The organism is Gilliamella sp. X-57, from assembly GCF_057063565.1.
On the sequence record NZ_JBXSQI010000014.1, the window covers coordinates 1 to 55,362 of the forward strand.

Sequence of the window (55,362 nt, forward strand, 5' to 3'; positions counted from 1 at the left end):
TTACGTGCCTTTGTGGGCACTAAAGCTTTTTTATAATTTCTTCCTGAAGCTGGGATTTTAAGCTCAGTTCGGCAAACATCTGCTTAAGCTTGCGGTTTTCGGCCTCCAGCTCCTTTAAGCGTTTGATATCCGAAGTTTCCATACCACCGTATTTTTCCCGCCATTTATAGAAAGTTGAATTACCCATGCCATATTTACGACAGAGCTCCTTGACAGGAATACCCGCTTCAGCTTCTTTTAAAATAGATACAATCTGATGTTCAGTCATTTTTTTCATAATTAAATCCCCTTTACTTTTATCATAGAGAATTTTCTACTTTTTTGCTGTACTATTTTAGGGGATAGTTACATTTAGGCTTTGGATAGGTGATATTTTCTCTATCAAATAATGGGAGCATAATTTCTAAATCTTTATCTGGATGGTACACAGTAATAGACACATAATCCTTACCAGTAGGGCTGACAAAAAAATGGGGTAGAATTCCATCAGACTCGTAATAATAATGAGTATTTTTCTTATCGAGTTCAATAACAACATATATAACCTTATAATCATCCCCATTTTGTGGATAAAAATTAGCAGCAATAACAAGCTTTTCTTGATAACAAGTTGCCCTTGTAGTAGAAAACCCATCAAGCGATGTCAGAACAATCAGTTGCCCTAACGTTGGGTAGTCGAGATACTGTTCATTTAAGGCTATATTGGCTTTTTTTAGTGTTATCATTTTGGATCCTTAATGTATTTTATTCGTTATTTTTTACTAAATGGTGATAGTTATATTGCTATTTTTTCAAAATCATACTGTAAAAGTTGTTATGACATACAATGTGCCTGTACTGGTGTTTCGTATCTTTCACAATAAGCTGCTCCCTTGGCATCAAGAACAATGTAATGATTGGTGCCAGCATATTCGCAGACTAAATACGGCTTTATTTGTGGGGTAAGTTCCCATATTACTTTTTCTTTTTTAAATTCGGGCACTAAATCTACTTTATTACAGATTGGACCATCAAATAGTTTGGCATTATCAAGCTGGTAAACGTGGTGTCCATCAGAAAAAGTTGCAGGGCAACTCACAACAGGGGATTGAGCATGGCAATTGATTGATACTATGCTAAGTAATAGGCTAGTTAATAATATTGTTTTTTGGAATGTTATCACTTTGAATCCCTTATGTATTTCATTGATTGTTTTTATTAAATGACGGCATTATGTCGTTATTTTTTTAAATAGTATAGTAAAAATGGTAAAGTTTTTTGAGCCATCAGTTGATAACGGAAATAATATATTTAGCAGTACAACAAGCATCAAAAATATGAGCGATGCTTATTTTAAAATTGAAGGGTGTGGTGAGTTGATTATCGCATTTAGACTAAAATTAATGGTTATCTGTAAAAGTAAAATGCAAAATTTAGGATATGGCAATTATTTTCGATGTCATTAATTAGACATTCATATTCATAATTTCTTGATAAGCAGCAACCAGTTTATTGCGCACTTGAATACCAAACTGCAATGAAACCGATGATTTTTGCATATTAACCATGACCTCGTTCAATGAAATATTCGCCTCTCCCATTTCAAAAGCTTTGGCTTCATTATTTGCCTGTATTTGTAGTTGACTGATGTTATCTAAAGCGGTTTTTAATTCTGTAACAAAGTTTTTATCTGCAAAATGCGTTTTTGGAGATATTGACGTTGATTCATTTAAATTAGTGAGTTCAATTGGATTGAATGTGTTGATTGTATTCATTTTGATAACTGCTTTTTAGCTCTTTTGTTACTGTATGGCTAAAGTTAACACATAAATAAAAAAACAAAGGGTTTAAGTAAGGGAAAAACTGCACGCTTTTCTCGCCATTGAATTTTTCAAATATATGGATAATAAACTACAGAGTTAATCTAAATAGTTTAGAGTCAGGATGCTATGGCTAGCGAAGCAGTCAATAATAAAGGTGAATCAATCTTAAATAAGTTGCCTTTTGTCAATCAACTAAAACAAAACACCAAAATGGCATTGTTAATTGCCGGTGTCATTACGATAGCGATGATTAGTTTCATCTATTTATGGGCTAAAGATGAGTCCTATAGTGTTTTGTTTAGTAATTTAAATGATAAAGATGGTGGCGAAATTATTAGCCAACTTGATAAGATGAATATTCCTTATCAATTTTCATCTTCTGGCTCGACTATTTTAATTCCACAAGAAAAAGTTTACGATACCCGATTACGTATTGCACAACAAGGTTTACCTAAAGGTGGCTCGGTGGGTTTTGAATTGCTCGATAAAGAAAGTTTCGGTATGAGCCAATTCAATGAACAAATCAATTATCAACGGGCTTTAGAAGGGGAATTATCTCGGACCATATCCATTATCAGTAGTATTAATGATGCCAGAGTGCACTTGGCAATGCCTAAGCCATCTTTATTTGTCAGAGAAAGAAAATCCCCTTCAGCATCGGTGGCATTAACGTTATTACCTGGTCGCTCATTATCACAAGGTCAAATCGATGCCATTATCCATTTAATTTCAAGTAGTGTGCCAGAATTACATGCAGATAAAGTGACCATTATTGATCAGCATGGTCACCTATTAACTGGAGATGGCTACCGTGATAGAAATACCAATGTGGCTCAACTTGAATTTAGTGAGCGAATTGAAAATAGTGTTCGTGAGCGAGTAGAAAAAATCATCATCCCAATTTTGGGTAAACAGAATGTTAAGGTACAAGTCAATGCTGATGTTGATTTTAGCCGACAAGAATCGACTTCTGAAACTTATGATCCAAATAGCGATATAGCCAATCAAACGATTCGCAGTAAGCAACAAGTCGAAAATCGCCAATCCGCCAATAGCTATGGTATAGGTGGAGTACCTGGGGCACTATCAAATCAACCTGCACCAACATCTAGCGCACCAATTGATGAACAAGATGAATCGGCTGGAAAAAATGATAAACAGGCATCTTACAACTTACAATCAAATAATACCGTTAATTTTGAAGTCAATAGGCAAGTGATACGCAGTCAAATACCTGAAGGCCGGATCAAACGTTTATCGGTTGCTGTTTTAGTTAATTATAAATTTGTCGCAACCGAGTCAGACAATACTAAGTCTGAAGATGATGACAATCAGTCACCAGCCATAACCGAACAATGGGTCAAGCTAGATAATGATGAACTTCAAAATATTGAAGCGCTCGCACGTCAAGCAATGGGCTTTTCTGATTTACGTGGCGATACATTAACTGTTGCGAATTTGAAATTTACCGATCAAGTACTTGATGATAATGACAATATCGCATTTTGGCAAACCAATGAATTTTATGATTCTGTCAAAACAGGATTTAAATATCTTATTTATATTCTTATTTTCTGGATTATGTGGCGCAAGGTATTACGTTCATTATGGTTGAAATTACAACGTCAATTCTTGACCGGAAAAGAGGAATCATTGAATCCTAAATCAACGGTAGAAGAAAAGTTAGATTATAAAGCACACAGTAAACAACAGCACAAAATATTTGAAGATAATATGCAACAACAACAGCACATACGCAAAATAGTTGAGAAAGAACCTCGTGTCATGGCATTAATTATTCGTAGTTGGATCAATAAAGAGGACGCTAAACAATGATTTTAAGTGAATCTCAAAAAGTGGCTGCGATTTTAATGGTGTTAGGTGAAGGGCTTGCCGCACAAGTCATGCAGCATCTTAGTCAAAAAGAGGTGCAACAAATTAGTAGCGCTATGATGTCGTTACCTCAGTTGTCTCAGGAACAATTGAAAGGCATACTTAACGAATGCCAAGTGGCTCTTGAAGAGTGTGCAGTTTTAAATACCGATCCAAATGGCTATTTACGTTCAATATTAGGGCGATCATTGGGTGCTGAAAAAGCTGAACGTTTACTTGATGAACTATTATCTACTGATCAAGAAGAAGCAACCGATGGTCTTGAAATGCTTAACTATGTTGATGCGACAAGAGCAGTTGATCTGGTCAAAAAAGAGCATCCACAAATCATCGCAACTATTTTAGTTCATCTAAACCGTGATTTAGCAGCAGAAATTTTAAATCTGTTTGATGATGAATTGCGTAACGATGTCATGCTACGTATTGCGACTTTTGGTGGGGTTGAGCCTTCCGCTCTGCAATTACTCTCATCCTCATTATCGACATTATTACATGGTCAAAATATTAAACTGAATAATCTTGGTGGAGTACGTACTGCGGCAGAAATTATTAACTTAATGAAAACACAGCAAGAAGAGCAGGTTATTAATGCATTGCGTGATTACGATGGAGAGTTAACGCAAAAAATTATTGATGAAATGTTCTTGTTTGAAAATCTGGTTGAAGTGGATGATAGAAGTATCCAACGCTTACTTAAAGAAGTTGATAATGAAGTATTGATCATTGCATTGAAAGGGGCATCAGTTGAATTACGTGACAAACTATTGAGTAATATGTCACAGCGTGCAGCCTCTATTTTACGTGAAGATTTAGAAAATAGACCACCTGTACGTTTATCTCAAGTAGAAACAGAACAGAAGAAAATTCTGGCTATTGCTCGTCGATTAGCTGAAAGCGGTGAAATGATTCTAACTAGCGGTGATGATGAATATGTATAATCAGCCCGATAGATTAAATTGGGAACCACTAAGCTTTCGCGATTTAGCATCATCTAAGCTAGCAGAATTAAGCAAAAGCAATGAGATTGAGCAACTAGAGACTAGTGAACCAACGCCTGATTCTGAGCATGAACCCATTAAGCCTAACGAGATCGAACAAACGCTAGAGCAGTTAAAACAGCAGGTTGAAGCACAAGCCTACCAAGAAGGATTTAATTTAGGTCGATCTGAAGGTTTTGAGGAAGGTAAACAAGCGGGCTATGAACAAGGATATCGCCTTGGGCAACAAGAAGGACGTGAACAAATTGAGCAGGAGCTTAATGAAGAAAAGCGCAAAACAGCTCATGCTATAACCGAGTTAGTCAGTAATTTTCAACAATCAATTAATGATATTGATGAGTTAATTGTGCCTAAATTGCTTGATTTGGCGTTAATTGCTGCACAAAAAACAGTAGGCAGCATGGCTAAAGTAAAACAAAAGCAGTTAAGCCATAGCATACAAACATTAGTTGAGCAGTGTCCAATTTTATCAGAACCGATATCGTTACATCTTAATCCTACTGATTTGCAATGGTTAGAACCCCTGTTTCATGACGAAAATCAGCAATATCAATGGCAATTAATTGCTGATGCTAATATTGAAATCGGTGGCTGCAAAATTATAACCGATACTAATGAAATTGATGCCAATATCAATGACCACTGGCAAATAATATCTGATAGCCTAAAAGAGGATGATTATTAACGTGAAATATTCTTCACAATGGCTAAGTAAAATTGACCAAGCTACACAACAACTTGAATCGCTATCGTTAATTCGCCAATACGGACGCTTAGTTAAAGCATCAGGATTGGTGCTTGAAGCTGTTGGATTAAAATTACCTTTGGGATCTAATTGCTTGGTTGAACGACAAACCAATGGTCAAACGGAGCCAGTTGAATGCGAAGTAGTTGGCTTTAATGATAAAACACTTTACTTAATGCCGTTTGAATCAACGGACGGTATTTTATTAGGCGCACGCGTCTATACTAAGCAATATAATCTAACACACTTTAGTCATAAAGTCTTACCAATGGGAATGGCTTTATTAGGTCGAGTACTTGATGCTATGGGGAAACCTTTAGATGGTAAACCGTTACCTGAGCAGGTTGAGTTTGAAGGATTATCTCATAAAGCGATTAACCCATTACAACGCACCCCTGTTCATCAGGTACTTGATGTTGGCGTCAGAGCCATAAATGCCTTATTAACCGTTGGTAAAGGGCAACGAATGGGCTTATTTGCAGGATCGGGGGTTGGCAAAAGTGTCTTACTTGGCATGATGGCACGCTACACGCAAGCGGATATTATTGTTGTTGGTCTGATTGGTGAACGTGGGCGAGAAGTTAAAGATTTTATCGAAAATATTTTAAGCGAAGAAGGATTAGCTCGAGCAGTTGTTATAGCGGCTCCCGCCGATGTGTCACCATTATTGCGCTTACAAGGTGCCGCGTATGCAACAAAAATTGCCGAAAACTTTCGCGATAAAGGTTTTAACGTTTTACTTATTATGGACTCTTTAACGCGTTATGCAATGGCACAACGAGAAATTGCTTTAGCTATAGGGGAACCCCCAGCAACGAAAGGCTACCCTCCTTCGGTCTTTGCCAAATTACCGGCATTAGTTGAAAGAGCGGGTAATGATGAAAACGGAAAAGGTTCCATTACGGCATTTTATACGGTATTGACAGAAGGTGATGATCAACAAGATCCAATTGCCGATTCGGCCAGAGCGATTTTAGATGGGCATATTGTTTTATCTCGCTCGCTTGCTGAGTCTGGGCATTACCCTGCCATTGATATTGAAGCTTCAATTAGTCGGGTGATGACCGATCTTACTGCGCCTGAAGACGAAAAAAAATCCCGATTATTTAAACAATTGTTTTCAAGCTTCCAACGAAACCGCGATTTGATCAATGTGGGAGCTTATGTAACGGGTACTGATCCTTTATTGGATAGGGCGATAGTATTGTTTCCTGCCATGCAAAAATTTTTACAGCAAAGTATTAATGAACATTGTAGCTATCAAGATGCTTATCAACAATTAGTGAGCATTGTCGAACCAACAGTAACGAGTTAGGAAAGCGTAATGGCAAATAAAAATTCTGGGCAATTTGCGTTTTTAACATTAAAAAAACTAGCAAAAAAATCGGTCGATGAGACTTTAATTAAGTTAAAAAAAGCGCATGAAAATCATCGTCATGCGCAATCGCAACTGCATGTATTAAATGATTATTATGCTGAATATCAACAAAAATTGAATAACGCTTTATCTCGTGGTATTAAAGGCGGTGAATTGAATAATTTTAATGCCTTTATTTCAACTATTGAGCAAGGCATTGCGCAACAGCAAAAAGTATTGTTAACGTTGGATATTAAGCAAAAGCAAATCACCAATCAACTTAATCAATCGCAAAAAAGCTTAAATACCTATACAACACTATTAGACAAGCAATATAAAAAACAGCAACAACAACAAAATCGTTTACAACAAAAACTGACAGATGAATTTGCACAGTTACAACTAGCAAGGAGAGCATTAAATGAATATTAATCTTATTAATGATTTGAACATGACCACTTCTCATCAATCAAAGAGTGTTGAAACGGACGTAATGGCTGATGATAATGATTGCTTTCAACAACAACTATTGCGGCTAAGCGAAAATCAAGCAGAGCAGGGGGAAAAATCAGTTAATGCCAAGTCAAATGTGACCGAAGATGAGCACGAAGATAATGACCTTAAAGACGAGGTATTAATGATGTCTATTTATCCCATTAATATACAGGATTTTGAGCAAGAAAAACATGCCCTTGTAAGTACAGCACAAAATGGTGATATAACAACTCATTTCAATGCATTGAGAACAAATAATCTAAATACTAATTTATTTGATCATTCATCGTCAGAAACATGGGAAAATGAGCAGGCAACGCAGTTACTTACCTCTATCTATGACAGTGAAGATTTAATTAATAAAGTAACACCGCAAACAGATGTAGCGTCGTTAACGAACGATAACAAGGGGATAAAGCTTGACGTTGCTCATAAAAAAGCGACCAGCATTAAAGGCGGTCTTAATAATTTGTATGTTAACCAAACAAATAATACGCAAAATGCTAATGATATTATGCAAAAATTAGCGACAGCTCAAACTCAATTTATAGCAAATCAATATGATAAAGATGCGGCAGTGCATACTAATCAAGAATTCTCGTTGACGACTAATGCAAATGGATTAAGTTCCTTATTATCGCCATCTAATGCCACCGCCACATCAGCTACAATCAATTTATCAACGCCAGTGAATATAGCGCAATGGCAAACTTCATTAACTGAACAAATTATTATGTTTAATCGTCAAGGTATTCAAACTGCCGACATCAAATTACATCCACAAGAGTTAGGATCATTGCATATTAAACTTGCCATGAATGACGATAAGATGAATCTTCATATGATGGCTGCGCATAGTGTTGTTAAAGGTATGTTAGAATCAGCATTACCTTTTTTAAGAACATCATTGGAAGATCAAGGCATTATGCTAGAGCAAGCCAATATTGGTGACTTTTCGATGATGAACGATTCACAGCAATCCGATATGCATCAACAAACAAAAAATAACCCGTTACCGACCGTGCAAACGCTTGATGCGACCGATGCTGGTGTTGAGCAAATCATCGTTGAAAATCGTTCGCACAACTCTGGTCTTAGCATATTTGCTTAACGATTGACATTATTTTTTAATTTTAGATGTAAATAATTTGAAGCGCATAAATAGGTAATGTTTTATTGCCTATTCTTCAAATCGATTTTAAAAATATGCTTTATTATTCTTGTAACCATGTCCAGCTAATGGATTAGAGATCTTTTTAAATTTTATAGAGACAAGAATAAATATGCCTACAGCCTCAAAAAAAGTCAGTGTTTTAAATTTAATCCTTACTCTGATTACGCTATCAGCGATAAGCTTTGCGGCTTATTTATGGTTTCAAAACCATTCACCAAACACCCATACAGAGCCAGAAGAACCCGAAATCTTGTCGCCTGTATTTTTAACATTAAAACCATTTACGATTTCATTACCTGTTTCAGAAGAAAATATCGATATCAACAAAATTCTTTATATTGGTATCGTTTTACGTGTGGCGAATGAAGATCAAAAAACGGTGCTATTAGATTATTTGCCAGAAGTGAGAAGTGATGTGCTGCTTTTAACGTCAAAACAGTATATTAATCAACTAAAGCAAGAATCAGGGAAAATCAATTTACAAGAACAAATTAAAAATACGTTATCGCGAAAATATGATGCAAAACATTCGGTAAAGATTGATGAAGTTCTATTTACTGATTTTATTATACGGTGATTATTATGCCCGATAATATCGAAGCCACAACAGATATAAATGAAAAGGATGACGTAGCACAACAATCTGAAAGTTTTGTGATAGCTGAAGATGATGACAATACTGGTGCTTCCGTTGTCTCGTTACCTTCTGGGAAAAAAGCCGACGTTAAACCCTATGATCTATCGGTCAAACATCGCTTTATTCCTGAGCGTTTAACTGCGTTAGAAATTATAAATGAACGTTTTGCCCGTCAATTTCGAATTGGTTTATTCAACCGATTACGTCGCAATACTGATGTGGTGGCTTCACCCGTTGAGCCTCATACGTTCAAAGAGTTTTCTGATATTTCATCGGCAAACCATTTAAATTTAGTGCATCTTAACCCACTAAGAGGTTCAAGTTTATTTTCATTTTCACCTGAATTAGTTTTTATTATTGTCGATTCGTTATTTGGTGGTGATGGACATACAACTCAAATAGAAACAGAAGGGCGTGAATTTACCCATACCGAACAACAGATCATTAAACGAGTACTAGAGTTAGCATTAGTTATTTATCAAAATTCATGGGCTGATGTCTACCCGATTGAAGCCGAATATATTCGATCTGAAATGCAAAGTAAATTTACCAATATTACCAGTTCACCTGATGATATTGTGTTAACAACAAACTTTAAAGTTGAAGTGGGGCATAGTAAAGCAACCTTTTGTGTTTGTATTCCTTATTCTATGGTCGAGCCAATCAAAGAGTTGCTAATAAAACCGCCTGTTGAGCCACAGACTTATCAAGATGATAATGTTTGGATGAGTTCATTAACGACTGGAATCAAACAATCAACCGTCGAATTAGTCGCTAACTTTACCCATATTCACACAACCGTTAACAAACTGTTAGCCTTAAAAGTGGATGATATTTTAGTGATCGATAAACCAACAAGTTTAGATGTAACAGTCGGTGGCGTACCAGTATTAAAAGGCCATTACGGTAAAGTAAATAAACAATATGCAATTCAAGTAGAACAGGTGATTAATCCTGTGATAGAACAATTGAATGAGGGAGTGTTCAATGACTGACACCAAACCAAATCACGACGAAAACCAAAAAACAACAGTAGCAAGTGACGAGCTCATCACGAAAGAAGCGATTTTTGAAACACTATCTCCGCAACACACGGAAGACAAAAAGCAAGATATTAATCTTATATTAGATATTCCTGTAGAACTAAGTGTCGAGCTTGGCCGAACCAAAATCGCCATTAAAGATCTGTTAAACCTAACTCAAGGATCGGTAATTGCATTAGATGGACTTGCCGGAGAACCATTGGATATATTAATTAATGGTTATTTAATTGCCCAAGGTGAAATTGTGGTGGTTGGCGATAACTATGGTGTGCGCATCACCGATATTATTACCCCATCAGAGCGTGTACGAAGATTGAGTCGTTAATGGCAATAAAGCAGACAAATTTGGCACAACCAGTGGTTCCAACTGCCAACACCAATACCTTATTGGTGCCATCTTCTCAGGCCAATATTTACACCGAAGTTGGATCGTCAATGGGATTAATGCTGATTGTGGTCATTGGTTGTATTTTATTGTTAGCATGGCTTGCTAAACGAATGGGTTGGAAAAAAAAAGCCGACCAATGGATTGATGTCAAAGCCACATACAGTATTACGCCTAAAGAACGTATTATGGTGGTTCATGTTGATAACCAACTATTAGTGGTAGGTGTAACTTCTCAACAAATGACATTATTACATACCATCGATGAACAACGCAGCAAAATGTTACTTGCGCAAAATGTGGCAGAGAAAAATCTGACGAAAAATCACACCTTTCAGCAGATATTACAATCCGCTTTAAAACCGAAAAAGGAGTAACAACAAGTGCGGTTAAATTTAACTATTTTGCTAAGCTTATTGTTGTTTAGCCTATCGAGCCATGCTGAAATTCCTGCATTATCCGTCATGAACCAGCCCTTGAGCGGTGGTCAAAATTGGTCATTACCAGTTGAGACATTAGTCTTTTTGACCTTACTCACTTTTATACCAGCAATATTACTTTTGATGACCAGCTTTACACGCATCATCATTGTGTTAGGTCTGTTACGTAACGCCCTTGGTACGCAATCCGCGCCCCCTAATCAAGTTATTTTAGGGATTGCACTGTTTATGACCTTTTTTATTATGTCGCCGGTGATTGATAACATTTATCAAGACGCTTATGTGCCCTATTCGCAACATCAAATCACCATGCAAGAAGGTTTAACCAAAGCAACAAAACCGTTAAAAGAATTTATGCTTACCCAAACGCGAGAAAACGACCTAGCGTTATTTGTTAACATGTCTCATCAAAACGATATTCAAACACGCGAAGATATCCCTCTAAAAGTGTTGGTTCCCGCTTTTGTGGTGAGTGAATTAAAAACAGCATTTCAAATCGGTTTTACCATTTTTATTCCTTTTTTAGTCATTGACCTAGTGGTCGCCAGCACACTTATGGCATTAGGGATGATGATGGTGCCACCAGCAACGGTATCACTGCCATTTAAATTAATGTTATTTGTATTGGCCGATGGTTGGCACTTATTACTCGGTTCGCTGGCACAAAGCTTTTTTAGTTGAGTTGCACCATGTCACCTGAATATATTAGCACCTTAGCAACGCAAGCCATAAAAGTTGCTGGATCACTGGCAGGGCCATTACTGTTAGTGGCATTAGTAACAGGGTTAATCATTAGCTTATTACAAGCGGCAACGCAAATTAACGAAATGACATTATCATTTATTCCCAAAATTTTGGCGGTGATTGCTGTATTAATTATTTTAGGACCTTCAATGTTATCATTGATGATTGATTATATTCAAACCGTTATCACCGATATTCCTAACTTAACTCGTTAAATTAGATGGATTTTAACAGTAATACTATATTTAATATTGATCTCTTTTCTTGGGCTAAGGACTGCTTTTTTCCCTTTGTTCGTATTTTAGCGATGATTAGGGTGGCGCCGATTTTTGGCGAAAAAGAAATCCCCAATCGCGTTAAAATTAGCTTGGCGCTACTGATTGCGATTGTACTGCCACTTCCTCATCTTGATGACAATATCAAAATATACTCTTTGATAGGAATATGGATTATCGCGCAGCAAATAATGATTGGTGCGCTAATTGGTTTTACCATGCAGTTGGCATTTATGACGGTACGATTTTCAGGCGAATTAATTGGTATGCAAATGGGGCTGGGCATGGCAACTTTCTTTGACCCTATTGGTGGCCCATCCACATCAGTATTATCACGCTTAATTAACATTATTGCGCTATTAATATTTTTGAGTTTGGACGGCCATTTATGGCTTTTATATGGCATCGCAAATAGTTTTGAAATCATTCCAATTGCTGTGATGCCATTACAAGCAAACGGATACTTAGCACTCATTGATGCTAGTAAACTATTATTTATTAATGGTATTATGCTAGCACTCCCCTTAATGACTTTACTGTTAATCATCAACATATCATTGGGATTACTTAATAGAATGACACCACAATTATCGATATTTGTGGTTGGCTATCCAGCAACACTATTATTAGGGCTAGTCATGCTAACTTACCTAATTACGACGCTGCCCACGTTTGCAGAATTTATTTTTGAACAAGTATTTGAACGCATTGCTAACATATTGTGGTATTTAACTCAGTGATACTTGCCAGCAAAAAACATGATTAAATTATTATTAGATGTTTAATACTCACTATTCCATCGTTGAACGAGAATTTATTCGGAAAATAAACAATGATAAACTAAGCAACCGAAAGCAAGTCTTGTTTATTATTCTAATTATTTACTTGCTCAATGATGATGGATTAACAATTGACTATGAGCAAAGAACAAGAATTAATAAAGCAGGCAGAAAAACTCGCTTCACTTCCTGATTGCGCAGAACCTTTTGAGCAACTTAAGGCTTTACTCAAAGATGAAACCGATCTTGAAATGAGGTCTCGAGTTATTGCATTTTTCTATATAGCATTTGAAGAAGCATTATGTTCAAGGGAGCATTTTAATATGCTTAATAATAAAGTCCGAAAGCTTATTAACACTTATCCACTGCCTGATGATGCCGAGGAGCAATTAGACCATATAATAGAACAAACTGATAACGCATATGAACGATTGCTATTAGGTCGAGTTCACGAAGCACTCTTTATTCAACGCCATCAATAATCAAATCAAACAATACTGTTATTTCAGCTCACTAATTGCAGAAAACGGTTGCAAAGTACGATGTAATTTGTACTTGTTTTTTGTGGCTATTTATCGAAGTTTATATTTTAACGTATTGATTTTTTGATAAATAAAAAACAGTTAAATGAAAAAACAATGTTCTATGTGAATGTTTTTATTGTGTGATAAAGCATATTAAGCAATATCTAAAACTAAACATCTTAATGCTGATAAAATCAGCATTAATCGTGTCTTTTAATTAGGCTCTTTAATGAAAATTTTTGATTAAGCCTTTTTAACAAAGCAAGCTTTAAGCATAATTTTCATGCCGTCAATTTTGCAATCGATTTCGTGATCACCTTCGACTAAACGAATACCTTTGGCTTTAGCACCTTTTTTAAGTACTGTTGAAGAGCCTTTTAATTTCAAATCTTTAATCAAAATAATATCATCGCCGTCGGCAAGCAAATTCCCATTACTATCTTTTACTTGTAATCCAGCATCAGAAGATACCGCTTCGTTGGGATCCCATTCGTGGGCACATTCAGGGCAAACATAAAACGAACCATCATGATACGTATGTTCAGATTGGCAAACAGGGCAATTAGGGATAGATTCCATAGTTTACAATTCTTCCAGATTAAATAAAAATGGCGTTTACTATAGCAAAAAAATGCTATTAAGTCATGGATGTTGTCTATTTGATTACTGTCAGATTCTCAAAAATAGTGGTGATGAAAATATAGCAGGTATTAATGATGTTGTTTGTAAAAGTTAATAATTAATTCACCGCTGAATATGAATAAATTATAAGAAAATATCGGGTTATTTATATTTCATGATTAAATTAACCCGCTAAAAATGCCTAGGCGTTTTGTTAGGAATCGCTTTATTCAGTTTAACTATATGATAAAATTTAATAAAAATTTTAAGTTTTTGTTTTCTTTCTTTTGCATCGCTGACTATTTACTGATTATGCTGCATCTTCATTAAATCGCCTATCGCTTTCGGCTTTCTCAGTTGTTTGAGCTAGGCGGTTTTGTGAATTTTTGATTGATACGATGCTGATCACATGCTTTAACAATTAGATACTGCGAAGCTTCGTCTAATCACGAAACGGTATAGAATCCTGAATATTTTTTACAAAAATACAGTCTAAAATTCATGAAAGTCCCTATCGTTTTCGACTTTCTCAGTTGTTTGAGCTAGGCGGTTTTGTGAATTTCTGATTGATGCGATGCTGATCACATGCTTTAACAATTAGATACTGCGAAGCTTCGACTAATTATGAAACGGTATAGAATCCTGAATATTTTTTACAAAAAATACAGTTTAAAAGTAAACAACCCGTCTTTATTTAAGTCCCTATCGTTTTCGGCTTTCCCCGTTGTTTGAGTTAGGCGGTTTTGTACATTTTTGATTGATACGATGCTGATCGCATGTTTTAACGAATAGTGACTGCGAAGCTTCGACTAATTATGAAACGGTATAGAATCCTGAATATTTTTTACAAAAAATACAGTCTAAAAGTAAACAACCCGTCTTTATTTAAATCCCTATCGTTTTCGGCTTTCTCAGTTGTTTGAGCTAGGCGGTTTTGTGAATTTCTGATTGATGCGATGCTGATCGCATGTTTTAACGAATAGTGACTGCGAAGCTTCGACTAATTATGAAACGGTATAGAATCCTGAATATTTTTTACAAAAAATACAGTTTAAAATCCATGAAAGTCCCTATCGTTTTCGGCTTTCCCCGTTGTTTGAGCTAGGCGGTTTTGTGAATTTCTGATTGATACGATACTGATCGCAGGTTTTAACGAATAGTGGCTGCGAAGCTTCGACTAATTGTGAAACGGTATAGAATCCTGAATATTTTTTACAAAAAATATAACCTAACAATTGAATAGTTGTGTAAATACACTCATAGTGTGCATGCAACTGACGTAGAAAATTACGCTGCTTGTTTTAGTGTTTTATATTCAATGGATGTCATATTATTTAATGCTTTATGCGCTTTCGGTGCTGTAAATGGAATGTTCTATTTTGTGCTGTTTTTTGGCCACAAACACCCCCAAGTTTCCATGGCTTTTACTAACAGCCCAGCCAAAACTATTTTACCTATCAATTCCCTTATACTCTGGCAATAAAGTAGCAAAACCTTTATACTATGTGGTAATTTTTAGTATCTCTAAATCAGTCTTACTAAATCAATCCGTTCTTTAACATCATCAATTGGAAGAAAATTATGCATCCGATGCTGAATATTGCTATTCGCGCTGCTCGTAAAGCAGGCAATGTGGCCATTAAGGCTTATGAAAACCCTAGTTCAATCGAGATCGAAGCCAAAGGCGCTAATGATTTTGCCACTAATGTGGACCGTGCTGCCGAGGCTTTAATTGTTGAAACAATCAAAAAAGCTCATCCCGACCACACTATTATTGCCGAAGAAAGTGGCCTTGTTAAAGGTAATGATGCAGATACACAATGGATAATCGATCCAATTGATGGTACGACCAATTTTATCAAAAATATCCCTCATTTTGCTGTGTCTATCGCAGCGCGAGTTAAAGGTAAAACCGAGATTGCCGTGGTTTATAACCCAATGAGTAATGAGCTGTTTACGGCTGCTCGTGGTAAAGGTGCTCAACTTAATGGTTACCGTATTCGAGTCAGTAATGCCAAAGATTTAGACGGCAGCGTACTTGCAACAGCTTTCCCGTTTAAAGCTAAACAGTACAGCGACAGCTATTTTGCCGTTTTGCAAAAGTTGTTTGTTAAGTGTGGCGATTTTCGTCGCGCAGGCTCGGCCGCTTTAGATTTGGCTTATGTTGCCGCAGGTCGTTTAGATGGCTTTTTTGAAATTGGCTTAAAACCATGGGATATCGCTGCTGGTGAGCTGATTTTGCGCGAGGCTGGCGGCGTTATTACCGATTTTGCGGGTGGTAATAATTATCTGGTTTCGGGCAATGTTGTGGCTGGTAATCCTAGAATTGTAAAAGATTTATTGGTTTCTACCCAAAACGATTGGCCAGAAAAATTACGTAACTAATTTCCTTTCTTTTTTCACAGGGTTATTTAAGCCCTGTGATCACCGCTTTATTTTTGTGCATAACCTCTAATATTCAGTATATACTAACTTTAAACTCGATAAACCATATAGGGTATATATCATGAAAACGGTTCAGTATCATTTTATTGTTGAAGATATGAGCTGCGCATCTTGTGTTGGGCGCGTTGAAAAAGCACTTAAAAAAGTCGACGGTGTGATTGATGTTAGCGTTAATCTCGCAACCGAAAAAGCAACGGTTGATGCTGATGCACATGTAAAGCTCGAAACATTGATGTCTGCTGTTGATAAAGCGGGTTATCATGCGGTTAAAATTACTGAGTCAGCAGGTTATCCAAAAAAATCGAAAAAACAATTAGCTAACTGGACTATTGTTACTGCTGTAATACTGGCTATGCCTTTTGTGTTGCCTATGTTATTAGCGCCGTTTGGGATAAATTGGATGATGCCTGCTTGGTTGCAATGGGGGATTGCATCGGTTGTACAATTTGGCTTGGGGGCTAAATTTTATCGAAGTGGCTTTAGTGCGGTGAAAGCAGGGGCTGGCAATATGGATTTATTGGTTGCTATCGGCACAAGTGCTGCGTATGGATTATCGGTTTATCAGGTGATGGCTGGCAATGGTGAACATCTTTATTTTGAATCGTCAGTTATTATTATTACCTTAATCTTGATCGGTAAATGGCTAGAATCAAGAGCTAAACATCAAACTACCCAAGCAATTGCAGCGCTTGGGGCGCTACGGCCTGATGTTGCGTTAGTCAAGCAAGGTGATCAAGAAGTGAGTTTACCCATTAGCCAAGTTAATATGGGGGATATTGTTATTGTTAAGCCCGGTGAGCGTATTGCTGTTGATGGTATTGTGATTGAAGGCGCATCAAGTAGCGATGAGTCAATGTTAACCGGTGAGAGCTTGCCTGTAAATAAATCGGTTAACGATGTGGTGACTGGTGGTACGATTAATGGTGAAGGCTTACTGCTTGTTAAAACCACAGCTATTCAGGCCGATTCTACTTTATCCAAAATCATTGCAATGGTTGAATCGGCTCAGGCCAAGAAAGCACCGATTCAACGAATTGTTGATCGCATTAGTGCGATTTTTGTGCCGGTGATTTTATTGATTGCACTAGTTACGTTATTGGCTTGGGGAATGATATTGCATAATTGGCAGCAAGCATTACTTTATGCGGTTGCGGTGTTAGTGATTGCTTGCCCATGTGCGTTAGGTTTGGCAACACCAACCGCGATTATGGTGGGGACTGGGGTGGCTGCTCGCCATGGTATTTTAATTAAAGATGCCGAAGCGTTAGAAACGCTACACAATGTTAATACGGTCGCATTTGATAAAACCGGTACACTCACCATCGGTAAGCCTGAATTGGTTGAAATGGATATTATAGGCAGTGAGACGCCCGATCAAATTTTATCGCTCGCCGCATCATTACAAGCTGGTAGTGAGCATCCACTTGCCAAAGCCATTTTAAGTAAGGCTAAAGAGTATGATTATGCTCAAAATATTACCTCGGTAGCAGGATCGGGGGTGATGGCAGCTGTTGATAATACGCAGTATTATTTAGGTAGCTTGCGATGGATGAAATCATTAAATGCCTATTTTGTTGGCATGGACGATAAGATTAATGAGTTAGCCAGTAAAGGTTACACCATTTCATTTTTAGCTAAGCAGCAATTAGAAGGTAATGTGGTGATATTAGCGCTATTTGGTTTTGCTGATGTAATCAAGCAAGAAGCAAAAAATGCCATTGAAGCATTGCATCAGTTAAATGTAAAAAACGTTATGTTAACCGGAGATAACCAGAAAGCGGCGAATTACGTTGGGCAGCAGTTAGGCTTGGATAAAGTCATTGCTGAAGTATTACCGCAAGATAAAGCCAATTATATTTATCAATTACAAAAAGAAAGTCATGTTGATAGCCATAATCGAGTGGCAATGGTGGGGGATGGGATTAATGATGCGCCAGCATTGGCTGCTGCGGATATTGGTATAGCCATGGGCACGGGCACTGATGTGGCTATGCATGCAGCAAGTATTACTCTCATGCGTGGTAATCTGTTTTTAATTGCTGATGCAATTGATATTTCGCGCCGAACTTATCATAAAATTAAACAAAATCTATTTTGGGCATTTTTCTATAATTTGATTGGTATTCCGCTAGCGGCATTCGGTTTTTTAAATCCAATGATAGCTGGTGCTGCCATGGCGTTAAGTAGCGTGAGTGTGGTTACTAATGCGTTGTTACTTAAACGTTGGAAAGCAAGATCGGAAAATAGATAGTGTAGTTTGGTTTGGCAAGGAGGCTTATAGCCTCCTTAATTTTTGGTTAGAATTAAAAGTCATTGAATAGAATAATAACCAAGATAACTATATTTTTGTTTTGGTTACTGAATCGTTTTAGGACGGTATCGATCCAACAGCATATTACTAAATTTATTTTCTGGATCTAACCGTGCTTTAAGTTTAAAAAAACGCTCTGCTTGTGGATATGCGCGCTGAAACTGTTCAGCGGTTGCATGTAATTGATAGGGTAAATAATAACTGCCAGCATTGGCTAGTACCGCATCGATTAGCTCTCGAGTCCAGATCCCTACCTGCTCTTTACTGTGTTCATCGGTCGTTTGCTGATAATAAATAACAAAAGCAAACACTTCCGTTTTGGCCCATGCCAGCAACGAACCGCTATCTGGATTTGCATGTCGAATAGAAATATTGATGATATTCGCCTGATGTTTTTTCACAATGGCAATTAATTGGGGATAAAAATCATCAAACCGTTCTACCGGTATAAAATATTCTTGTAGCGCATAACTTTTATTTTTTTCAGCAATAGGCTGTAAACTGGCTACATCATAACTGGCTTCATAATTACGCCACATCACGGGTTGTTTTACATAATCGACATCATCATGAACTTTTCGTAATTCTTTGCCTAAAGTGGATGAAGAGACGATTTTTAGTTTTACCTGTTGATTATTTGAAGATTTATCGTTAGGTCTTAATCTATCCAAAATAGTCAGTGGTTCTTGTGTTTGTTTAAATGTGACTGCACGGACTTTTTTAAAATCAGGCGGATAGATTATGGCATTGTGAAATATTGCGGTTTTATCAGGACGGATATGCTGAGTGAAATACGAGTGATACTTTGTCATTGGCATAACTTCATTAATACGTTTTACCTTAACATTATCAGTAAGTTGCAATGTGACTTCTGTGATAACGCCTAAGCCACCATAACCACCAATAGCACCATAAAATATATCCTGATTTTCTTCTGGGCTGGCTATTACTACTGAACCATCGGCAAGTACGATTTTGAACTGTTCGACAGATAGGATAATGGGCCCTTCTCCAATATAGCGACCATGCACATTCACACTCAGTGAACCGCCAATACTGAAATTGGCATAGCTTTGCATGATTTTTACCGATAAGTTATAGGGATCAATAAGTTCTTGTACTTGACGCCAACTTGCGCCGGTCTCAATGGTTAAACGTTTTTGCTCAGGATTAAAATCAATCACATGGTTCAGCTTTTGCGTATCTATTTGGATTGCGCCTGTTATTGCTGTTTGTCCACCCATGCTATATTTTCCTCCAGCGATACTAATTGGACCAGTGGTATTTTTGACCAGTTCGACCACCTGCTGGGTCGATTCTGGTTGCACAATCGCAGCGACTTGTACTGGTGTCATACCTGTAACATCATTGACAACAACTGCTTGCGTATTTAATGGTAGTAACAGGCAAAGACAGCAGCTTAATAAATGTAATTTTTTCATCATAAATTAATATCTACTTGATCTATAATAAAATAACTGATTCTATCTGATTACAAAGAATTCATCAACAAAGGTAAGGTCTAATGTTGTCAAATAGTGATAATAACCAAGATACATTTCATCTTTATAAATTTTTAAGCACATTTGAAAAACGGGTTCAGTATAACCTCCCGTTAAAATCAAACTTAGACTTTCACGAAAAGTCAGTGTCTTGATATCTTGCTTAGTATTAAGCTCTAATTCGGTGTAGTTATTATTAAGAATGTGCTTTAAGCTTGTCATGGCTAGTTTTTTTAACCTATTATGGATTAATTCAATATCTGTAGATTTTAGATAATCAGATAGAAGCATAATGGTGATAAATCCTGATATTTGCTGATAATCATATTAACCTTAATAGCTTTTGTTTATTTAACTAAGCTATATTGCCTTTAACAAATATGATTATTTTAGCTAATCTTTTAAGTGTATTATTGTTTTGCATATTAAACATCATCGATAAAACCTATAAGCCATTATTCACGAGATTAAAACCGATTTGTGTGCCTTTTCCTTGTTCGGTAACAAACTTGCCAACAGCGCAGATCAGTTGTTCATTATAGTAAATCAACGGGATTCGTGTACGCATCCACGGTGGAATGTTATGTTCTTGCCATAGCTTTTTTATTGATCGCGAGCCATTGCGATTGATAATTTGAAATTGTCCTTGAGCATGAAATCGTATGGTGACTTGTTCATCTGCATGGGGTAAACGGCAAGATAAATCAGTGTGATAATTAATCTGCAATTCACCAACATTATCTGGCAGAATTAAAGGTAAAGCCAAATCCCAGTTGAGGATTTGTTGTTCAATATTTTGGTATAACGGTAATAAATAGAGTTGATTTTGATAGCGACGAATTTGCCTGCAATGTAGTATGAATTTAGGGTTGGCATCTTCTTTTGCTAGCACAACCGTTTGCCAAATGAGTGCTAATTGCTTTTGGCTTGGCATCGTCATTTGTTGGGAACGCAGCCACATGCGCAACACAGCATTGCGTTTATATTCTGAACACGTCATTAAAGGCGCTAGATTTAGCTGTCCTTGTTGGCTAACCATTTGTTGAAAATCAGCTAATAATAATTCATTAATTAACGCTTCTTGTTGCTGACATAATTCAGCACTGCGTGCCACCATTTGCGAAAAATGTGGCCAGCGTTGATTCAGTATTGGTAAGACTTTTAAGCGTAAAAAATTGCGGTCATAACGATCATCTTGGTTGCTTTCATCTTCTATCCAGTTGAGTTGATGCTGATTAGCATAAGCTTCAATTTGTGCGCGTGAAATTGTTAATAAAGGGCGAAGATGTTGCTGATTTTCCTGTGGCATGGCGGCCAATCCCGCAGGACCACTACCACGTTTTAATGCTAAAAGGAATGTTTCGCATTGATCATCAAGATGTTGCGCAGTGCATAAGGTTTCGTCATTTTTTAAATGACGATAGATAGCTTGGTAACGCGCATTTCTGGCTTGTTCTTCGATATTTCCTGCATTAGGGTCGAGTTTGACTTTTTCAATAATCAGTGGAACTTGCCATGTTTGGCATTGTTTTTGGCAATGCATTGCCCAGTTGTCAGCATTGCTGCTCAAACCATGATGAATATAGATTGCCCTTAGCTTTAAATCAGGTAATAATTGCTGTTTAAGTGCAACTAGTGCATGCATTAATACGGTTGAATCCACACCACCACTATAAGCAACCAGTAGTGCTTTGTGGTGTGTGATTTTATGCATAATTGTTTGTTTGATGCTTTCATCAAACATTGTTTGGTGTGGGTTATTCATCTTCTATTTAATTACACCAAGCTTTGTAATGCATTGGCTTTATTTTTGTGTTGTTTGATTCTGTCTAAACCAGCCGCAAGATCGGCAATTAAATCATCAGGATCTTCAAGACCTATATGTAGCCGAATTAGTGTTCCCGCAAAGTCTATGCCAGATACAGGTCTAATGTTTGCAAGTTCTTCGGGTTGATTAGCTAAAATTAATGACTCAAATCCACCCCATGAATAAGCCATTGAGAAATAAGTTAAGTTATCAAGAAAATCAGACAATTGCACGTCGGTTAATCGATCTTTGAGTATAAATGAAAATAAGCCACTTGCGCCCGAAAAGTCACGTTTAAAAAATTCGTGTCCTTTACAACTTTCTAATGCTGGGTGATTGACGGTCGCCACTTTTGGGTGACTGGCTAACCATTTTGCTACTTTTAAACCGCTTTCGTGATGTTGTTTTAATCTTATTGCTAATGTGCGTAAACCGCGTGCAGCCATATAGGCGGTATCCGCATCACACATTTGTCCCATTAAGTAAGAACGTTCGCGCAAAGTTTCCCAACAGCGCTCGTTAGCAACCGCGGTACCTATCATGGCATCAGAATGGCCGATAAGGTATTTAGTACCCGCTTGTATTGAGATATCAATATCATGCTCTAACGCTTTAAATAAAATCCCGGCACTCCATGTGTTATCTATCATAATTATGATTTCAGGATTAACACTGCGAATGGCTTTAACAATCGATGGTATATCGTGAATTTCCATCGTAATTGAGCTTGGTGATTCTAAAAATACGACTTTGGTATTCGGCTTAATGTGATTTGTGATATAGCGACCAATTAATGGCGAGAAGTAATCGGTTTGAACACCAAAATCTTTTAAAATGTGTTGGCAAAAATCTTGAGTGGGTTCGTAAACGGCTTCTGATACTAAAATATGATCGCCAGTTTTCACAAAAGCTAAAATGGCATTAGTAATAGCCGCTGCACCACATGGATAAAGGTAACAACCCGCTCCCCCTTCAATTTCAACCATCGCTTCTTGTAGTGCAAAATGGGTCAATGTGCCGCGGCGGCCGTAGAATAATGCACCATTGGCACGATTTTTTGTGGCTTCTTTTTTGGTTTCAATAGAATCAAAAACCAGTGAGGATGCACGTTGAATAACCGAATTAACCGCACCTTGTGTATAACGCTTTTTACGTCCTGCATGAACTAATTTTGTTGGTAATGACATGATAAGACACCTTTGCTGCTATTTATTAATGTTGGTATTTTGATTAATTTTGATAACAGTTAGCATAGCATGCTGTTAAAATAGTAAAAAATAAATTTTATTAATATTCTCGTTCCGATTATGCTTATAGTTCAACTCGCTAATCTTAATGATGCCGACATTGATGTTTCACTGTTGTCACCCCAGCTTCTTGATGAAGCTAATAAATTACATGGTCAACGCAAAAAACAGTTTTTAGTTTGTCGTTCAATATTGGCTAGCTTACTTAAACAGTATTGTGATATTTCGGTGTTACCCACTATTAAGGTTGGTGATAATGGTCGTCCCTGTTTTTTACAGCAACAGCTACCCGATTTTAATATCAGTCATAGCCAAGATTGGGTGGCAGTCGCAATTTCGTTAACAGATAAGGTTGGTTTAGATATTGAAGTGGCACGCCCGCGTAAAAATTATCTGAATGTGGCTAAAAACTTTTTTGCGGATGATGAGTTTCAATGGATACTTAAGCAAGATGATGCATTAAGGGCTTTTTGGCAATTATGGACATTGAAAGAGTCGGCGTTAAAGTTGTATGCCAAAGGGGTTTGGCAAATAAAATCGGTTAAAGTTAACTTAAAACAGCAGATGATTACAGCGCCTTTTGGGCAAGATTTTTATTATCAATATCGTCAAGTGGGCGATGTTCATCTGTCTGTAAACAGTAATCAACCGATTTCTAAATGGGTTTTGTTATCTTAATATAGCACTTTGCCATTATCTTTTATGGCAAAATAAATCATTACAATTTATTAAACTAGATAGATATCTTGGATTCTTTTTCTATTGTTTGCATTTAATTGATATTCCTGTGATAACCAATCGTCAATAGAATCATAACGCATTTTAATTGCGTCAAATGCGGCTGTTAAATACTCTTTTTTGGCGGCAAAAATTAATTTGCGGTTTTCAAATTCATCAGGAGTAACCTTATGTTGGTATTGGCGTAATAGATTTTCACGATAATCCGACAATAGTTGTTCAGTTAGCAAATAATCTTGCATGATAACTTCTTCACTCACACCTAAAGCAAACAGCGTTAATGCGACGCCAACACCCGTACGATCTTTACCCACTGCACAATGTTGCACTAATGGTTTACCTTGTGAGTTCAGTAAGATTGACGAAAGTTTTTGGTATGCTGGGTTATTAAATGGTAGAAGCTGGTATAGCTTAACCATAAAATCAAATGGTGCATTTTTTTTCAGTGTTTGGTGGGCATTATCTAGATCGCTTGTTAAACTTGCGGTGACTGTATCGCTCAAAGGGTTAGCAGGTACATTAATATAATGAGTGTTTTGCCATAATTTATCTGGATTTCGAGCAATTTCATCAGGATCGCGATAGTCTAAAATATAGTGCAGGTTTAACTCATCAGATAAAAAAGATTGCTCTTCTGGCGTGATCAATGAGAATGCACCTGAGCGGTATAGCAGACCCGATCGAATTTGACGTCCATCGGTTGTTTTGATTCCACCTAAATCACGAAAATTAACTCCATTTTTTATTGGTACAACATAAGTCATTACTACCCCTTATTTATACTTAACTTTACTTGCTATATTAACATGTTTCTGATTAGAATTAATCCACTGTTTCTACTATTACGAATGATTTAAGGTACTTATTATGTCGATGTTATCTGTTTTACTTTCTGATAAAGCTGCGCCAACGCAATGGGGAAAAGATGCACTGCTGAGTTTTTCGAACGATACAATTACTATTCACTATAAACCGGAGCATCGCTTAGGGGCGATTCAACGTGCGGGAAGAAAACTTGATCAGCAAGGAATAAATTTGGTTAAACTAAGTGGCGAAAACTGGGATCTTGAGGCTTGTTGGCATTTTTGGTTAGGTTATCGTAATGCCAAAAAAAGCACCAAGGTAACTTGGCCAAAACTCAATAGCAAAGATAAGCAAGAATTAAAACATCGCTTAGCGATTATTGATTGGTGTCGGGACATTGTTAATGAGCAAGCCGAAACATTAAGTCCGTTAGCACTAGCAACACAAAGTGCAAAATTGGTCAGTGCCTATTCAGCTGATATCACTTATAACATCATTTCAGGCGAGGCTTTAAAAGAGCGCGATTATATGGGGATTTATACGGTAGGTAAGGGGTCAGATAGGCCGGCTACGTTACTTGAGCTTGATTATAATCCCACTAAAGACCCTAACGCACCGATTACTGCTTGTTTAGTTGGCAAGGGGATTACGTTTGATTCGGGCGGTTATAGTTTAAAACCAAGTAGCTTTATGGAATCAATGCGTTCAGATATGGGCGGTGCTGCATTAGTAACGGGAGCTTTAGCGCTAGCGATTGCACGAGGGCTACATCATCGGATCAAACTCTATTTATGTTGTGCCGATAATTTAGTCAGTGGCAATGCCTTTAAACTTGGCGATATTATTCGTTATCGTAATGGTAAAACAGTTGAAGTTGATAACACCGATGCCGAAGGGCGTTTAGTATTAGCGGATGGCCTGATTTGTGCTGATAATGACAAACCTCATTATATTATTGACTGCGCAACGTTAACAGGTGCTGCTAAAATTGCAGTGGGGAACGATTATCAATCCTTGCTCTCTTTTGACGATAGCTTCGCTAATCAACTGTTAGTGAGTAGCGATATGGAACATGAAGCTTTCTGGCGATTACCATTAGCCGAATTTCACCGTTCTCAATTTCCGTCATCGTTTGCCGATATGGCAAATTCAGGTTTACCGAATACCGCTGGTGCGAGTACTGCCGCAGCTTTTTTATCACATTTTATTAAAAACTATCAACAAAACTGGTTACATGTTGATTGCTCCGCAACATTCCGTAAAAGCGCTACAGCATTATGGGCAACAGGCGCAACGGGAATTGGGGTGAGGACAATTGCTAATTTACTTTGTCAGCTTAAATAATACTGAAAAAACCACTTGAAAAAGTGGTTTTTTATTTTTTTTAAATAAGTAAATATTGTTTAGTTATTTTTAATAACAGCAACTTTTTTAATATAAATTGGTTCAACAGGAACATCTCTATGTGGACCCATACGTTTAGTTGGTACATTAACAATTTTGTCAACAACCTCCATACCTTTAATCACTTTACCAAACACCGCATAACCGTACCTTTCTGGAGATTGGTAATTAAGAAAATCATTATTGACTACGTTGATAAAAAATTGGCTAGTTGCACTATTTACTTCACTGGTTCTTGCCATTGCAATGGTGCCGCGATCATTTTTTAAGCCGTTATCTGCTTCATTTTTAATGGGTGGGTTATTGTCTTTGAATTTGAGTTGATCATCAGCACCACCACCTTGAATCATAAATCCAGGAATGACGCGATGGAAAGTTAAATTCTCATAGAAGCCACTATTGACATAATCAAGAAAATTTTTAGTGGTAATTGGGGCATGTTCGCTATCTAGTTCAATTTCAATGTCGCCCATGCTGGTTTGTAATAATACTTTGGTGTCTGCTAAAGCAACGGTAGAAAGCAAAGTTAGTAATATTGTAATAAATAATAGTTTGATTTTTTTCATATATTAATTCCTTGAACCTAGGAGGGAGGCTGATTATACCGAATATTTGATTATTATAAATAACTATTATGAAAAATCAGATAATTTTTTGTGTTGTCGATCGTAGAAGTATTTAATTTTGTGCAGTTATAAGATGAGTTTGCTTATTATATTGGTCTTGCTTGATAAGAAAAGCAAAAGTCAGGAGTTATAAAAAATGGTTTTTATAAATTTAGTTTTTATATTGCAACGTCATGTTACCTGAAACTTTTTTACCAATAAGTATATAGGATCCTATGCGGTGTATTTTGTGTGATATGCCTTTATCTTTGCCTCATCAGGGTATTTGTTGTCAATGCGTTAAAAACTTACCTAAATTTAATAAGGTCTGTCATCAGTGCTGTTTGCCGCATTCTTTATCGACAGATATATGTTATCGGTGTCGTGCAAAGAAACCATACTGGGATGAGCTTATTGCTGTTTCTGAATATATTAATCCACTAAAAAAATTGATTCATCATTTAAAGTTCTATAGAAAAATTGAACTGAATACGGCATTGGCAAGATTGATGTTTTTAGCTTGGTATCAACGGCGAGAAGTCGATGCTTTAATTAAACCTGATTTGGTCACTTGTGTGCCATTGCACCATATTCGTTATTGGTCTCGTGGTTTTAATCAAGCTGAGTTATTAGCAAAACCGATTGCAAGATGGTTAAATCGTGATTTTTCTCCTTATTTGTTATCTCGACAGCCAACTATGCAAGATCAAAAAAATCTATCGCTTACCGAACGAATCGCTAATGTCGAAACACTTTTTATGTGCCACCAAGATCTTTCTCACAAATCGATCATGCTTATTGACGATATCGTTACAACTGGTAATACGATTAATGCCATTAGTCAGCAACTAAAAAAATGTGGTGCAACAAGTGTTCATGTAGTTTGTTTATGTCGTACAGTATTGTAAAATCCTGAACAACCCCTATAATAACCAAGAAAGTTAGTCAACTATTATTATCAATGATATTAGGTCTGTTTATTACCTAATTACATTAAAGTGAGGGATTATGTCTATTATCACTATTTCTGAGTCAGCTCAACAGCATTTTAAAAAATTGCTTGCTAATCAACCTGAAGGAACACAAATTCGGGTCTTTGTTATGAATCCCGGTACGCCAAGCGCAGAATGTGGTGTTTCGTATTGTCCGGCTGATACTGTAGAAGATAGCGACATAGAAGAAAAGTTTGCTGATTTTTCTGTTTATATTGATGAAATGAGTGCACCATTTTTAGAGGAAACGGTTATTGATTATGTGACTGATGAGTTAGGTTCGCAGTTAACATTAAAAGCACCAAATTCAAAAATGAAAAAAGTGGCTGATGATGCACCACTTATTGAACGTGTTAATTATGCAATTCAAGCGCAGGTTAATCCTCAGTTAGCCAGCCATGGCGGGCATGTGAGTTTAGTTGAGTTGACCGACGATAATTATGTTATATTGCAATTTGGCGGTGGATGTAATGGTTGTTCAATGGTTGATTACACTTTGAAAGAAGGTATCGAAAAACAATTAATGACAGAGTTTCCTGAACTTGCTGGTGTAAAAGATATTACTGAACATCAAGCTGGAGCGCATTCTTTTTGCTAAAAATGAAGAAAATAATTTTTATTTAAGCCTTGCTTATTGCTGGGATTAAGTCATAATCGGGTGACGTTTGCCATTTGATATTCTGATGGGGTTATATGAATCAAGTGAGTATTATTTCAGATCTTATCGTTTGGATTGAAAAAAATTTGGAACAACCATTATCTATTGATCATGTTGCACAAAAATCAGGTTATTCAAAGTGGCATTTACAACGTATGTTTAAAGAAGTCACAGGCCAAGTTCTTGGTACTTATATTCGTCATCGCCGTTTAACGTATGCTGCACTTGCTTTACGTATGACAAGTAAACCGATTTTAGATATTGCAATGCAATATCGTTTTGACTCCCAGCAAACATTTACCCGATCTTTTAAAAAACAATTTAATGAAACCCCAGCAAGCTACCGGCGAGGGGAGTTTTGGGATCCTACAGGGCTAACACCGGCTATTGAGCTCAATAAAAACAGGCTGTCATTGCCTGAACCAAAATTTATTAATATGCCAAAACAAACTTTTTGGGGTATTACCTTTAAGAATAATTGTAATTTGAGCCAATTATTAGATGAAGAAAATAAACTAAGATCGCAATTTTTTTATAATTATATATCCCGCTGTAATCATAAATGTGAAAATCTACCAGATAAAATTTATGCTTTTAGTCGTATATTGAAAAGCAAAGAGAATGCTAATGAACAAGAGCTTTTTTATACCATTGCTTTAGATCATAATAATAATCTTGAAGGTATTGAACAGGTTGTGAGTGAAGGTGGTTTGTATCTTTGTTTTAAATATATTGGCTCTCCTGATGAGTTTAGTGATTTTATTTCGCAAGTGCATTTAGCCGCTATGCCAGCATTAAAAGTGCGTTTGCGTAGCTCTAGTTGTGTAATTGAAATTCATCATAACCATCATGATGGCACCGCCGAATCGGTTAAGGATATCACACGTATGGAGTGTGATTATTGTGTGCCGGTTGTTACTGAAAGTGAAGTCAATATCCAATCCAATTTATAGTATAGTGTGATATAAAAATCGGTTAATAGATATTGACTGATGTATTTAATTATTTGAATTTAACAAGATATTTTCTAACCATTTTTTGAATTCTGGGGTTACTTCTTTTAGACTGTTCGATCCACGTGTTACAGTTGCAATTCCTATCCCAAGTTGCTCTTTTAGTTGACGTTGATTGATTGAACCATCAAGTAATGAATGTACAATTTTGACGCGAGTAATTAAAGCATCGCGTTCATCAGCGGTCATTAATAATTTTAATATATCAAGTGAATAACCATCGTTAAATGCTTGGTGTAATATTGCAACTGTTTGTTTCCATTCGTTAGTTTTCATTATAATCACCATTAATATTGTTTATTAAATTCATTTGAATTAAGAATATTGACATTTTTTTGCCCTAAGATTATTTGGTAAATGTAATCATATACCAATACATTTTTCACATAATTACGCGTTTCGGTAAACGGTATGCTATCAATAAATGCAATAGCATCCAGTTTTCCATGACTATTATTAAGCCATCTTTTTACACGATTAGGGCCTGCATTATAAGCTGCTGAAGACAATATACGATTATTTTCATTTTGTTGATAAACAGTGTTTAAATAGGAAGTACCTAATTCTATATTCGTTTTAGGATCAAACAATTGTCCCGATGAAACATAAGTGACTGAATTAACTTTTTTAGCGGTTTCTTTTGCTGTCGCTGGCATTAATTGCATAAGTCCGCGGGCGCCGGCAGGGGATTTGGCAGTGGTATCCAGCGCACTTTCTTGACGAGAAATAGCTAAAGCATAAGATAACGCAATCGCTTTATCTTTTAATGCATTGTTATATAAGTCCTTGTACATAATCGGTAAACGTTCAGTCCAGTTATTCCAAAGCTTACCAACAATGGTTGCTTGAATACTAAGATCACCCCAGCCTTTTTGTAAGGCATATTGAGCTAATGCTAAATATTCATTTTTGTTGGTTTGTTTATTTAACATATATCGCCATTCGTTGCTTGATTCTGATACCATACCAAAATAATATAATTCGTTAATTCTTTTTACATAGGGTTGATTATCATATTTGGTTTTTAGTGTTGATATTTCAGATGGTGTAATCTTTTTAGATTGGTTATTGAGCGAATAAGGTTGATTAAGTGTTTGTGCACTTACCATACCATAAAATCCACGTTTGGTTGTTAGTGTTTGTAAAATTTGGTTAGCTTCATTTTTTTGATTTTTATTGAGTAATACTCGAGCTTGCCAATATTGCCATTCTTCTTTCAATTTATCTTCCGGCGATAATTGTGCTAGCCAATGGGCAATGTCAGTAAAGTTATAGGCATCGATAGCAAGGCGGATGCGCTTTTCGACTAATGTTGTATCATGATATTTGGCAATATAGTTATCACGCCATTTAATTTGTTCATCAGTTGCAGAATCTTTAAAGTAGTTGTTAGCCAAACTCTTTTGTAATGCAATTTGCTCAGCTTCACTTAACGTTTGCTGTGTAACCAGTTTTGGCAATAACGATGCCGCTAAGTTGCTATCTGCTTTTACTAAGCGAGAAAATGATGCTAGAACGATCTTTTTAGTGAAAGGGCTAGCTTTAATATTTTTTGAAAAAGCTTCTAATTTTTTAGGATTATCAAGTACAGCAAGTAAATGATTTTTGGTTGTTTTGTAGTTGTCATCAAGTAAGTTAGCTAGATGTCTGGCTAATTTTAAATTATTTGCTTCAATAGCCAGTTCAATACGTAATAGTACTAAATTAGCTGTTCGCTTACCTGCTTGAGCCCATGCGTCGAGTAATGGATCGCATGCAGAAGGAAGTTCTTTACCGGTCATCCAAAGCGATTCAATAGCACTAAAGGCCGCCTCGTTATTTCCTTGCTGTAGCAATGCATATTGATAGCGACAATTAGAGAGTGTGGAATTATCTTTGGGAAATGAAACGATTGTATTCCAATCTTGACGATTGCTTAATTCCGTTAGATAAGTTTGCGTTAATGTAGCGGTTAGCGGAAAGTCATTATATTTTTTGACAAAATCACTTACCATTTGTGGTGAAACTAATCTAATATTATTCTGAAAAAACTGTATGGCAGCATAAGGGTACAATGGATAATCTTTTATGGCAGTGAGCAATGTTTGCTGTTCTTCAAAAGTCAGTGATTGATAAGAATTAAGCCATCTTTGATAATGTTCTCGCAGCGCCTGTTGAGAATCAGTCGCGTAAGTGTTACTTGTGAACAGTAGGCTTATTATTAAAAAATAACGTAAAACTAATTTCATCCTTTAACCCCCTATGAGAATTCATTTTTATTAGATTAGCATATTAAGCTATGATTCGTCGATGATGAACTACCGCTTAATTCCTACTAAAACACTCAACTAAATACTTGACTAAATTAAGAGGATATATACAATAAGCGTTAACAAATATAGGGGAATAATCAATGAAACTGACATCAAAAGGACGATATGCGGTGACGGCAATGCTTGATGTTGCTCTACACGCTGATTCAGGACCGGTATCACTTGCTGATATTTCAGAGCGTCAAGAAATTTCACTTTCTTATCTGGAACAATTGTTTGCTCGATTACGAAAAAATGGTTTGGTTCGGAGTGTCAGAGGTCCTGGCGGTGGTTATATACTGAGCCGTTCTATGGATCAAATTGCTATTAGTTCAATTGTTAAAGCTGTCGATGAGACAGTGCATGCAACAAAATGTCACGGGCAAGATGGATGCCAAGGCGGTGTTAGGTGTTTAACTCATACACTATGGAATGATTTAAGTGAACGAATTGAGGACTTTTTAACGAGCATTACATTGAGTGAACTAGTTAATAATAAAGAAGTTAAAGCCGTAGCTAGTCGACAAAGTAATATACAACACGTTCAAATTAATTAATAAAATACAATATACAATACAGAATTTGTCATTGGGAGTACTTAATGAAACTACCTATTTATATGGATTACGCAGCGACAACGCCCGTAGATCCTAGAGTTGCTGAAAAAATGATGCAATATTTAACGCCAGACGGTATATTTGGTAATCCAGCATCTCGTTCCCATAAATTTGGTTGGCAAGCGGAAGAAGCCGTTGATATTGCACGTAATCAAATTGCCGATCTTATCGGAGCAGATTCTCGTGAAATCGTTTTTACGTCAGGTGCAACTGAAGCCGATAATTTAGCAATCAAAGGTGCTGCTCATTTTAATCAAGCCAAAGGTAAGCACATTATTACTTGTAAAACTGAGCACAAGGCTGTGCTTGATACTTGTCGCCAACTTGAGCGAGAAGGTTATGAAGTGACTTATTTAGCACCAGAATCTAATGGTATACTCGATCTAGATAAACTTGCAGCAGCAATGCGCAGTGATACAACCGTTGTATCAATTATGCATGTTAATAACGAAACAGGTGTAATACAAGACATTGAAAAAATTGGTGAGATGTGTCGTGAGCGAGGCATTGTTTTTCATGTTGATGCAACACAATCGGTTGGTAAATTGCCCATTGATGTGACCAACTTAAAAGTTGATTTAATGTCATTTTCGGGTCATAAGATTTATGGGCCAAAAGGTATTGGTGGGCTTTATGTAAGACGCAAACCACGTGTGCGCATTGAAGCACAAATACACGGTGGTGGCCATGAACGTGGGATGCGCTCAGGTACTTTACCTGTACACCAAATTGTAGGGATGGGCGAAGCATATCGTATTGCTAAAGAAGAGATGGCAACCGAAATGCCACGCTTATTAGCCCTAAAAAACCGTTTATGGAATGGTTTAAAAGATATTGAAGAAGTCTATCTTAATGGATCTTTAGAACATAGTGTGCCAAATATTTTAAATGTGAGCTTTGCTTATATTGAAGGTGAATCATTGATGATGGCTTTAAAAGATTTAGCCGTTTCATCTGGTTCAGCTTGTACATCTGCAAGTTTGGAACCCTCTTATGTACTTCGAGCATTAGGTCTGAATGATGAGCTTGCGCATAGTTCAATTCGTTTTTCTATAGGCCGTTTTACCAAAGAAGAAGAAATTGATTATGTTATTAAATTAATTAAAGAATCTATTGGAAAATTAAGAGATTTATCGCCACTTTGGGAAATGTTTAAAGATGGCATTGATTTAACAAAAATTAAATGGTCAGCACATTAAAATTAGGAGTAAATTATGGCATATAGTGAAAAAGTCGTTGATCATTATGAAAACCCACGTAATGTTGGTTCATTTGATCAAAATGATCCTAATGTTGGTAGCGGTATGGTTGGCGCGCCAGCGTGTGGCGATGTGATGCGTCTACAAATCAAAGTGAATGATAATGGGATTATTGAAGATGCTAAGTTCAAAACTTATGGTTGTGGTAGTGCAATTGCATCAAGTTCCTTGGTTACAGAATGGATAAAAGGTAAATCATTAGACGAAGCAGGAGCGATCAAAAATACGGATATTGCTAAGGAGCTTGCTTTACCTCCAGTAAAAATCCATTGTTCGATACTAGCGGAAGATGCAATTAAAGCAGCTATTGAAGACTATAAAACCAAAAAAGGACAACGCTAATGGCAATCACATTGACTAATAGCGCAGCTGATCGTGTCCAAGCTTTCCTTGCCAATCGAGGAAAAGGTATTGGGTTACGATTAGGTGTTAAAACATCCGGTTGTTCTGGTATGGCGTATGTTTTAGAGTTTGCCGATGTGATTAATGATGATGATAGTGTCTTTGAAGACAAACAAGTCAAAGTTATCGTGGATAAAAAGAGCTTAGTCTATATTGATGGCACTGAACTTGATTTTGTTAAAGAAGGATTAAACGAAGGTTTCAAGTTTAATAATCCTAATGTGCAACACGAATGCGGTTGCGGTGAAAGCTTTAATGTGTAATTGGACACAATAATTATGGTTAATTACTTTGAGCTATTTAATTTGCCGGTTCAATTACCGGTGAATACCGCTGAGCTAACGACTTGTTATCAACAATTGCAAAGGCAATATCACCCAGATAATTTTGCCGTTGCAACCGATAATGATAAAGTGGCAATTGTTCAAAAATCAGCAACCATTAATGATGGTTACCATACGTTAAAAAATCCAATCAAAGCTGCCGAGTATTTTTTATCTCTACAAGGTTTTGATGTGGCAACTGAACAAAATATTATTCATGATGCCGATTTTTTAATGGAGCAATTTGTTTTGCGTGAAAGGCTTGATGAAATCGAGAGTAAAGGGAATTTTGCATTATTAGATGATTTTCAAGCTGAGGTTGTTGCGCGACAGAATATTGTTTATGACGGATTATTACAATTTATTGCTAATCAAGATTGGTCAACTGCACTTAATCAGATCTATAAAATCCGCTATCTTGCTAGGTTGATTGAACAAATCGAAAAGTTACAAGAAAAGCAATTTGATTTATAATTTAAAATAAGTAACGTATCGATAGAGATAGATTAAATGGTATTATTACAGATCAGTGAACCAGGGCAAACTCCACTACCACATCAGCGTCGCCTTGCGGTGGGGATTGATCTTGGTACAACGAATTCATTAGTAGCAACGGTTCGAAGCGGAAAAGCAGAGGTATTACCTGATTTAGAAGGTAATTCACTGTTACCATCCGTTGTGCATTATGGTGTTGATTATGATGATAACCCTATTATTACAATTGGAAAAAATGCTAAAGACAATGCCGTTAATGATCCGCAAAATACTGTCAGTTCTATTAAGCGATTAATGGGGCGAAGTTTATCTGATATAGATTTATCGCATTTTCCTTATACTTTTTCGCAAACTGAAAATGGTGTTCCTTTATTAAACTTGTCTAATGTTCAAGTCAATCCGATACAAGTTTCATCAGAAATTCTCACCGCTTTATCTGAGCGGGCAAAAGAGAGTTTGCAAGGTGAAATTGATGGTGTAGTTATTACTGTGCCAGCTTATTTTGATGATGCACAACGGCAAGCAACGAAAGATGCTGCAAAGTTAGCCGGTTTGCATGTATTGCGTTTACTCAATGAGCCCACAGCTGCTGCTATTGCCTATGGTTTAGATTCAGGAAAAGAAGGTGTTATCGCTGTTTATGATTTAGGTGGTGGTACTTTTGATATTTCTATTTTGCGCTTAAATAAAGGTGTTTTTGAAGTCCTAGCAACCGGTGGTGATTCTGCACTTGGTGGTGATGATTTTGATCGGTTATTGGCTGACTATATAAAGAGGGAATTAGGGTTAGTTAATAATATAGACCCTTATATTAATCAAAAAATCAGTAACCAAGCGACTGAAATAAAGATTTTACTGAGTCGTCAAGATTCGGCTGTATTGTCGCTTGATAATCAGTCATTGACTATTACCCGCCAGCAATTTCAACAATTAATTGAGCCATTGGTTAAACGTACTTTGGCCGTTTGTCGCCGAGCGTTAAAAGATGCAGAGATTAGTGTGGATGAAGTGGTTGAAGTTGTTATGGTTGGTGGCTCTACTCGCGTGCCATTAGTACGGCAATCAGTGGGACATTATTTCAAAACACATCCGTTAACATCTATTGATCCTGATAAAGTAGTTGCCATTGGTGCAGCTATTCAAGCTGATATTTTGGTTGGAAATAAACCTGATTCGGATATGTTATTGCTTGATGTGATCCCATTGTCGTTAGGCATTGAAATCATGGGCGAATTGGTTGAAAAAATCATTCCACGTAATAGTACGATTCCGTGTGCAAGGGCTCAAGAGTTTACCACTTTTAAAGATGGTCAAACTGCGATGATGATTCATGTTTTACAAGGAGAACGTGAAAGTGTCTCTGACTGTCGATCGTTGGCTCGTTTTACATTGCAAGGTATCCCACCGCTGCCAGCCGGTGGCGCGCACATTAGGGTGACTTTTCAAGTTGATGCCGATGGTTTATTAAATGTTACAGCAATGGAAAAATCAACGGGTATTGAAGCGACTATCCAAGTAAAACCTTCATATGGATTAACTGATAATGAAATTGCTGATATGATTCAAGATTCAATCAGTAATGCAGAGCAAGATAAACAGATCCGAATGCTTGCTGAACAAAAAGTTGAGGCAGCTAGAGTACTTGAAAGCTTACAAAGCGCTTTAGATAAAGATGCTGACTTATTAAATGAAAAGGAATTGAGCCTGATTTTAGCAGCTAAGCATCAATTACAAGTAGCGAGTGAATCAGATAATAGTTACGCAATTGAAAAGCAAATAAAAATTGTAGATAACGTGACACAAGATTTTGCTGCCAAGCGAATGGACAGGTCTATTCGTCATGCTTTAACTGGTCATAGAGTTGATGATATTTAACTAACGAGATTATTATGCCAAAAATTACTTTTTTACCGAATGCCGATCTTTGCCCAGATGGAAAAACTGTTGAGGCGCAAGAAGGCGAATCTATTTTAGAAGTGGCATTGCGCAATGATATTGAAATTGAGCATGCGTGTGAAATGTCATGTGCTTGTTCTACATGCCACTGTATTGTTCGCAAAGGGTTCGATTCTCTAGAAGAAAGTGATGAGCAGGAAGATGACATGTTAGACAAAGCGTGGGGTGTTGAACCTCATAGCCGTTTAAGTTGCCAAGCTCGCGTCACGAATCAAGATCTAGAGGTTGAGATTCCAAGATATAGCCTTAATCATGCCAAAGAAGATCATTAACTTGCTATCATAATGACGAATGATACCCATTATAGTTCACTATAAAAATTAATCTTAAATCTGGTTATTTGATTGAAATTTGATGTTTGTAAATCAATAACCAGAAAAAACGCTTTATCTTTAAACCCAAATATCTGTATTTATTTCTTGCCGTTAGTTAACTAAAGGGGTATAATCCATCCACTTTGTTTATTGCCTTTATATAAGCAAATGATAAAAAGATATAATCGTTATGTAGAAAATAGCTAATTATATCAACAATACTCCCGATTTGGGGGTTACGAAAAAGAACGGATTACACTCTCCTGTCAATCGAAACAGGGAAAGAGGAGTAGTCTTTTGTTATAACTTTTAAATAATGGAGCTCTGGTCTCATGTCGAACCAAAGAATCCGTATCCGGTTAAAAGCGTTTGATCATCGTTTGATTGATCAATCAACTGCTGAAATTGTAGAAACTGCGAAGCGCACTGGTGCGCAAGTTCGTGGTCCTATTCCATTACCGACACGCAAAGAGCGTTTTACTGTATTGATTTCTCCGCACGTTAATAAAGATGCGCGTGATCAATACGAGATTCGCACTCATAAACGTCTAGTTGATATCGTTGAGCCAACTGAAAAAACAGTTGATGCTTTAATGCGTCTAGATCTTGCTGCCGGTGTTGATGTGCAGATCAGTTTAGGTTAATCCTAAGCTGAATGATTGAGAGGTCGAAACAATGATTGGTTTAATCGGTCGTAAAGTAGGAATGACACGTATCTTCACCGAAGAAGGTGTTTCTATTCCTGTCACCGTAGTAGAAGTTCAAAGCAACCGTATTACTCAAGTAAAAACCCTTGAGAATGATGGTTATCAAGCTATTCAGGTTACTACTGGCAGTAAAAAAGCAAGCCGCGTAAACAAACCTGAAGCAGGTCATTTCGCTAAGGCTGGCGTTGAAGCTGGTCGTGGTCTATGGGAATTCCGTTTTGAAGAAGGCGAATTTGCTGTAGGTCAAAGTATTAACGTTGATATTTTCACAGACGTTAAAAAAGTTGATGTTACTGGAACATCTAAAGGTAAAGGTTTTGCTGGCGTCACTAAGCGTTGGAATTTCCGTACACAAGATGCAACTCATGGTAACTCTTTGGCACACCGTGGTCATGGCTCTATTGGTCAAAACCAAACTCCGGGTAAAGTGTTTAAAGGTCGTAAAATGGCAGGTCACCTAGGTAATGAACGTGTAACCGTTCAAAACTTAGATATTGTGCGTGTTGATGCTGAACGTAATCTTTTATTAATTAAAGGTGCAGTTCCTGGCGCAATCAATAGTGACGTAATTGTTAAACCGGCAATCAAGGCTTAACGTCGAGGAGATAGAGATGGAATTAGTAGTAAAAGACGCGCAAGCGCTTTCTGTTTCCGAAACTACCTTCGGACGTGAGTTTAATGAAGCGTTAGTTCACCAAGTAGTTGTTGCTTATGCATCTGCTGCTCGTCAAGGCTCACGCGCACAAAAAACTCGTGCAGAAATCGCTGGTTCAGGCAAAAAACCATGGCGTCAAAAAGGCACAGGTCGTGCTCGTTCAGGTTCTGTTAAGAGCCCAATTTGGCGCAGTGGTGGTGTAACATTTGCAGCAAAACCGCAAGATCATAGCCAAAAAGTTAACCGTAAAATGTATCGTGGTGCATTAAAGAGTATTTTCTCTGAATTAGTGCGTCAAGAACGTTTAGTTGTGGTTGAAACATTTACTGTTGAAGCACCTAAGACTAAATTATTAACTCAGAAATTAAATGATATGAACCTTAACGATGTTCTTATTATCGCTTCTGAAGTTGATGAAAATCTTTTCTTAGCAGCACGTAACTTGCATAAAGTTGATGTGCGTGATGTGGCAGGTATTGATCCAGTTAGTTTGATTGCATTTGACAAAGTGGTTATCACTGTTGATGCCGTTAAACAAGTAGAGGAGATGTTAGCATGATTCGTGAAGAGCGTCTGCTTAAAGTCCTGCGAGCACCACATGTTTCTGAAAAAGCATCTATTTCAATGGAAAAAACAAATACATTAGTATTGAAAGTTGCTAAAGATGCTACTAAGAGAGAGATTAAAGCCGCAGTTGAACAACTATTTGAAGTTAAAGTAGATGACGTTAATACCCTTGTTGTTAAAGGTAAAGTTAAACGTCGTGGTCAACAAATCGGTCGCCGTAGCGACTGGAAAAAAGCTTACGTTACTTTAGCAGAAGGTCAAAATTTAGACCTTGCTGGCGTCGCTGAGTAATTCGGAGGAGTAAGAACAATGGCAGTTGTTAAGTGTAAACCTACATCTCCGGGTCGTCGCCACGTTGTTAAAGTGGTTAACCCAGAGTTGCATAAAGGTAAGCCTTATGCACCGTTGCTTGATTCAAAAAGCAAAACTGGTGGTCGCAATAATAATGGTCGAATCACTACCCGTCATATTGGTGGTGGTCATAAACAACATTATCGTATTGTCGACTTTAAGCGCAATAAAGATGGTATTCCAGCAGTTGTTGAACGTTTGGAATACGATCCAAATCGTAGTGCAAATATTGCATTAGTTTTATATAAAGACGGTGAACGTCGTTATATTTTAGCGCCTAAAGGCTTAAAAGCAGGTGATCAGATCCAATCTGGCGTTGATGCATCAATTAAAACAGGTAACTGTTTACCAATGCGCAACATCCCAGTCGGTTCTACCGTGCATAATATTGAAATGAAACCAGGTAAAGGCGGACAACTTGCTCGCTCTGCTGGTAGTTATGTTCAAATCGTTGCGCGTGATGGTGCATATGTAACATTGCGTTTGCGTTCAGGTGAAATGCGTAAAGTATTATCTGATTGCCGTGCTACTATTGGTGAAGTGGGTAATTCAGAGCATATGCTTCGTGTATTAGGTAAAGCGGGTGCAACGCGTTGGCGTGGTGTTCGTCCTACTGTTCGCGGTACAGCAATGAACCCGGTAGACCATCCACATGGTGGTGGTGAAGGTCGTAACTTTGGTAAACATCCTGTGTCTCCATGGGGTCAAAAAGCCAAAGGATTGAAAACGCGTAGCAACAAACGTACTGATAAGTATATTGTTCGCCGTCGCAATAAGAAATAATTAATATAGAGGATTAGCTATGCCACGTTCTCTCAAGAAGGGTCCTTTCATTGACCTACACTTGCTGAAGAAGGTAGAGAAAGCGGTGGAAAGCGGGGACAAGAAACCAATTCGTACTTGGTCCCGTCGTTCAACGATCTTTCCTAATATGATCGGATTGACCATCGCTGTCCATAATGGTCGTCAGCACGTTCCAGTTTATGTTTCCGACGAAATGGTTGGTCATAAATTGGGTGAATTCGCGCCGACTCGTACTTATCGCGGTCACGCAGCTGATAAGAAAGCTAAGAAGAAATAAGTAGGAGAAAGAGATGGAAACAATTGCAAAGTACCGCCACGCTCGTTCTTCTGCACAAAAAGTTCGCTTAGTTGCAGATCTTGTTCGCGGTAAGAAAGTGTCTCAGGCACTAGATATTTTAACGTACACCAATAAAAAAGCGGCTGTACTTGTTAAAAAAGTATTAGAGTCTGCTATTGCTAATGCAGAGCATAACGATGGTGCTGATATTGATGATCTAAAAGTTGCGAAAATTTTCGTAGACGAAGGCCCAACCATGAAGCGTATTATGCCTCGTGCGAAAGGTCGCGCAGATCGAATTTTGAAGCGTACGAGTCACATCACCGTGATCGTCTCAGATCGCTAGGCTGGAGAATAGCAATGGGTCAAAAAGTAAATCCAAATGGTATCCGATTAGGCATTGTCAAGCCTTGGACATCTACATGGTATTCGGGTACAAAGACATTCGCTGATAATTTAGAAAGTGATTTTAGAGTGCGTCAATTCTTGAACAAAGAATTAGCACAAGCATCAATCTCTAAAATTGTGATCGATCGTTCAGCAGAAACTAACGTTCGCATTACTATTCACACTGCTCGTCCGGGTATTGTGATTGGTAAAAAAGGTGAGGACGTTGAAAAATTACGTAATGCCGTAGCTTCTATTGTCAATAAATATAAAGACAAAAAAGAGAAACGTGATGTTGCAGTACAAATTAATATTGCCGAAGTTCGTAAACCAGAACTAGACGCAAAATTAGTTGCTGATAGCATTACTTCTCAGTTAGAACGCCGTGTTATGTTCCGTCGTGCGATGAAACGTGCGGTACAAAACGCAATGAAAGCGGGTGCTAAGGGTATCAAAGTTGAAGTAAGTGGTCGTTTAGGCGGCGCTGAAATTGCTCGTAGTGAATGGTATCGTGAAGGACGTGTGCCTTTACATACATTACGTGCTGACATCGACTATGGATTGTCTGAAGCATTAACTACCTATGGTATTATTGGTGTTAAAGTGTGGATCTTCAAAGGTGAGATCCTTGGTGGTATGGCTGCCGTTGAACAAGCAGAAAAACAACCTGCTGCTCAACCGAAAAAGCAGCGCAAAGGCCGAAAACAATAAGGAGCGTCGCTGATGTTACAACCAAAGCGTACAAAATTCCGTAAAGTGCACAAGGGCCGCAATCGTGGTCTAGCTGTAAGTACTGATGTTAGTTTCGGTACATTCGGTCTTAAGGCTGTAGGTCGTGGTCGTTTGACTGCGCGCCAGATCGAAGCGGCACGTCGTGCAATGACTCGTGCAGTTAAGCGTCAAGGTAAAATCTGGATTCGAGTTTTCCCTGATAAACCAATTACCGAAAAACCACTTGCGGTGCGTATGGGTAAAGGTAAGGGTAACGTTGAATACTGGGTTGCACAGATTCAACCAGGTAAAGTCCTTTATGAAATGGACGGTGTACCGGAAGAAGTTGCTCGTGAAGCATTTGCGTTGGCAGCTGCAAAACTGCCAATTAAAACCACCTTTGTGATTAAGACGGTGATGTAAATGAAAGCAAAAGAGCTACGCGAAAAAAGCGTTGAAGAGTTAAATACTGAACTTCTTAATTTATTACGTGAGCAATTTAACTTACGTATGCAATTAGCTGGAGGTCAGTTAACACAGACTCATATGTTAAAACAAGTGCGTCGTAATATTGCACGTGTTAAAACATTATTAACTGAGAAGGCGGGTGCGTAATATGACTACTGAAGTAAAAATTCGTACTCAGCAAGGTCGTGTTATTAGCGACAAAATGGATAAATCTATTACTGTAGCTATAGAACGTAAAGTGAAGCATCCGTTATATGGTAAGTTCATTAAACGTACGACTAAATTGCATGTACATGACGAAAACAACGAGTGTGGTATTGGGGATACTGTAGAAATTAAAGAGTGTCGTCCATTATCAAAAACCAAATCTTGGACTCTTGTTCGAATCGTTGAAAAAGCAGTTATCTAATCTTTTTGATTAAAAACTGTACATAATATAATAAACGGCTGAGTGGCCGTTTATTTTATGCTATCCATTTTACTTGAGTGGTGTTATACTATCCGCCCTCACGTAAGTGGGTTTTTGGTTGTCTATTCTTATCCATGGTAGTTGAAGTGGATGAAGGTAGATTAGACAATAATTTATTTATACGGAGCATTAAAATGATCCAAGAACAGACTAGGCTAGATGTTGCCGATAACTCTGGCGCACGTAGCGTAATGTGTATCAAGGTTCTCGGTGGATCGCACCGTCGTTATGCAGCGGTAGGTGATATCATCAAAGTTACCATTAAAGAAGCAATTCCACGTGGTAAAGTTAAAAAAGGTGATGTGCTTAAAGCTGTTGTAGTGCGCACTAGAAAAGGTGTTCGTCGTCCTGATGGATCTGTCATTCGTTTCGATCGTAATGCTTGTGTTATTTTAAATAATAACAGTGAGCAACCGATTGGTACGCGTATTTTTGGACCGGTCACTCGTGAACTTCGTTCTGAGAAGTTTATGAAGATCATTTCATTAGCACCAGAAGTACTGTAAGGAGCGGGTAATGGCAGCGAAAATCCGTCGAGAAGATGAAGTTATCGTGTTAACCGGTAAAGATAAAGGTAAACGCGGTAAAGTAAAAAGCGTTTTGTCTACAGGAAAAGTGATTGTTGAAGGTATTAATTTGGTGAAAAAACATCAAAAACCAGTACCTGCATTAAATCAAGAAGGTGGAATTGTTGAAAAAGAAGCAGCAATTAATGTTTCTAACGTAGCAATTTTCAACCCAGCTACAGGCAAAGCAGATCGCGTAGGCTTTCGTATTGAAGACGGTAAAAAAGTCCGTTTTTATAAGTCTACTAATGAATTAATCAATTAAGTAATTTGGAGTGTACGATGGCGAAACTGCATGATTACTACAAAGCACAGGTAGTAAATAAACTGCAAGAACAGTTTGGCTACAAATCTGTCATGCAAGTCCCTCGGATCGAAAAGATCACCTTGAATATGGGTGTGGGTGAAGCAATTACTGATAAGAAATTATTAGATAATGCGGTTGCAGATTTAGCTGCAATCAGTGGTCAAAAACCGCTTGTCACTAAAGCACGCAAATCAGTTGCTGGTTTTAAAATCCGTCAAGGGTATCCTATTGGTTGTAAAGTCACTTTACGTGGCGAACGTATGTGGGAATTTTTTGAACGTCTAGTTTATATTGCTCTTCCTCGTACTCGAGATTTTCGTGGTTTAAGCGCAAAATCTTTTGATGGTCGTGGTAACTATAGCATGGGTGTTCGTGAGCAAATCGTTTTCCCTGAAATCGATTATGATAAAGTTGATCGTGTTCGTGGTTTAGATATTACTATCACAACAAGTGCACAATCAGATGAAGAAGGCCGAGCTTTATTATCTGCCTTTAACTTCCCATTTCGTAAGTAAGGTAGGGCATAATGGCTAAACAATCAATGATTGAACGCGATAAAAAACGCGTAAAGCTAGCAGAAAAATATTTTGCAAAGCGTCAAGAATTAAAAGCGATTATCTCTGATCTTAATGCATCAGATGAAGATCGTTGGAATGCAGTGCTTAAATTGCAAACGCTTCCTCGTGATTCTAGTCCATCACGTCAACGTCGTCGTTGTCGTCAAACTGGTCGTCCTCATGGCGTCCTTCGTAAGTTTGGTTTAAGTCGTATTAAGGTTCGTGAGTCAGCCATGCGTGGTGAGATTCCTGGTCTTAAAAAGGCAAGTTGGTAATCAGGGGAGTGTTATAGATGAGCATGCAAGATCCTATAGCAGATATGTTGACCCGTATTCGTAATGGTCAATCTGCGAATAAAGTTGCAGTCACCATGCCTTCCTCTAAGCTGAAAGTGGCTATTGCCAATGTGCTAAAAGAAGAAGGTTATATCGGGGACTATAAAGTTGTTGGTGACACTAAGCCAGAATTGGAAATTACTTTAAAATATTTCCAAGGCAAAGCTGTTGTAGAAAGTATCAAACGTGTTAGCCGTCCAGGTTTACGTATTTATAAACGTAAAGATGAATTACCAAAAGTTATGGCTGGACTAGGTATCGCAGTTGTTTCTACTTCTAAAGGTGTTATGACTGATCGTGCAGCACGCCAAGCAGGTCTTGGTGGTGAAATTATCTGCTACGTAGCGTAAGGGAGAAAAAGATGTCTCGTGTTGCAAAAGCACCTGTCGTTGTTCCTGCTGGCGTAGAGGTAAAACTCAATGGTCAGGTAATTACGATTAAAGGTAAAAATGGCGAGTTATCTCGCACAATAAATAATGCGGTTGTGATTAATCAAGAAGAAGGTCAAATTAAATTTGCTCCTCGTGATGGTTTTGCAGATGCTTGGGCTCAAGCAGGTACTGCTCGCGCATTGATTAACGCAATGGTTATTGGTGTTACTGAAGGTTTTACTAAAAAACTTCAGCTAGTTGGTGTCGGTTATCGTGCACAAGTTAAAGGTAATGCAATTGGTTTATCTCTTGGATATTCACATCCAATTGAACATCAATTACCTGCAGGTGTAACAGCTGAATGTCCTTCTCAAACTGAAATCGTGCTAAAAAGTGCTGATAAACAGTTAATTGGACAAGTAGCTGCTGATATCCGTGCTTATCGTCGTCCTGAGCCTTATAAAGGTAAAGGTGTTCGTTACGCAGATGAAGTTGTGCGTACTAAAGAAGCTAAGAAAAAGTAAGGTAACACTATGGATAAGAAATCAGCTCGTATCCGTCGTGCAACTAAAGCGCGTCGCAAGATGCATGAACTACTTGCAACTCGCTTAGTGGTTCACCGCACTCCGCGTCATATTTATGCGCAGATTATCGCACCAAACGGATCAGAAGTACTGGCAGCTGCTTCTACATTAGAAAAAGCTATCAGTGAAAGTTTAAAATACACCGGAAACAAAGATGCAGCGGCGGCGGTTGGTAAAGCAATTGCTGAACGTGCATTAGCGAAAGATATCAAAGAAGTTTCATTTGATCGTTCAGGTTTCCAATATCATGGTCGAGTTCAGGCGCTAGCAGATGCTGCTCGCGAAGCTGGCCTACAGTTCTAAGGTAGGAGTTAAAGATGTCAAACATCGAAAAACAAGCTGGTGAACTGCAGGAAAAACTAATCGCAGTTAACCGAGTTTCTAAAACCGTAAAAGGTGGTCGTATTTTTAGTTTTTCTGCACTAACAGTTGTTGGTGACGGTAATGGCCGCGTAGGTTTTGGATATGGTAAAGCACGTGAAGTGCCAGCAGCAATTCAAAAAGCAATGGAAAAAGCACGTCGCAATATGATCAATGTTGCATTAAATAACGATACATTACAGCATCCAGTTAAAGGTGCTCACACAGGTTCTCGTGTTTATATGCAACCAGCATCAGAAGGTACTGGTATTATCGCTGGTGGTGCAATGCGTGCCGTTTTAGAAGTTGCTGGTGTTCGTAATGTTCTAGCTAAAGCATATGGTTCTACTAACCCAATTAATGTGGTTCGTGCAACGATTGATGGCTTAGAAAATATGAAATCACCCGAAATGGTTGCTGCTAAACGTGGTAAAACCGTCGAAGAAATTTTGGGGTAATTAACCATGGCAAAAACAATTAAAATTACACAGACTCGTAGTTCTATTGGTCGTCTACCGAAGCACAAAGCGACGTTAGTTGGTCTTGGATTACGTCGCATTGGTCATACTGTTGAGCGTGAGGATACTCCGGCTATTCGCGGTATGGTAAACCAAGTTTATTACATGGTTAAAGTAGAGGAGTAATAGTAATGCGTTTAAATACTTTATCTCCTGCGGAAGGTTCAAAGCATGCACCAAAACGTTTAGGCCGAGGAATCGGTTCTGGACTAGGTAAAACCGGTACTCGTGGTGTTAAAGGTCAAAAATCTCGTTCAGGCGGTGGCGTTCGTCGCGGCTTTGAAGGTGGTCAAATGCCTTTATATCGTCGTTTACCAAAATTTGGTTTTACCTCACGTAAAGCTCTAGTTACAGCTCAAGTTCGTCTTTCTGATTTGATGAAAGTCGAAGGCGATATTGTTGACCTAAATAGCTTGAAAGTTGCTAATGTGATTAATTCACATATCGAATATGCAAAAATTATGTTATCTGGTGAGGTAACTAAACCAGTAACTGTTCGTGGTATTCGGGTAACTAAAGGTGCTAAAGCTGCAATTGAAGCTGCTGGCGGAAAAATTGAGGAATAATTAGAAAGATGGCAAAGCAACCAGGATTAGATTTTCAAAGTGCACGAAGTGGTAGTGGTGAGCTTAAAAGACGTTTGATGTTTGTGCTTTTAGCACTTATTGTTTTTCGTCTTGGCTCTTACATTCCTGTTCCTGGTATTGATACTAAAGCGTTATCGGACTTACTAACACAAGCATCGTCAAATGGTATTGTGGGTATGTTCAATATGTTCTCTGGTGGTGCTTTAAGCCGTGCTTCAATTTTTGCTTTAGGGATAATGCCTTATATTTCTGCGTCAATTATTGTGCAGTTATTAACGTCAATTAGCCCTAAACTAGCAGAATTGAAGAAAGAAGGTGAATCAGGTCGTAAAAAAATTAGTCAGTACACTCGTTATGGCACGCTTGCTTTGGCAATTGTACAGGCAGTTGGTATTGCGACTGGTTTGCCAAATATTCCTGGTTATGAGAAAGTTGTGATTAATCCAGGATTTTCTTTCTATTTTGTTGCATCGGTTAGCTTAGTTACTGGCACTATGTTTCTTATGTGGCTAGGTGAACAGATCACAGAGCGAGGTGTAGGTAATGGTATTTCCATCATTATCTTTGCGGGTATCGTGGCTGGTCTACCTCATGCAATATATGAAACAATTGAACAAGCTCGTTCTGGTTCATTGCATCCGATTTTATTATTAGTAGTTGCTGCATTGGTGGTAGGTGTAACCTATTTTGTTGTGTTTGTTGAACGTGGTCAACGACGTATTGTTGTTAACTATGCACAAAGGCAGCAAGGTCGTCGTGTTTATGCGGCACAAAGTACACATTTACCATTAAAGATTAATATGGCAGGTGTTATTCCAGCAATATTTGCCTCAACAATTGCTATGTTACCGTCTATGATGGCTTCTTGGTTTCAAGGAGATGGTGAAGGATGGAGATATATTATTGTACTTATTGGGCAATATTTTTCTCATGAGCAACCATTATACATAATCTTTTTTGCAGCAGCGATTGTCTTCTTTTGTTTCTTTTATACAGCATTGGTTTTCAATCCAAGAGAAACAGCAGATCAGCTTAAAAAATCTGGTGCATTTATTCCAGGTATTCGCCCAGGTGAACAAACATCTAAGTATATCGACAAAGTAATGACTCGTTTAACGCTAATTGGCGCAATCTACATTACTTTTGTATGTTTGGTACCAATGTTTATGACAAGCGCAATGAATGTTCCTGTTCAATTTGGTGGAACGTCTTTATTAATTGTTGTTGTTGTAATCATGGATTTTATGGCACAAGTACAGACTTTAATGATACCAAATCGTTATGAGTCAATGTTAAAGAAAGCGAACCTTAAAGGCTACGGTCGATAAGTTAGCCAGAAGTTACGGAGAAAAAAATGAAAGTTCGTGCTTCAGTCAAGAAATTATGCAGAAATTGTAAAATTATTAAACGTAATGGCATTGTTCGTGTTATTTGCGTTGAAGGTAAACACAAGCAACGTCAAGGTTAATTTGTTTAGCCGAAAAGTTGCGCTTTTGCATATTTTTCTTGCCAAAGTATAGTAAAGCTGGCTAGAATAGCCAGCCTAGTTTTATTTGTGAGTTCACTGTTTGAGTATCCTGAAAACGGGCTTTTCAGTATGGTGAATTCGCTAAACATTAACAATAAAGGAGTGCATAGTGGCCCGTATAGCAGGCATTAACATTCCTGATCAACAACATGCTGTAATTGCTTTACAAGCAATTTATGGAATTGGAAGTACTCGCGCTAAGACTATTTGTGCTCAAGCGGGTATTCCTGAACATGTGAAGATCAGAGAACTATCTGAAGATCAGATTGAAACGTTACGTGAACAAGTCGCTAAATTCACAGTTGAAGGTGATTTACGTCGTGAAGTAACTATGAGTATCAAGCGTTTATTAGACCTTGGTTGTTATCGTGGCATGCGTCATCGTCGTGGACTACCGGTCCGTGGCCAACGCACAAAGACTAACGCTCGTACCCGTAAGGGACCGCGTAAGCCAATCAAGAAATAATTGAGGTATAATTAAATGGCAAAGACACCTGTTCGTACACGTAAACGTGTAAAAAAGCAAGTTTCTGATGGTATAGCTCATATTCATGCATCATTCAACAATACAATCGTAACTATTACCGATCGTCAAGGTAATGCGTTGGGTTGGGCAACCGCTGGTGGTTCTGGTTTCCGTGGCTCTCGTAAGTCAACTCCGTTTGCAGCTCAAGTGGCCGCAGAACGTTGTGCTGAAGCCGTGAAAGATTACGGAATTAAGAATCTAGAAGTTATGGTTAAAGGACCTGGTCCTGGTCGTGAGTCAACAATTCGTGCATTAAATGCAGCGGGTTATCGCATCACTAACATTACTGATGTTACTCCGATTCCTCATAACGGTTGTCGTCCACCAAAGAAACGTCGTGTTTAATTTTTTAAACATTGAATGTTTAGGATTATTGGAGAAATAAAATGGCAAGATATTTGGGACCAAAACTCAAATTAAGTCGTCGTGAAGGTACAGATTTATTCCTTAAGTCTGGCGTCCGAGCGGTTGATAGTAAATGTAAATTAGAACAAGCTCCTGGACAGCATGGTGCGCGTAAACCGCGTTTATCAGATTATGGTGTTCAGTTACGTGAAAAACAAAAAGTTAGACGTATTTATGGAATTTTAGAACGTCAATTCCGTAATTACTATAAAAGCGCTGCGCGTATTAAAGGCAATACCGGTGAAAACCTACTTGGTCTTTTAGAACGTCGCTTAGATAACGTTGTTTATCGCATGGGATTTGGTGCGACTCGTGCTGAAGCCCGTCAATTAGTTAGTCATAAAGCTGTTCTTGTTAATGGTCGCGTTGTTAATATTGCATCTTATCAAGTTTCACCAGAAGATGTGATTAGTGTTCGCGAAAAATCAAAAAAACAAGCACGTATTAAAGCCGCTTTAGAGTTAGCTGAACAACGTGAAAAACCAACATGGTTAGAAGTTGATGCTAGCAAAATGGAAGGTGTGTTTAAACGCTTACCAGAACGTTCAGATTTATCTGCTGACATCAACGAACATTTGATCGTCGAACTTTACTCTAAGTAAAGTTTAGCACTTAAGAGAGGACATAATGCAGGGTTCTGTAACAGAGTTTTTAAAACCTCACCTAGTTGATGTTGTTCAATACAGCCAAACACATGCTAAAGTGACTTTAGAGCCACTTGAACGTGGTTTTGGTCACACTTTAGGTAATGCACTGCGCCGCATTTTATTATCATCTATGCCGGGATATGCAGTAACCGAAGTTGAAATTGACGGTGTTCTGCATGAGTACAGTACTAAAGAAGGTGTTCAAGAAGATGTGCTTGATATTTTGCTTAATTTAAAAAAATTAGCTGTACGAGTACATACTAAAGATGATGTGATGCTGACTTTAAACAAATCAGGTATTGGTGCCGTAACCGCATCTGACATCACTCATGATGGTGATGTTGAAATTGTTAATCCTGATTTAGTAATTTGTCATCTTACTGATGTCAATGCTTCAATTAGTATGCGTATTCGTGTACAACGAGGACGTGGTTATGTCCCTGCTTCTGCTCGCGTTAAGTCAGAAGATGAAGAGCGACCAATTGGTCGTCTGTTAGTTGATGCATGTTATAGTCCTGTCGAGCGTATTGCTTATTCTGTTGATGCTGCTCGTGTGGAACAACGTACGGACTTAGATAAACTTGTTATCGATATGGAAACCAATGGTACTATCGATCCTGAGGAATCTATTCGTCGTGCATCAACTATTTTGGCTGAACAACTTGAAGCTTTCGTTGATTTACGTGATGTGCGTCAACCTGAAGTGAAAGAAGATAAACCGGAGTTTGATCCAATCCTTTTACGTCCAGTAGATGATTTGGAATTAACTGTTCGGTCTGCTAATTGCTTAAAAGCAGAAGCAGTTCATTATATTGGTGATTTAGTGCAACGTACCGAAGTTGAGTTACTTAAAACCCCTAATCTTGGTAAGAAATCGCTTACTGAAATTAAGGATGTACTCGCATCTCGTGGTTTATCTTTAGGCATGCGTCTTGAGAACTGGCCACCAGCAAGTATTGTTGAAGACTAAGATAAAATTTATATAAGAAGGATAAAGTTATGCGCCATCGTAAAAGTGGTCGTCAACTGAACCGAAATAGCAGCCATCGTCAAGCAATGTTTCGTAACATGACTAGTTCACTTGTTGAACATGAAATCATCAAAACTACATTGCCTAAAGCAAAAGAGTTGCGTCGTGTTGTTGAACCGTTAATTACGCTAGCCAAAAGCGATAGCGTAGCTAATCGCCGTCTGGCTTTTGCTCGTATCCGTGATAAAGATACAGTTAAAAAATTATTTTCAGATTTAGGTCCACGTTTTGCTACCCGTCCTGGTGGTTATGTACGTATTTTAAAATGTGGTTTCCGTGATGGAGATAATGCTCCAATGGCTTATATTGAATTAGTTGACCGCCCTGCAGTAGAAGCAGAAGCAGCAGCTGAATAATTATTAAATCATTGTGTATTAAAACCGGCTATATGCCGGTTTTTTATTTTCTAATTTAGATTGATCGTCACTACCTGATTTTACAGTTCGTTAAACTTATTAAGGGATTGCTATCTACTAAGTGGTATCCAAGATATTAATGATTTGGTAGATAAATTTCCAAATGACAACGATTTACTGTATAAGCAGCATTAATAATGCGGTGGTGGTGTTTCTTCAGATAAATTTGCAATATTTGATGGCTGAGTAGCTTGCAGTTTTTGGGACAATAACGTTAATTGTTCTTTTAATTTACTAATGTCTGCCTGAAGGTGTGTCACCATTTGGTTTAACTCTTCAATGGTGACTTCTTGAAAGGCAACTTTAGTTTCAAGTAGTTCTAGTTGTTTATTCATAAAATATGTTCATGTATAAGTTATTAGTTAATAAACTACATTGTAAGTAAAAATAGCGATTAAATCCATCCGCGTTCAGCAAAAGAGACGTACTCACCTTTTCCGATCACGATATGATCAACGATTCGAATATCAATTAAGTCACATACTTGTTCGATTTTTTGGGTAAGAATACGATCAGCTTGACTTGGTTCTGACACTCCTGAAGGGTGATTATGCGCTAAAATTAATGCTGCTGCATTATGCTGTAATGCTCGCCTTGCTATTTCGCGTGGATGAACTTCTACACAATTATAGGTACCGATAAACATCTCTTCTGAATAAATCACATGATTTTGATTATCTAAAAAAATCACCATAAAAACTTCTTGATCTTTATTCGCTAATCGACTCGCTAAATAGTGATGTGTTAGAGTTGGTGAGGTAAGCGAATTTTCTTTGGTCATTTTAACTTTTAAATATCGATGTGAAAGTTCAACAACCGCTTTTAATTGTGTGTATTTGGCTGTACCTAATCCTTTTTTTTGGCAAAAATCATTATGGCTTGCATTTATTAGATGATAAACTGAACCAAACTCATTTAATAATTTTTGCGATAACTCTAAAACCGGTAAATTACGTGTGCCAGTGCGTAAAAAAAGAGCCAGTAATTCTGCATCACTGAGTGTTTCAACCCCAAATTTCAAAAGCTTTTCACGTGGCATTAATGCAACTGATTGTGAAGGCATAATTGTTAGGTTCCAATAATTGTAAAATTCAGATTATTATAGGAAAAATTAGCAAGGTAAAATTGTAATGTAAAATATTGGGAGTTATTTCACAACTTATTAAGTAAAATTTAATAGATGGCAAATAAAAAGCGCTATACAGCGCCTTTTATAATTTCATTTTAATAGGTGGATTAGTGACAACCACATCCTCCATGACCACCGCCACAGCACCCAGTGCTTTCATCATCTTCGTCTTCATGAGCATGACCACCACAGCCACAACCACCATGTCCGTGATCATGTCCATGCTCACCATGAATATGACCATGAGCGATTTCATCTTCTGTTGCCTCACGGATAGCTAATATTTCAATATTAAATTTTAGATCTTGCCCAGCAAGCATGTGATTGCCATCAATGGTAACGTTATCGCCATCAATAGCGGTAATTTCAACTGGTAAAGAACCCTGATCAGTATCAGCAAAAAAGCGCATGCCCACTTCAAGTTCATCAACACCGACAAACACATCACGAGGAACATTTTGTACAAGTGCATCGTTAAAATCGCCATAGGCATTAATTATTTCAACGTCAAATTTATCACCAACTTGATGACCTTCTAGCGCTTTTTCAAGATCTTGTAATAGATTACCAGCACCTTGTAGATATTCAAGTGGTGCAGCAGCGGTTGCTTCGTCAACTAAGACGCCGTCTGTAGTACGCACTTGATACGCCATACTCACTACTGTATTTTTTGCTATTTTCATTTTTTCTCCAACAAACTGTTACCGTGCAAATTGGCATAGATTTTAACGGAAAAAACAGTATATGTATTCTAAATTTTATGTTTTTGTTCAAAACTTACGAAAAGAATAATATAAGTAACTAAGATAGTAATTTGATATTAAATATAATTAAAAAGGCGCAACCATTAATGGTTTAGCGCCTTTTTTATATATAATAAGGATTACTTATTTAAGTTCTAACTCATTCATTGCTGCGATACTAAATCCGCCGTCGACGTGAATTACTTCACCGGTAATGCCTGATGCTAAATCAGAACATAAAAATGCTGCTGAATTGCCGACATCTTCAGTAGTCACTGTGCGACGAATTGGGGTTACTGATTCACAGTGCGATAACATCTTTTTGAAATCTTTAATGCCTGATGCGGCAAGTGTACGAATTGGTCCAGCTGAAATGGCATTCACACGTACACCTTCTGGTCCCATGGCATTTGCCATATAGCGTACATTGGCTTCGAGTGATGCTTTAGCAAGCCCCATCACATTATAGTTAGGAATTGCACGTTCAGCGCCAAGGTAAGAAAGCGTAACCAATGCAGATCCTGGGTTTAACATTGATCGGCATGCTTTAGCCATGGCTACAAAGCTGTAAGAGCTGATATCATGAGCAATTGAAAACCCTTCACGAGTCACAGCATTAACATAATCACCATCTAATTGATCACCAGGTGCGAAAGCGATAGCGTGGACAAAACCGTCGAATTTATCCCATGTTTTTGCAAGTTCAGTAAATAGTTCTGTGATGCTTTCATCATGTGCAACATCGCAAGGTAGAACGATTTTTGAACCAAAATCAGCGGCAAACTCCTCAACACGACCTTTTAATTTATCGTTTTGGTAAGTAAAAGCGAGTTCAGCACCCTCACGATGCATAGATTGTGCAATACCGTAAGCAATAGAACGGTTACTTGCAACACCCGTAACAAGTATACGTTTGCCTGTTAAAAATCCCATAAATTGTTCCTCTAATGGTTTCACTATATAGTCTAGGATGATGAAGATTATATGTTGATCAAGCCAACTTCGCTACAATAAATTTATATTTCGCGATTTGTTATTATTTTATCTGGTATCAGTCAAGTTGTTTAGACGTTTAATAATTGACTATAATAGTCAACTATTGAACTATTTTAAGGATGATATTATTTTGGAAAATTTATTTAATTATAAAACGTTACCCGTTTGGGATGTTAAAAAATTACCACAAGTATTTTGTGAAAAACACCATACCCAAGAGGGCACATGGGCAAAGTTACACATTATTGCGGGTTGTTTAGATTGTGAGATATTAACTGAGCAAGGCGAGATCAAAAGTCAATACCATTATGATATGTTGCATCAGCCACCATTCATATCACCGTTGCAGTGGTACCGTATTGCCAAGGTATCAGATGATCTACAGTGCCAGTTGGCGTTTTATTGTCAGCCTGAGGACTATACTCATAAAAAGTACCAGATGACTAAAACACATTCTGAAGTGGTGTCAGCTTGTCAATTTATCCCTAAAGGTAAAGTATTAGATCTTGGTTGTGGCTCTGGCCGTAATTCACTTTATTTGCAATTATTAGGTTTTGAAGTCAACGCTGTTGATAAATCGGAACAGAGTATTAATAATTTACAGCAGATTATTCATAATGATAATCTAAACCATATCAATGCTTCTTTCTATGATATTAACCAAGCCAACTTAAAAGGTGAATATGATTTTATTATCTCAACGGTTGTGATGATGTTTTTACAACCAGATAAAATCCCAGATATTATTCATAATATGCAGGCTATCACCAAACGTGGCGGTTATAATCTTATCGTCTGTGCAATGTCAACGGCTGATTATCCTTGTTCTGTGGGATTTTCATTCACATTTAAAGAACAAGAATTACTCAATTATTATCAAGATTGGGAAATTCTAAAATACAATGAAAATATTGGTCAATTACATAAAACTGATATTCATGGTAATCGTATAAAATTGAGATTTGCAACACTGTTAGCGAGAAAACGATAAATATTACAGGATTAAATATCCTGTAATATTGTAGTTTGGATACTTAATCCATACTGAGCTTTTCACCAACAACAAACCAAGACTGACGAGAATTTAATAAATCTTGTGCTGACATTGGTTTTTTACCCGCTGGTTGGAGCTTTGTCATATTTAATGCCCCTTTGCTTGTTGCGATGCAAATGCCGTTTTTGTCTGCTTGCAAAATCGTGCCAGCAGGCTGTTTTGAATCAATTTCAACGACTTGAGCTTGCCATACCTTAACCGGTTCGCCATTA

Annotated in this window: 74 protein-coding genes and 1 pseudogene (1 of these 75 only partly in view); 57 read left to right on the forward strand and 18 right to left on the reverse strand. The window is 37.6% G+C overall.

Annotated elements, in window-relative coordinates; genetic code table 11:
• Positions 1-25: 25 nt before the first annotated feature.
• The 4 genes and pseudogenes from ACYIAL_RS07505 to fliE all read right to left on the reverse strand — a co-directional run.
• Positions 26-277, reverse strand: a pseudogene (locus ACYIAL_RS07505) (transposase); the annotation flags it as partial.
• A gap of 52 nt (positions 278-329) precedes the next feature.
• Positions 330-725 carry a hypothetical protein gene (locus tag ACYIAL_RS07510; RefSeq protein ID WP_483751346.1) on the reverse strand — a complete coding sequence of 132 codons (396 nt, stop codon included), beginning with the start codon at positions 723-725 and terminating at the stop codon, positions 330-332.
• A gap of 89 nt (positions 726-814) precedes the next feature.
• Positions 815-1,162, reverse strand: coding sequence for an STY0301 family protein (locus tag ACYIAL_RS07515; protein WP_483751347.1), 348 nt, complete (start codon positions 1,160-1,162; stop codon positions 815-817).
• 283 nt (positions 1,163-1,445) lie between these two features.
• Complete coding sequence (gene fliE / locus ACYIAL_RS07520) at positions 1,446-1,754, reverse strand: flagellar hook-basal body complex protein FliE (RefSeq protein WP_483751348.1); 309 nt, start codon at positions 1,752-1,754, stop codon at positions 1,446-1,448.
• Positions 1,755-1,928: 174 nt separating this feature from the next.
• On the opposite strand from fliE, the gene fliF reads away from it, so the two are divergent.
• The 14 genes from fliF (at position 1,929) to ACYIAL_RS07590 (ending at position 13,249) form a co-directional block, all read left to right on the forward strand.
• Positions 1,929-3,638: a flagellar basal-body MS-ring/collar protein FliF gene (gene fliF / locus ACYIAL_RS07525; RefSeq protein ID WP_483751349.1), complete on the forward strand. Its 1,710-nt coding sequence runs from the start codon at positions 1,929-1,931 to the stop codon at positions 3,636-3,638.
• Positions 3,635-4,633, forward strand: coding sequence for a flagellar motor switch protein FliG (gene fliG, locus ACYIAL_RS07530; RefSeq protein ID WP_160431216.1), 999 nt, complete (start codon positions 3,635-3,637; stop codon positions 4,631-4,633). The genes fliF and fliG overlap by 4 nt, the downstream gene beginning before the upstream one ends.
• The gene (locus ACYIAL_RS07535; RefSeq protein ID WP_483751350.1) at positions 4,617-5,378 is read left to right on the forward strand and encodes a flagellar assembly protein FliH; all 762 of its coding nucleotides are present in this window, start codon (positions 4,617-4,619) and stop codon (positions 5,376-5,378) included. Before fliG ends, ACYIAL_RS07535 begins: the two co-directional genes overlap by 17 nt.
• 1 nt (position 5,379) lies before the next feature.
• Positions 5,380-6,753 (forward strand): flagellar protein export ATPase FliI, encoded by a 1,374-nt coding sequence (fliI, locus tag ACYIAL_RS07540; protein WP_483751351.1) that lies wholly within the window; start codon positions 5,380-5,382, stop codon positions 6,751-6,753.
• A gap of 9 nt (positions 6,754-6,762) precedes the next feature.
• Positions 6,763-7,227, forward strand: coding sequence for a flagellar export protein FliJ (fliJ, locus tag ACYIAL_RS07545; RefSeq protein ID WP_065586391.1), 465 nt, complete (start codon positions 6,763-6,765; stop codon positions 7,225-7,227).
• Entirely contained in the window at positions 7,217-8,401 is a 1,185-nt protein-coding gene (locus tag ACYIAL_RS07550) for a flagellar hook-length control protein FliK (RefSeq protein WP_483751352.1), read from the forward strand. Before fliJ ends, ACYIAL_RS07550 begins: the two co-directional genes overlap by 11 nt.
• Before the next feature lie 172 nt (positions 8,402-8,573).
• The gene (locus ACYIAL_RS07555) at positions 8,574-9,041 is read left to right on the forward strand and encodes a flagellar basal body-associated FliL family protein (RefSeq protein WP_174796533.1); all 468 of its coding nucleotides are present in this window, start codon (positions 8,574-8,576) and stop codon (positions 9,039-9,041) included.
• Between the two features lie 5 nt (positions 9,042-9,046).
• Positions 9,047-10,096, forward strand: a complete 1,050-nt coding sequence (gene fliM, locus ACYIAL_RS07560) for a flagellar motor switch protein FliM (protein ID WP_483751353.1) — start codon at positions 9,047-9,049, stop codon at positions 10,094-10,096.
• Complete coding sequence (gene fliN, locus ACYIAL_RS07565; protein ID WP_238786513.1) at positions 10,089-10,469, forward strand: flagellar motor switch protein FliN; 381 nt, start codon at positions 10,089-10,091, stop codon at positions 10,467-10,469. Before fliM ends, fliN begins: the two co-directional genes overlap by 8 nt.
• Positions 10,469-10,906: a flagellar biosynthetic protein FliO gene (gene fliO / locus ACYIAL_RS07570; RefSeq protein ID WP_174796536.1), complete on the forward strand. Its 438-nt coding sequence runs from the start codon at positions 10,469-10,471 to the stop codon at positions 10,904-10,906. Before fliN ends, fliO begins: the two co-directional genes overlap by 1 nt.
• Before the next feature lie 6 nt (positions 10,907-10,912).
• Complete coding sequence (gene fliP, locus ACYIAL_RS07575; protein WP_342354059.1) at positions 10,913-11,650, forward strand: flagellar type III secretion system pore protein FliP; 738 nt, start codon at positions 10,913-10,915, stop codon at positions 11,648-11,650.
• 8 nt (positions 11,651-11,658) lie between these two features.
• The gene (gene fliQ / locus ACYIAL_RS07580; protein WP_174796537.1) at positions 11,659-11,928 is read left to right on the forward strand and encodes a flagellar biosynthesis protein FliQ; all 270 of its coding nucleotides are present in this window, start codon (positions 11,659-11,661) and stop codon (positions 11,926-11,928) included.
• A gap of 5 nt (positions 11,929-11,933) precedes the next feature.
• Complete coding sequence (gene fliR, locus ACYIAL_RS07585) at positions 11,934-12,728, forward strand: flagellar biosynthetic protein FliR (RefSeq protein WP_174796538.1); 795 nt, start codon at positions 11,934-11,936, stop codon at positions 12,726-12,728.
• A gap of 176 nt (positions 12,729-12,904) precedes the next feature.
• Positions 12,905-13,249, forward strand: a complete 345-nt coding sequence (locus ACYIAL_RS07590; protein ID WP_483751354.1) for a hypothetical protein — start codon at positions 12,905-12,907, stop codon at positions 13,247-13,249.
• A 285-nt stretch (positions 13,250-13,534) separates the two neighbouring features.
• Here the strand turns inward: ACYIAL_RS07590 and ACYIAL_RS07595 are convergent, their stop codons facing one another.
• Complete coding sequence (locus tag ACYIAL_RS07595; RefSeq protein WP_483751355.1) at positions 13,535-13,870, reverse strand: zinc ribbon domain-containing protein YjdM; 336 nt, start codon at positions 13,868-13,870, stop codon at positions 13,535-13,537.
• Between the two features lie 1,623 nt (positions 13,871-15,493).
• Between ACYIAL_RS07595 and suhB the strand changes: the two genes are divergently transcribed.
• Positions 15,494-16,297, forward strand: coding sequence for an inositol-1-monophosphatase (gene suhB / locus ACYIAL_RS07600; RefSeq protein WP_085247132.1), 804 nt, complete (start codon positions 15,494-15,496; stop codon positions 16,295-16,297).
• Between the two features lie 121 nt (positions 16,298-16,418).
• Positions 16,419-18,608, forward strand: a complete 2,190-nt coding sequence (locus ACYIAL_RS07605) for a heavy metal translocating P-type ATPase (RefSeq protein WP_483751356.1) — start codon at positions 16,419-16,421, stop codon at positions 18,606-18,608.
• 104 nt (positions 18,609-18,712) lie between these two features.
• Here the strand turns inward: ACYIAL_RS07605 and ACYIAL_RS07610 are convergent, their stop codons facing one another.
• From ACYIAL_RS07610 to metC, 4 genes are all read right to left on the reverse strand, one after another.
• Positions 18,713-20,113 (reverse strand): FAD-binding oxidoreductase, encoded by a 1,401-nt coding sequence (locus ACYIAL_RS07610; RefSeq protein ID WP_483751357.1) that lies wholly within the window; start codon positions 20,111-20,113, stop codon positions 18,713-18,715.
• 39 nt (positions 20,114-20,152) lie between these two features.
• Entirely contained in the window at positions 20,153-20,461 is a 309-nt protein-coding gene (locus tag ACYIAL_RS07615) for a hypothetical protein (protein ID WP_174796545.1), read from the reverse strand.
• A 154-nt stretch (positions 20,462-20,615) separates the two neighbouring features.
• Positions 20,616-21,914, reverse strand: a complete 1,299-nt coding sequence (gene tilS / locus ACYIAL_RS07620; protein WP_483751380.1) for a tRNA lysidine(34) synthetase TilS — start codon at positions 21,912-21,914, stop codon at positions 20,616-20,618.
• Positions 21,915-21,946: 32 nt separating this feature from the next.
• Positions 21,947-23,164: a cystathionine beta-lyase gene (gene metC / locus ACYIAL_RS07625; protein ID WP_483751358.1), complete on the reverse strand. Its 1,218-nt coding sequence runs from the start codon at positions 23,162-23,164 to the stop codon at positions 21,947-21,949.
• 120 nt (positions 23,165-23,284) lie between these two features.
• Between metC and ACYIAL_RS07630 the strand changes: the two genes are divergently transcribed.
• A complete protein-coding gene (locus tag ACYIAL_RS07630) occupies positions 23,285-23,902 on the forward strand; it encodes a 4'-phosphopantetheinyl transferase family protein (protein ID WP_483751359.1) in 618 nt (205 codons plus the stop codon).
• A 50-nt stretch (positions 23,903-23,952) separates the two neighbouring features.
• On the opposite strand, the gene ACYIAL_RS07635 is transcribed toward ACYIAL_RS07630, so the two are convergent.
• On the reverse strand, positions 23,953-24,726 hold the full coding sequence (locus ACYIAL_RS07635) for a tyrosine-protein phosphatase (RefSeq protein WP_174796548.1): 774 nt from the start codon (positions 24,724-24,726) through the stop codon (positions 23,953-23,955).
• A gap of 103 nt (positions 24,727-24,829) precedes the next feature.
• On the opposite strand from ACYIAL_RS07635, the gene pepB reads away from it, so the two are divergent.
• Positions 24,830-26,110 carry an aminopeptidase PepB gene (gene pepB / locus ACYIAL_RS07640; RefSeq protein WP_174796549.1) on the forward strand — a complete coding sequence of 427 codons (1,281 nt, stop codon included), beginning with the start codon at positions 24,830-24,832 and terminating at the stop codon, positions 26,108-26,110.
• 59 nt (positions 26,111-26,169) lie between these two features.
• On the opposite strand, the gene ACYIAL_RS07645 is transcribed toward pepB, so the two are convergent.
• Positions 26,170-26,736 carry a peptidylprolyl isomerase gene (locus tag ACYIAL_RS07645; protein WP_174796550.1) on the reverse strand — a complete coding sequence of 189 codons (567 nt, stop codon included), beginning with the start codon at positions 26,734-26,736 and terminating at the stop codon, positions 26,170-26,172.
• A 275-nt stretch (positions 26,737-27,011) separates the two neighbouring features.
• On the opposite strand from ACYIAL_RS07645, the gene ACYIAL_RS07650 reads away from it, so the two are divergent.
• The 3 genes from ACYIAL_RS07650 (at position 27,012) to robA (ending at position 29,378) form a co-directional block, all read left to right on the forward strand.
• Positions 27,012-27,683: a phosphoribosyltransferase family protein gene (locus ACYIAL_RS07650; protein ID WP_483751360.1), complete on the forward strand. Its 672-nt coding sequence runs from the start codon at positions 27,012-27,014 to the stop codon at positions 27,681-27,683.
• A gap of 106 nt (positions 27,684-27,789) precedes the next feature.
• On the forward strand, positions 27,790-28,365 hold the full coding sequence (nfuA, locus tag ACYIAL_RS07655) for a Fe-S biogenesis protein NfuA (protein ID WP_483751381.1): 576 nt from the start codon (positions 27,790-27,792) through the stop codon (positions 28,363-28,365).
• Positions 28,366-28,460: 95 nt separating this feature from the next.
• Positions 28,461-29,378, forward strand: a complete 918-nt coding sequence (gene robA, locus ACYIAL_RS07660) for an MDR efflux pump AcrAB transcriptional activator RobA (RefSeq protein ID WP_174796552.1) — start codon at positions 28,461-28,463, stop codon at positions 29,376-29,378.
• 45 nt (positions 29,379-29,423) lie between these two features.
• On the opposite strand, the gene trpR is transcribed toward robA, so the two are convergent.
• Positions 29,424-29,714, reverse strand: coding sequence for a trp operon repressor (gene trpR / locus ACYIAL_RS07665; protein WP_202984945.1), 291 nt, complete (start codon positions 29,712-29,714; stop codon positions 29,424-29,426).
• A gap of 11 nt (positions 29,715-29,725) precedes the next feature.
• Complete coding sequence (gene sltY / locus ACYIAL_RS07670; protein ID WP_483747045.1) at positions 29,726-31,666, reverse strand: murein transglycosylase; 1,941 nt, start codon at positions 31,664-31,666, stop codon at positions 29,726-29,728.
• Between the two features lie 164 nt (positions 31,667-31,830).
• Here sltY and iscR point away from each other — a divergent pair, with 164 nt between their 5' ends.
• The 35 genes from iscR to rplQ all read left to right on the forward strand — a co-directional run bounded on the left by iscR (position 31,831) and on the right by rplQ (position 51,168).
• A complete protein-coding gene (iscR, locus tag ACYIAL_RS07675; RefSeq protein ID WP_065589729.1) occupies positions 31,831-32,286 on the forward strand; it encodes a Fe-S cluster assembly transcriptional regulator IscR in 456 nt (151 codons plus the stop codon).
• A gap of 44 nt (positions 32,287-32,330) precedes the next feature.
• Positions 32,331-33,545, forward strand: a complete 1,215-nt coding sequence (locus ACYIAL_RS07680) for an IscS subfamily cysteine desulfurase (RefSeq protein WP_483747044.1) — start codon at positions 32,331-32,333, stop codon at positions 33,543-33,545.
• Positions 33,546-33,560: 15 nt separating this feature from the next.
• Entirely contained in the window at positions 33,561-33,947 is a 387-nt protein-coding gene (gene iscU, locus ACYIAL_RS07685) for a Fe-S cluster assembly scaffold IscU (protein ID WP_065586702.1), read from the forward strand.
• Positions 33,947-34,270, forward strand: a complete 324-nt coding sequence (gene iscA, locus ACYIAL_RS07690; RefSeq protein ID WP_065638305.1) for an iron-sulfur cluster assembly protein IscA — start codon at positions 33,947-33,949, stop codon at positions 34,268-34,270. The genes iscU and iscA overlap by 1 nt, the downstream gene beginning before the upstream one ends.
• 15 nt (positions 34,271-34,285) lie before the next feature.
• Complete coding sequence (gene hscB, locus ACYIAL_RS07695) at positions 34,286-34,804, forward strand: Fe-S protein assembly co-chaperone HscB (RefSeq protein WP_483751361.1); 519 nt, start codon at positions 34,286-34,288, stop codon at positions 34,802-34,804.
• 36 nt (positions 34,805-34,840) lie between these two features.
• Positions 34,841-36,700, forward strand: coding sequence for a Fe-S protein assembly chaperone HscA (gene hscA / locus ACYIAL_RS07700; RefSeq protein ID WP_483751362.1), 1,860 nt, complete (start codon positions 34,841-34,843; stop codon positions 36,698-36,700).
• Between the two features lie 14 nt (positions 36,701-36,714).
• Positions 36,715-37,053: an ISC system 2Fe-2S type ferredoxin gene (gene fdx, locus ACYIAL_RS07705; protein WP_065638308.1), complete on the forward strand. Its 339-nt coding sequence runs from the start codon at positions 36,715-36,717 to the stop codon at positions 37,051-37,053.
• 374 nt (positions 37,054-37,427) lie between these two features.
• The gene (rpsJ, locus tag ACYIAL_RS07710; protein ID WP_006120582.1) at positions 37,428-37,739 is read left to right on the forward strand and encodes a 30S ribosomal protein S10; all 312 of its coding nucleotides are present in this window, start codon (positions 37,428-37,430) and stop codon (positions 37,737-37,739) included.
• A gap of 31 nt (positions 37,740-37,770) precedes the next feature.
• Positions 37,771-38,397, forward strand: coding sequence for a 50S ribosomal protein L3 (rplC, locus tag ACYIAL_RS07715; protein ID WP_065634454.1), 627 nt, complete (start codon positions 37,771-37,773; stop codon positions 38,395-38,397).
• 16 nt (positions 38,398-38,413) lie between these two features.
• Positions 38,414-39,016, forward strand: a complete 603-nt coding sequence (gene rplD, locus ACYIAL_RS07720) for a 50S ribosomal protein L4 (protein WP_065638309.1) — start codon at positions 38,414-38,416, stop codon at positions 39,014-39,016.
• On the forward strand, positions 39,013-39,315 hold the full coding sequence (gene rplW, locus ACYIAL_RS07725; RefSeq protein ID WP_034885052.1) for a 50S ribosomal protein L23: 303 nt from the start codon (positions 39,013-39,015) through the stop codon (positions 39,313-39,315). The genes rplD and rplW overlap by 4 nt, the downstream gene beginning before the upstream one ends.
• A gap of 18 nt (positions 39,316-39,333) precedes the next feature.
• Complete coding sequence (rplB, locus tag ACYIAL_RS07730) at positions 39,334-40,158, forward strand: 50S ribosomal protein L2 (protein ID WP_065558580.1); 825 nt, start codon at positions 39,334-39,336, stop codon at positions 40,156-40,158.
• A 19-nt stretch (positions 40,159-40,177) separates the two neighbouring features.
• Positions 40,178-40,456, forward strand: a complete 279-nt coding sequence (gene rpsS / locus ACYIAL_RS07735) for a 30S ribosomal protein S19 (protein WP_024496505.1) — start codon at positions 40,178-40,180, stop codon at positions 40,454-40,456.
• Positions 40,457-40,469: 13 nt separating this feature from the next.
• The gene (gene rplV, locus ACYIAL_RS07740; RefSeq protein WP_034884235.1) at positions 40,470-40,802 is read left to right on the forward strand and encodes a 50S ribosomal protein L22; all 333 of its coding nucleotides are present in this window, start codon (positions 40,470-40,472) and stop codon (positions 40,800-40,802) included.
• Positions 40,803-40,816: 14 nt separating this feature from the next.
• Positions 40,817-41,554, forward strand: coding sequence for a 30S ribosomal protein S3 (gene rpsC / locus ACYIAL_RS07745; RefSeq protein ID WP_065638310.1), 738 nt, complete (start codon positions 40,817-40,819; stop codon positions 41,552-41,554).
• A 12-nt stretch (positions 41,555-41,566) separates the two neighbouring features.
• On the forward strand, positions 41,567-41,977 hold the full coding sequence (gene rplP / locus ACYIAL_RS07750) for a 50S ribosomal protein L16 (RefSeq protein WP_034911153.1): 411 nt from the start codon (positions 41,567-41,569) through the stop codon (positions 41,975-41,977).
• On the forward strand, positions 41,978-42,169 hold the full coding sequence (gene rpmC, locus ACYIAL_RS07755) for a 50S ribosomal protein L29 (protein ID WP_034902373.1): 192 nt from the start codon (positions 41,978-41,980) through the stop codon (positions 42,167-42,169). It begins immediately after the preceding gene.
• Position 42,170: 1 nt separating this feature from the next.
• Positions 42,171-42,431, forward strand: coding sequence for a 30S ribosomal protein S17 (gene rpsQ, locus ACYIAL_RS07760; RefSeq protein WP_034911151.1), 261 nt, complete (start codon positions 42,171-42,173; stop codon positions 42,429-42,431).
• Between the two features lie 194 nt (positions 42,432-42,625).
• Complete coding sequence (rplN, locus tag ACYIAL_RS07765) at positions 42,626-42,997, forward strand: 50S ribosomal protein L14 (protein WP_025314392.1); 372 nt, start codon at positions 42,626-42,628, stop codon at positions 42,995-42,997.
• 10 nt (positions 42,998-43,007) lie between these two features.
• The gene (gene rplX, locus ACYIAL_RS07770) at positions 43,008-43,322 is read left to right on the forward strand and encodes a 50S ribosomal protein L24 (protein WP_065561017.1); all 315 of its coding nucleotides are present in this window, start codon (positions 43,008-43,010) and stop codon (positions 43,320-43,322) included.
• Between the two features lie 17 nt (positions 43,323-43,339).
• Entirely contained in the window at positions 43,340-43,879 is a 540-nt protein-coding gene (gene rplE, locus ACYIAL_RS07775; protein ID WP_065558584.1) for a 50S ribosomal protein L5, read from the forward strand.
• Between the two features lie 11 nt (positions 43,880-43,890).
• On the forward strand, positions 43,891-44,196 hold the full coding sequence (gene rpsN / locus ACYIAL_RS07780) for a 30S ribosomal protein S14 (RefSeq protein ID WP_025314395.1): 306 nt from the start codon (positions 43,891-43,893) through the stop codon (positions 44,194-44,196).
• A gap of 17 nt (positions 44,197-44,213) precedes the next feature.
• The gene (gene rpsH / locus ACYIAL_RS07785; protein WP_065567155.1) at positions 44,214-44,606 is read left to right on the forward strand and encodes a 30S ribosomal protein S8; all 393 of its coding nucleotides are present in this window, start codon (positions 44,214-44,216) and stop codon (positions 44,604-44,606) included.
• Between the two features lie 11 nt (positions 44,607-44,617).
• Positions 44,618-45,151: a 50S ribosomal protein L6 gene (gene rplF / locus ACYIAL_RS07790; RefSeq protein WP_065638311.1), complete on the forward strand. Its 534-nt coding sequence runs from the start codon at positions 44,618-44,620 to the stop codon at positions 45,149-45,151.
• Between the two features lie 9 nt (positions 45,152-45,160).
• Positions 45,161-45,514, forward strand: a complete 354-nt coding sequence (gene rplR, locus ACYIAL_RS07795; protein ID WP_025314398.1) for a 50S ribosomal protein L18 — start codon at positions 45,161-45,163, stop codon at positions 45,512-45,514.
• A gap of 14 nt (positions 45,515-45,528) precedes the next feature.
• A complete protein-coding gene (gene rpsE / locus ACYIAL_RS07800; RefSeq protein WP_025314399.1) occupies positions 45,529-46,029 on the forward strand; it encodes a 30S ribosomal protein S5 in 501 nt (166 codons plus the stop codon).
• A 6-nt stretch (positions 46,030-46,035) separates the two neighbouring features.
• Complete coding sequence (rpmD, locus tag ACYIAL_RS07805) at positions 46,036-46,215, forward strand: 50S ribosomal protein L30 (protein ID WP_025314400.1); 180 nt, start codon at positions 46,036-46,038, stop codon at positions 46,213-46,215.
• A gap of 5 nt (positions 46,216-46,220) precedes the next feature.
• Positions 46,221-46,655 (forward strand): 50S ribosomal protein L15, encoded by a 435-nt coding sequence (rplO, locus tag ACYIAL_RS07810; protein ID WP_065567153.1) that lies wholly within the window; start codon positions 46,221-46,223, stop codon positions 46,653-46,655.
• 8 nt (positions 46,656-46,663) lie between these two features.
• Positions 46,664-48,004: a preprotein translocase subunit SecY gene (secY, locus tag ACYIAL_RS07815; protein WP_174796560.1), complete on the forward strand. Its 1,341-nt coding sequence runs from the start codon at positions 46,664-46,666 to the stop codon at positions 48,002-48,004.
• A 26-nt stretch (positions 48,005-48,030) separates the two neighbouring features.
• The gene (gene rpmJ / locus ACYIAL_RS07820; protein WP_025314403.1) at positions 48,031-48,144 is read left to right on the forward strand and encodes a 50S ribosomal protein L36; all 114 of its coding nucleotides are present in this window, start codon (positions 48,031-48,033) and stop codon (positions 48,142-48,144) included.
• Positions 48,145-48,313: 169 nt separating this feature from the next.
• Positions 48,314-48,670, forward strand: a complete 357-nt coding sequence (gene rpsM, locus ACYIAL_RS07825) for a 30S ribosomal protein S13 (protein ID WP_065638313.1) — start codon at positions 48,314-48,316, stop codon at positions 48,668-48,670.
• Positions 48,671-48,685: 15 nt separating this feature from the next.
• A complete protein-coding gene (gene rpsK / locus ACYIAL_RS07830; protein ID WP_025314405.1) occupies positions 48,686-49,075 on the forward strand; it encodes a 30S ribosomal protein S11 in 390 nt (129 codons plus the stop codon).
• Between the two features lie 41 nt (positions 49,076-49,116).
• Positions 49,117-49,737, forward strand: coding sequence for a 30S ribosomal protein S4 (gene rpsD, locus ACYIAL_RS07835; protein WP_065567150.1), 621 nt, complete (start codon positions 49,117-49,119; stop codon positions 49,735-49,737).
• Positions 49,738-49,762: 25 nt separating this feature from the next.
• Positions 49,763-50,752 carry a DNA-directed RNA polymerase subunit alpha gene (locus ACYIAL_RS07840; protein ID WP_483751363.1) on the forward strand — a complete coding sequence of 330 codons (990 nt, stop codon included), beginning with the start codon at positions 49,763-49,765 and terminating at the stop codon, positions 50,750-50,752.
• Positions 50,753-50,781: 29 nt separating this feature from the next.
• The gene (rplQ, locus tag ACYIAL_RS07845; RefSeq protein ID WP_034884211.1) at positions 50,782-51,168 is read left to right on the forward strand and encodes a 50S ribosomal protein L17; all 387 of its coding nucleotides are present in this window, start codon (positions 50,782-50,784) and stop codon (positions 51,166-51,168) included.
• A gap of 191 nt (positions 51,169-51,359) precedes the next feature.
• On the opposite strand, the gene ACYIAL_RS07850 is transcribed toward rplQ, so the two are convergent.
• The 4 genes from ACYIAL_RS07850 to fabI all read right to left on the reverse strand — a co-directional run bounded on the left by ACYIAL_RS07850 (position 51,360) and on the right by fabI (position 54,033).
• On the reverse strand, positions 51,360-51,563 hold the full coding sequence (locus tag ACYIAL_RS07850; protein WP_085247156.1) for a SlyX family protein: 204 nt from the start codon (positions 51,561-51,563) through the stop codon (positions 51,360-51,362).
• Between the two features lie 59 nt (positions 51,564-51,622).
• Positions 51,623-52,291 (reverse strand): RadC family protein, encoded by a 669-nt coding sequence (radC, locus tag ACYIAL_RS07855; protein ID WP_174796561.1) that lies wholly within the window; start codon positions 52,289-52,291, stop codon positions 51,623-51,625.
• 173 nt (positions 52,292-52,464) lie between these two features.
• Positions 52,465-53,040, reverse strand: coding sequence for a peptidylprolyl isomerase (slyD, locus tag ACYIAL_RS07860; RefSeq protein ID WP_174796562.1), 576 nt, complete (start codon positions 53,038-53,040; stop codon positions 52,465-52,467).
• Positions 53,041-53,244: 204 nt separating this feature from the next.
• Positions 53,245-54,033, reverse strand: coding sequence for an enoyl-ACP reductase FabI (fabI, locus tag ACYIAL_RS07865; protein ID WP_174796563.1), 789 nt, complete (start codon positions 54,031-54,033; stop codon positions 53,245-53,247).
• A 193-nt stretch (positions 54,034-54,226) separates the two neighbouring features.
• On the opposite strand from fabI, the gene tehB reads away from it, so the two are divergent.
• Positions 54,227-55,087 carry an SAM-dependent methyltransferase TehB gene (tehB, locus tag ACYIAL_RS07870; protein WP_483747038.1) on the forward strand — a complete coding sequence of 287 codons (861 nt, stop codon included), beginning with the start codon at positions 54,227-54,229 and terminating at the stop codon, positions 55,085-55,087.
• A gap of 43 nt (positions 55,088-55,130) precedes the next feature.
• On the opposite strand, the gene fmt is transcribed toward tehB, so the two are convergent.
• On the reverse strand, positions 55,131-55,362 hold the final stretch of the coding sequence (fmt, locus tag ACYIAL_RS07875) for a methionyl-tRNA formyltransferase (RefSeq protein ID WP_174796565.1). Its footprint extends 731 nt past the window's final position; the window shows 232 of its 963 coding nt (coding positions 732-963); its start codon lies off the right edge, out of view; the stop codon is at positions 55,131-55,133.

Coding starts and splice junctions, on each gene's coding strand:
- ACYIAL_RS07510 (WP_483751346.1), bottom strand. CDS start 725: ATGATAACACTAAAAAAAGCCAATATAGCCTTAAATGAACAGTATCTC.
- fliE (WP_483751348.1), bottom strand. CDS start 1,754: ATGAATACAATCAACACATTCAATCCAATTGAACTCACTAATTTAAAT.
- fliF (WP_483751349.1), top strand. CDS start 1,929: ATGGCTAGCGAAGCAGTCAATAATAAAGGTGAATCAATCTTAAATAAG.
- fliG (WP_160431216.1), top strand. CDS start 3,635: ATGATTTTAAGTGAATCTCAAAAAGTGGCTGCGATTTTAATGGTGTTA.
- ACYIAL_RS07535 (WP_483751350.1), top strand. CDS start 4,617: ATGATGAATATGTATAATCAGCCCGATAGATTAAATTGGGAACCACTA.
- fliJ (WP_065586391.1), top strand. CDS start 6,763: ATGGCAAATAAAAATTCTGGGCAATTTGCGTTTTTAACATTAAAAAAA.
- ACYIAL_RS07550 (WP_483751352.1), top strand. CDS start 7,217: ATGAATATTAATCTTATTAATGATTTGAACATGACCACTTCTCATCAA.
- ACYIAL_RS07555 (WP_174796533.1), top strand. CDS start 8,574: ATGCCTACAGCCTCAAAAAAAGTCAGTGTTTTAAATTTAATCCTTACT.
- fliM (WP_483751353.1), top strand. CDS start 9,047: ATGCCCGATAATATCGAAGCCACAACAGATATAAATGAAAAGGATGAC.
- fliN (WP_238786513.1), top strand. CDS start 10,089: ATGACTGACACCAAACCAAATCACGACGAAAACCAAAAAACAACAGTA.
- fliO (WP_174796536.1), top strand. CDS start 10,469: ATGGCAATAAAGCAGACAAATTTGGCACAACCAGTGGTTCCAACTGCC.
- fliQ (WP_174796537.1), top strand. CDS start 11,659: ATGTCACCTGAATATATTAGCACCTTAGCAACGCAAGCCATAAAAGTT.
- fliR (WP_174796538.1), top strand. CDS start 11,934: ATGGATTTTAACAGTAATACTATATTTAATATTGATCTCTTTTCTTGG.
- ACYIAL_RS07590 (WP_483751354.1), top strand. CDS start 12,905: ATGAGCAAAGAACAAGAATTAATAAAGCAGGCAGAAAAACTCGCTTCA.
- ACYIAL_RS07595 (WP_483751355.1), bottom strand. CDS start 13,870: ATGGAATCTATCCCTAATTGCCCTGTTTGCCAATCTGAACATACGTAT.
- suhB (WP_085247132.1), top strand. CDS start 15,494: ATGCATCCGATGCTGAATATTGCTATTCGCGCTGCTCGTAAAGCAGGC.
- ACYIAL_RS07605 (WP_483751356.1), top strand. CDS start 16,419: ATGAAAACGGTTCAGTATCATTTTATTGTTGAAGATATGAGCTGCGCA.
- ACYIAL_RS07610 (WP_483751357.1), bottom strand. CDS start 20,113: ATGATGAAAAAATTACATTTATTAAGCTGCTGTCTTTGCCTGTTACTA.
- ACYIAL_RS07615 (WP_174796545.1), bottom strand. CDS start 20,461: ATGCTTCTATCTGATTATCTAAAATCTACAGATATTGAATTAATCCAT.
- tilS (WP_483751380.1), bottom strand. CDS start 21,914: ATGTTTGATGAAAGCATCAAACAAACAATTATGCATAAAATCACACAC.
- metC (WP_483751358.1), bottom strand. CDS start 23,164: ATGTCATTACCAACAAAATTAGTTCATGCAGGACGTAAAAAGCGTTAT.
- ACYIAL_RS07630 (WP_483751359.1), top strand. CDS start 23,285: ATGCTTATAGTTCAACTCGCTAATCTTAATGATGCCGACATTGATGTT.
- ACYIAL_RS07635 (WP_174796548.1), bottom strand. CDS start 24,726: ATGACTTATGTTGTACCAATAAAAAATGGAGTTAATTTTCGTGATTTA.
- pepB (WP_174796549.1), top strand. CDS start 24,830: ATGTCGATGTTATCTGTTTTACTTTCTGATAAAGCTGCGCCAACGCAA.
- ACYIAL_RS07645 (WP_174796550.1), bottom strand. CDS start 26,736: ATGAAAAAAATCAAACTATTATTTATTACAATATTACTAACTTTGCTT.
- ACYIAL_RS07650 (WP_483751360.1), top strand. CDS start 27,012: ATGCGGTGTATTTTGTGTGATATGCCTTTATCTTTGCCTCATCAGGGT.
- robA (WP_174796552.1), top strand. CDS start 28,461: ATGAATCAAGTGAGTATTATTTCAGATCTTATCGTTTGGATTGAAAAA.
- trpR (WP_202984945.1), bottom strand. CDS start 29,714: ATGAAAACTAACGAATGGAAACAAACAGTTGCAATATTACACCAAGCA.
- sltY (WP_483747045.1), bottom strand. CDS start 31,666: ATGAAATTAGTTTTACGTTATTTTTTAATAATAAGCCTACTGTTCACA.
- iscR (WP_065589729.1), top strand. CDS start 31,831: ATGAAACTGACATCAAAAGGACGATATGCGGTGACGGCAATGCTTGAT.
- ACYIAL_RS07680 (WP_483747044.1), top strand. CDS start 32,331: ATGAAACTACCTATTTATATGGATTACGCAGCGACAACGCCCGTAGAT.
- iscU (WP_065586702.1), top strand. CDS start 33,561: ATGGCATATAGTGAAAAAGTCGTTGATCATTATGAAAACCCACGTAAT.
- iscA (WP_065638305.1), top strand. CDS start 33,947: ATGGCAATCACATTGACTAATAGCGCAGCTGATCGTGTCCAAGCTTTC.
- hscB (WP_483751361.1), top strand. CDS start 34,286: ATGGTTAATTACTTTGAGCTATTTAATTTGCCGGTTCAATTACCGGTG.
- hscA (WP_483751362.1), top strand. CDS start 34,841: ATGGTATTATTACAGATCAGTGAACCAGGGCAAACTCCACTACCACAT.
- fdx (WP_065638308.1), top strand. CDS start 36,715: ATGCCAAAAATTACTTTTTTACCGAATGCCGATCTTTGCCCAGATGGA.
- rpsJ (WP_006120582.1), top strand. CDS start 37,428: ATGTCGAACCAAAGAATCCGTATCCGGTTAAAAGCGTTTGATCATCGT.
- rplC (WP_065634454.1), top strand. CDS start 37,771: ATGATTGGTTTAATCGGTCGTAAAGTAGGAATGACACGTATCTTCACC.
- rplD (WP_065638309.1), top strand. CDS start 38,414: ATGGAATTAGTAGTAAAAGACGCGCAAGCGCTTTCTGTTTCCGAAACT.
- rplW (WP_034885052.1), top strand. CDS start 39,013: ATGATTCGTGAAGAGCGTCTGCTTAAAGTCCTGCGAGCACCACATGTT.
- rplB (WP_065558580.1), top strand. CDS start 39,334: ATGGCAGTTGTTAAGTGTAAACCTACATCTCCGGGTCGTCGCCACGTT.
- rpsS (WP_024496505.1), top strand. CDS start 40,178: ATGCCACGTTCTCTCAAGAAGGGTCCTTTCATTGACCTACACTTGCTG.
- rplV (WP_034884235.1), top strand. CDS start 40,470: ATGGAAACAATTGCAAAGTACCGCCACGCTCGTTCTTCTGCACAAAAA.
- rpsC (WP_065638310.1), top strand. CDS start 40,817: ATGGGTCAAAAAGTAAATCCAAATGGTATCCGATTAGGCATTGTCAAG.
- rplP (WP_034911153.1), top strand. CDS start 41,567: ATGTTACAACCAAAGCGTACAAAATTCCGTAAAGTGCACAAGGGCCGC.
- rpmC (WP_034902373.1), top strand. CDS start 41,978: ATGAAAGCAAAAGAGCTACGCGAAAAAAGCGTTGAAGAGTTAAATACT.
- rpsQ (WP_034911151.1), top strand. CDS start 42,171: ATGACTACTGAAGTAAAAATTCGTACTCAGCAAGGTCGTGTTATTAGC.
- rplN (WP_025314392.1), top strand. CDS start 42,626: ATGATCCAAGAACAGACTAGGCTAGATGTTGCCGATAACTCTGGCGCA.
- rplX (WP_065561017.1), top strand. CDS start 43,008: ATGGCAGCGAAAATCCGTCGAGAAGATGAAGTTATCGTGTTAACCGGT.
- rplE (WP_065558584.1), top strand. CDS start 43,340: ATGGCGAAACTGCATGATTACTACAAAGCACAGGTAGTAAATAAACTG.
- rpsN (WP_025314395.1), top strand. CDS start 43,891: ATGGCTAAACAATCAATGATTGAACGCGATAAAAAACGCGTAAAGCTA.
- rpsH (WP_065567155.1), top strand. CDS start 44,214: ATGAGCATGCAAGATCCTATAGCAGATATGTTGACCCGTATTCGTAAT.
- rplF (WP_065638311.1), top strand. CDS start 44,618: ATGTCTCGTGTTGCAAAAGCACCTGTCGTTGTTCCTGCTGGCGTAGAG.
- rplR (WP_025314398.1), top strand. CDS start 45,161: ATGGATAAGAAATCAGCTCGTATCCGTCGTGCAACTAAAGCGCGTCGC.
- rpsE (WP_025314399.1), top strand. CDS start 45,529: ATGTCAAACATCGAAAAACAAGCTGGTGAACTGCAGGAAAAACTAATC.
- rpmD (WP_025314400.1), top strand. CDS start 46,036: ATGGCAAAAACAATTAAAATTACACAGACTCGTAGTTCTATTGGTCGT.
- rplO (WP_065567153.1), top strand. CDS start 46,221: ATGCGTTTAAATACTTTATCTCCTGCGGAAGGTTCAAAGCATGCACCA.
- secY (WP_174796560.1), top strand. CDS start 46,664: ATGGCAAAGCAACCAGGATTAGATTTTCAAAGTGCACGAAGTGGTAGT.
- rpmJ (WP_025314403.1), top strand. CDS start 48,031: ATGAAAGTTCGTGCTTCAGTCAAGAAATTATGCAGAAATTGTAAAATT.
- rpsK (WP_025314405.1), top strand. CDS start 48,686: ATGGCAAAGACACCTGTTCGTACACGTAAACGTGTAAAAAAGCAAGTT.
- rpsD (WP_065567150.1), top strand. CDS start 49,117: ATGGCAAGATATTTGGGACCAAAACTCAAATTAAGTCGTCGTGAAGGT.
- ACYIAL_RS07840 (WP_483751363.1), top strand. CDS start 49,763: ATGCAGGGTTCTGTAACAGAGTTTTTAAAACCTCACCTAGTTGATGTT.
- rplQ (WP_034884211.1), top strand. CDS start 50,782: ATGCGCCATCGTAAAAGTGGTCGTCAACTGAACCGAAATAGCAGCCAT.
- ACYIAL_RS07850 (WP_085247156.1), bottom strand. CDS start 51,563: ATGAATAAACAACTAGAACTACTTGAAACTAAAGTTGCCTTTCAAGAA.
- radC (WP_174796561.1), bottom strand. CDS start 52,291: ATGCCTTCACAATCAGTTGCATTAATGCCACGTGAAAAGCTTTTGAAA.
- slyD (WP_174796562.1), bottom strand. CDS start 53,040: ATGAAAATAGCAAAAAATACAGTAGTGAGTATGGCGTATCAAGTGCGT.
- fabI (WP_174796563.1), bottom strand. CDS start 54,033: ATGGGATTTTTAACAGGCAAACGTATACTTGTTACGGGTGTTGCAAGT.